General features: G+C 43.4%; 34 protein-coding genes and 1 pseudogene (1 of these 35 only partly in view). 7 read left to right on the top strand and 28 right to left on the bottom strand.

Features of this window, described 5'->3' with window-relative positions:
• Nucleotides 1–317, bottom strand: a pseudogene (locus tag BLS59_RS28315) (sugar phosphate isomerase/epimerase); the annotation flags it as partial.
• 273 nt (nucleotides 318–590) lie between these two features.
• Between BLS59_RS28315 and BLS59_RS28305 the strand changes: the two are divergent.
• The gene (locus tag BLS59_RS28305) at nucleotides 591–1,496 is read left to right on the top strand and encodes an AraC family transcriptional regulator (protein ID WP_091156339.1); all 906 of its coding nucleotides are present in this window, start codon (nucleotides 591–593) and stop codon (nucleotides 1,494–1,496) included.
• Nucleotides 1,497–1,514: 18 nt separating this feature from the next.
• Here BLS59_RS28305 and BLS59_RS28300 read toward each other — a convergent pair whose 3' ends face one another.
• The 9 genes from BLS59_RS28300 to BLS59_RS28260 all read right to left on the bottom strand — a co-directional run bounded on the left by BLS59_RS28300 (nucleotide 1,515) and on the right by BLS59_RS28260 (nucleotide 13,751).
• On the bottom strand, nucleotides 1,515–4,361 hold the full coding sequence (locus tag BLS59_RS28300) for an FAD-binding and (Fe-S)-binding domain-containing protein (protein ID WP_091156337.1): 2,847 nt from the start codon (nucleotides 4,359–4,361) through the stop codon (nucleotides 1,515–1,517).
• A gap of 19 nt (nucleotides 4,362–4,380) precedes the next feature.
• Nucleotides 4,381–5,229: a sugar phosphate isomerase/epimerase family protein gene (locus BLS59_RS28295; protein WP_091156335.1), complete on the bottom strand. Its 849-nt coding sequence runs from the start codon at nucleotides 5,227–5,229 to the stop codon at nucleotides 4,381–4,383.
• A gap of 93 nt (nucleotides 5,230–5,322) precedes the next feature.
• A complete protein-coding gene (locus BLS59_RS28290; protein ID WP_091156333.1) occupies nucleotides 5,323–7,491 on the bottom strand; it encodes an outer membrane protein assembly factor BamB family protein in 2,169 nt (722 codons plus the stop codon).
• Nucleotides 7,492–7,592: 101 nt separating this feature from the next.
• Nucleotides 7,593–8,438 carry a fumarylacetoacetate hydrolase family protein gene (locus tag BLS59_RS28285; protein WP_091156331.1) on the bottom strand — a complete coding sequence of 282 codons (846 nt, stop codon included), beginning with the start codon at nucleotides 8,436–8,438 and terminating at the stop codon, nucleotides 7,593–7,595.
• Nucleotides 8,439–8,445: 7 nt separating this feature from the next.
• Nucleotides 8,446–9,318: an SMP-30/gluconolactonase/LRE family protein gene (locus BLS59_RS28280; protein ID WP_091156329.1), complete on the bottom strand. Its 873-nt coding sequence runs from the start codon at nucleotides 9,316–9,318 to the stop codon at nucleotides 8,446–8,448.
• A gap of 6 nt (nucleotides 9,319–9,324) precedes the next feature.
• Nucleotides 9,325–10,098, bottom strand: a complete 774-nt coding sequence (locus BLS59_RS28275) for an SDR family NAD(P)-dependent oxidoreductase (RefSeq protein ID WP_091156327.1) — start codon at nucleotides 10,096–10,098, stop codon at nucleotides 9,325–9,327.
• Between the two features lie 40 nt (nucleotides 10,099–10,138).
• A complete protein-coding gene (locus BLS59_RS28270) occupies nucleotides 10,139–10,900 on the bottom strand; it encodes an SDR family NAD(P)-dependent oxidoreductase (RefSeq protein ID WP_091156325.1) in 762 nt (253 codons plus the stop codon).
• A gap of 46 nt (nucleotides 10,901–10,946) precedes the next feature.
• Nucleotides 10,947–12,662, bottom strand: a complete 1,716-nt coding sequence (locus BLS59_RS28265; RefSeq protein ID WP_091156324.1) for an IlvD/Edd family dehydratase — start codon at nucleotides 12,660–12,662, stop codon at nucleotides 10,947–10,949.
• 174 nt (nucleotides 12,663–12,836) lie between these two features.
• A complete protein-coding gene (locus tag BLS59_RS28260; RefSeq protein WP_091156322.1) occupies nucleotides 12,837–13,751 on the bottom strand; it encodes a sugar phosphate isomerase/epimerase family protein in 915 nt (304 codons plus the stop codon).
• A gap of 128 nt (nucleotides 13,752–13,879) precedes the next feature.
• Between BLS59_RS28260 and BLS59_RS28255 the strand changes: the two genes are divergently transcribed.
• Nucleotides 13,880–14,743: a helix-turn-helix domain-containing protein gene (locus BLS59_RS28255; protein WP_091156320.1), complete on the top strand. Its 864-nt coding sequence runs from the start codon at nucleotides 13,880–13,882 to the stop codon at nucleotides 14,741–14,743.
• 27 nt (nucleotides 14,744–14,770) lie between these two features.
• Here the strand turns inward: BLS59_RS28255 and BLS59_RS28250 are convergent, their stop codons facing one another.
• From BLS59_RS28250 to BLS59_RS28225, 6 genes are all read right to left on the bottom strand, one after another.
• Nucleotides 14,771–15,616 (bottom strand): helix-turn-helix domain-containing protein, encoded by an 846-nt coding sequence (locus BLS59_RS28250; RefSeq protein WP_262492979.1) that lies wholly within the window; start codon nucleotides 15,614–15,616, stop codon nucleotides 14,771–14,773.
• A 266-nt stretch (nucleotides 15,617–15,882) separates the two neighbouring features.
• Nucleotides 15,883–17,097: a DUF4998 domain-containing protein gene (locus tag BLS59_RS28245; RefSeq protein ID WP_091156316.1), complete on the bottom strand. Its 1,215-nt coding sequence runs from the start codon at nucleotides 17,095–17,097 to the stop codon at nucleotides 15,883–15,885.
• A gap of 41 nt (nucleotides 17,098–17,138) precedes the next feature.
• Complete coding sequence (locus tag BLS59_RS28240) at nucleotides 17,139–18,359, bottom strand: DUF5000 domain-containing lipoprotein (RefSeq protein ID WP_091156315.1); 1,221 nt, start codon at nucleotides 18,357–18,359, stop codon at nucleotides 17,139–17,141.
• 36 nt (nucleotides 18,360–18,395) lie between these two features.
• Nucleotides 18,396–20,339: a RagB/SusD family nutrient uptake outer membrane protein gene (locus BLS59_RS28235; protein WP_091156313.1), complete on the bottom strand. Its 1,944-nt coding sequence runs from the start codon at nucleotides 20,337–20,339 to the stop codon at nucleotides 18,396–18,398.
• A gap of 53 nt (nucleotides 20,340–20,392) precedes the next feature.
• Complete coding sequence (locus BLS59_RS28230) at nucleotides 20,393–23,599, bottom strand: SusC/RagA family TonB-linked outer membrane protein (protein WP_205411376.1); 3,207 nt, start codon at nucleotides 23,597–23,599, stop codon at nucleotides 20,393–20,395.
• Between the two features lie 493 nt (nucleotides 23,600–24,092).
• Complete coding sequence (locus tag BLS59_RS28225) at nucleotides 24,093–25,127, bottom strand: hypothetical protein (protein WP_091156309.1); 1,035 nt, start codon at nucleotides 25,125–25,127, stop codon at nucleotides 24,093–24,095.
• 265 nt (nucleotides 25,128–25,392) lie between these two features.
• Here BLS59_RS28225 and BLS59_RS28220 point away from each other — a divergent pair, with 265 nt between their 5' ends.
• The 3 genes from BLS59_RS28220 (at nucleotide 25,393) to BLS59_RS28210 (ending at nucleotide 31,307) form a co-directional block, all read left to right on the top strand.
• Nucleotides 25,393–25,707: a DUF6660 family protein gene (locus BLS59_RS28220; protein ID WP_091156307.1), complete on the top strand. Its 315-nt coding sequence runs from the start codon at nucleotides 25,393–25,395 to the stop codon at nucleotides 25,705–25,707.
• An 80-nt stretch (nucleotides 25,708–25,787) separates the two neighbouring features.
• Nucleotides 25,788–30,122 (top strand): CusA/CzcA family heavy metal efflux RND transporter, encoded by a 4,335-nt coding sequence (locus tag BLS59_RS28215; RefSeq protein ID WP_091156305.1) that lies wholly within the window; start codon nucleotides 25,788–25,790, stop codon nucleotides 30,120–30,122.
• 9 nt (nucleotides 30,123–30,131) lie between these two features.
• Nucleotides 30,132–31,307, top strand: coding sequence for an efflux RND transporter periplasmic adaptor subunit (locus BLS59_RS28210; protein ID WP_091156303.1), 1,176 nt, complete (start codon nucleotides 30,132–30,134; stop codon nucleotides 31,305–31,307).
• A gap of 129 nt (nucleotides 31,308–31,436) precedes the next feature.
• Here the strand turns inward: BLS59_RS28210 and BLS59_RS28205 are convergent, their stop codons facing one another.
• The 11 genes from BLS59_RS28205 to BLS59_RS28155 all read right to left on the bottom strand — a co-directional run bounded on the left by BLS59_RS28205 (nucleotide 31,437) and on the right by BLS59_RS28155 (nucleotide 48,476).
• On the bottom strand, nucleotides 31,437–33,647 hold the full coding sequence (locus BLS59_RS28205) for a glycoside hydrolase family 32 protein (protein WP_091156301.1): 2,211 nt from the start codon (nucleotides 33,645–33,647) through the stop codon (nucleotides 31,437–31,439).
• Nucleotides 33,648–33,824: 177 nt separating this feature from the next.
• Nucleotides 33,825–34,805 (bottom strand): ROK family protein, encoded by a 981-nt coding sequence (locus BLS59_RS28200; protein WP_205411375.1) that lies wholly within the window; start codon nucleotides 34,803–34,805, stop codon nucleotides 33,825–33,827.
• A gap of 5 nt (nucleotides 34,806–34,810) precedes the next feature.
• On the bottom strand, nucleotides 34,811–36,286 hold the full coding sequence (locus tag BLS59_RS28195) for a glycoside hydrolase family protein (RefSeq protein ID WP_205411374.1): 1,476 nt from the start codon (nucleotides 36,284–36,286) through the stop codon (nucleotides 34,811–34,813).
• A 49-nt stretch (nucleotides 36,287–36,335) separates the two neighbouring features.
• Nucleotides 36,336–38,051 (bottom strand): RagB/SusD family nutrient uptake outer membrane protein, encoded by a 1,716-nt coding sequence (locus tag BLS59_RS28190; RefSeq protein ID WP_091156292.1) that lies wholly within the window; start codon nucleotides 38,049–38,051, stop codon nucleotides 36,336–36,338.
• Between the two features lie 18 nt (nucleotides 38,052–38,069).
• A complete protein-coding gene (locus BLS59_RS28185; protein WP_091156289.1) occupies nucleotides 38,070–41,147 on the bottom strand; it encodes a SusC/RagA family TonB-linked outer membrane protein in 3,078 nt (1,025 codons plus the stop codon).
• A gap of 149 nt (nucleotides 41,148–41,296) precedes the next feature.
• The gene (locus BLS59_RS28180) at nucleotides 41,297–42,823 is read right to left on the bottom strand and encodes a tagaturonate reductase (protein WP_091156285.1); all 1,527 of its coding nucleotides are present in this window, start codon (nucleotides 42,821–42,823) and stop codon (nucleotides 41,297–41,299) included.
• Between the two features lie 18 nt (nucleotides 42,824–42,841).
• Nucleotides 42,842–43,879, bottom strand: coding sequence for a zinc-dependent alcohol dehydrogenase (locus tag BLS59_RS28175; RefSeq protein WP_091156282.1), 1,038 nt, complete (start codon nucleotides 43,877–43,879; stop codon nucleotides 42,842–42,844).
• 20 nt (nucleotides 43,880–43,899) lie between these two features.
• The gene (locus BLS59_RS28170; RefSeq protein WP_091156279.1) at nucleotides 43,900–44,937 is read right to left on the bottom strand and encodes a zinc-dependent alcohol dehydrogenase; all 1,038 of its coding nucleotides are present in this window, start codon (nucleotides 44,935–44,937) and stop codon (nucleotides 43,900–43,902) included.
• Between the two features lie 26 nt (nucleotides 44,938–44,963).
• The gene (locus tag BLS59_RS28165) at nucleotides 44,964–46,337 is read right to left on the bottom strand and encodes a sugar porter family MFS transporter (protein WP_091156275.1); all 1,374 of its coding nucleotides are present in this window, start codon (nucleotides 46,335–46,337) and stop codon (nucleotides 44,964–44,966) included.
• A 60-nt stretch (nucleotides 46,338–46,397) separates the two neighbouring features.
• On the bottom strand, nucleotides 46,398–47,414 hold the full coding sequence (locus tag BLS59_RS28160; RefSeq protein ID WP_091156272.1) for a LacI family DNA-binding transcriptional regulator: 1,017 nt from the start codon (nucleotides 47,412–47,414) through the stop codon (nucleotides 46,398–46,400).
• 42 nt (nucleotides 47,415–47,456) lie between these two features.
• Nucleotides 47,457–48,476, bottom strand: a complete 1,020-nt coding sequence (locus tag BLS59_RS28155) for a LacI family DNA-binding transcriptional regulator (protein WP_091156269.1) — start codon at nucleotides 48,474–48,476, stop codon at nucleotides 47,457–47,459.
• A gap of 523 nt (nucleotides 48,477–48,999) precedes the next feature.
• On the opposite strand from BLS59_RS28155, the gene BLS59_RS28150 reads away from it, so the two are divergent.
• Nucleotides 49,000–52,230: a glycosyl hydrolase gene (locus tag BLS59_RS28150; protein WP_091156265.1), complete on the top strand. Its 3,231-nt coding sequence runs from the start codon at nucleotides 49,000–49,002 to the stop codon at nucleotides 52,228–52,230.
• Between the two features lie 52 nt (nucleotides 52,231–52,282).
• Nucleotides 52,283–55,252 carry a glycosyl hydrolase gene (locus BLS59_RS28145; protein ID WP_205411373.1) on the top strand — a complete coding sequence of 990 codons (2,970 nt, stop codon included), beginning with the start codon at nucleotides 52,283–52,285 and terminating at the stop codon, nucleotides 55,250–55,252.
• Nucleotides 55,253–55,316: 64 nt separating this feature from the next.
• Here the strand turns inward: BLS59_RS28145 and BLS59_RS28140 are convergent, their stop codons facing one another.
• On the bottom strand, nucleotides 55,317–57,488 hold the 3' portion of the coding sequence (locus BLS59_RS28140) for an IPT/TIG domain-containing protein (protein ID WP_091156262.1). 12 nt of this gene lie beyond the right edge of the window; the window shows 2,172 of its 2,184 coding nt (coding positions 13–2,184); the start codon falls outside the window, past its right edge — the gene reads right to left on this strand; it ends in the stop codon at nucleotides 55,317–55,319.

The following is a 57,488-nucleotide window of genomic DNA, read 5'->3' as shown; positions in this document are numbered from 1 at the left end:
CGATAAGCTTCGGGTGCAAAGCCATCAAACAGCTGATCGTAAACCGGGTTTACCGCAACCAGCTGACCCTGCAAATGGGTTGAAAGTTCGGTAATTTCCAGTCCTGCGGCATTTACAATACCTTTTATTTCATCGGCGTAAGTTTTACTTTCCGCTGCTTTCTGTAGGTCAATGAAACGGGCATCAAGCGTTGGTAGCTGAACGCCTTTGTAACCCAATCCTGCCGCCCACCGGCAAATTGAATCAAGGCTGTTAAACGGGGCTGTATCGCCTATAAATTGCGCTAAAAATATTGCCGGTCCTTTAATGGTTGTCATATTATTTATATCGGTTATATCATTAACTGTCATAATTACAGATTTTATAAACGCTAATAGTTAGACAAAGCCTTTATTAAACCCGTAAGAACAAATCTATTGTGCGGCTTGGTTAATGAATTGCCGCTGATTACCCTGTTTTTGAAAATAATTACCTTTTTAGGACATTTATGTAACGATAAAAACGCCTCAAAAATTTGGTTTACCTGTTTAAACTGATTATCTTTAATAGCCATACCAATTAACCCTAAAAGCGCTCTATCGAGCAATAGCATGAAACTGTTAAGGACTGAAATAACTCCATTCATCGATGATATTATGTACGTCGATTTAAGGGACCAGCCGTTTTTATGGTCCCCTTTTCACTCCCAGCCTACATTTCATTCCCATCCTGAACTTGAACTCGTTTTTATAATTGAGGGATTTGGTAAACGGATCATCGGCAATAAGGTTGAGCCTTTTGAGCCGGGAGATATGGTATTTATGGGGCCAAACCTGTCACACGTATGGCTGAGCGATCCGGCTTTTTACGAAGAGGGTTCCATGCTTCAATCCAAAGCTATAGTGGTGTACTTTAATCCCAAAACTTTAATAAAAGCATTTGATGCTATCAAGGAATTTCAAAGTATCCGCGACATGATCCAGCAATCTTCAAGAGGGATTAGGATATTCGGAGAAACCAGGGATATCATAGCTGATAAATTGACAGCGCTCTCCAAAAAAACAGGCTATGAAAAAGTAGTGGGCCTACTCGGAATTATGAATCTTATTGCAATTTCATCTGATAAATATTTTATAGATGATGATAAAAACGATTATCATGATGATCTTCGCCCGGATAAATTGATTGAGGTTATTAACTATATTAAAGAAAACCTGAGTAAACCAATCTCGTTAAGCCAGGTTGCCAATATAGCCGGGATGACCGAACAGAGCTTCTGCCGTTTTTTTAAAAAGAGGACGAAAAAGAACTATTCACAATACCTTAACGATTTGAGGATTACCCAGGCAAAGGAACTGCTGGTTCAAACAGATCGGTCCATTGGTGATATCGCCTATCTTTGTGGTTATAATTCCGATTCGCATTTTTGCAGGATATTCAAAGAACTCGTTGGTGAAAGTCCGTTCAAATACAAGGCTATCATGTCTGACAGAAAACCATCAGGTTATAATATTTAACCCCAAAATGTAACGGCATCAACCGGTACACTCATCAACCAAATACAAAATAGACTCGTAGTTTTTGTTTACTGCCTGTGACATAGCCATTTCACAAGTTTTTGCAGAAGAATAATAACCATCAAATTCATTTCTCTTTACCTCTGCCGCCTCGGCGAAAGTAGCAGATGCGGTAAGCTCAGGAAATAAAAAACCCCTATCACCTGCCATTCCACAACAGCCTGTATGAAGTGGAACTATAACTTGATCTGCGAACGATTCAGCAATTTTTAGAAATTTATCCTGAGTTTTCAGTTTCTGCAGTGTGCAAGCGCTGTGCAGGACAACTTTTTCCTTTTTCTTTAACGCAGATAATTTCAAACCGGGTAAAACGGTATCACATAAATAATCAACGCTATCAACAATCTTCAACAAATCGAATTTTTGCTGGTTATCCGGAGAAAGCGCCGGGCGCAATTGATGTAAGGTGTGCGCGCATGAACTTACATCTGTAACGATCATATATTTACCGTTATCCGAACTATTCCATAAACGGTCCACTATTCTGTTTGCTGTAATTTGATAGGCCTTTTTAAACCCTTTTGAAGAAAATATCTGACCGCAACAACTACCTGCAATTTGATCGCTGATAACAACCTGAATATTTGCTTTTTTTGAAACGTTTAAAAAAGTTTCCATTATGTTTAGTCCACCAACGGATGATGATCCGAGCACACGCGAGATACAGCTGGGAAAATACACGATAGTTTGGAAGCTGGAGTTATGATTAATCTTCTGCTTCTTCAAAACCGAAAGATCTGGAGGGGGTAGGATTTGCTCCGTCCATAAAGGAAAATCAGGCAAAATGCCACGTATGCCGGTCGTCATTTTAGTCATCGTTTTAGGGCCTCCTAAGTGATTTAGAAAAGAACCGGATTTGAGTGCTAATCTTGCCCCAAATTCTACCAATCTGAAATTCTTCGCCACAGTGTTTGCAATAAAATTCCCGGTTGCCGAGTGGCTCTCTCTTCTTAACCGCTTAACCAACTCACCGGTGTTAATATCCACCGGGCAGGCCCCTGCACAAAGTCCGTCAACGGCGCAGGTTTCCATACCATCATATTTATAGTCTTTAACTAAAGTCTTGTATTCTTTTTGCCGACCCTGGTTTTTCAATTGTACCATCGCCCGTCTGACAACGATTCTTTGTCTGGGCGTAAGTGTTAATGCCCGGCTTGGACACTTATGCTCACAAAAACCGCATTCGATACATTTATCAACTTCCTCTTCAACAACCGGCAGCACTTTAAGATCTTTAATGTGCACATCGGCATCCGCGTTTATGATTACACCCGGGTTAAGCAGGTTCAACGGATCAGCGGCGGCTTTGATGCGTTTCATAATTTGATAGGCATCTTTGCCCCATTCTGTTTGCACGAATGGCGCCATATTGCGGCCGGTACCATGCTCTGCTTTTAACGAGCCATTATACTTATCAATAACGAGGACAACCACTTCACGTAAAAACTGATCATACCTGTTTATTTCGGTTTCGTTGTTAAACGCCTGGCTCACTACAAAATGAATGTTACCATCTTTTGCATGGCCAAATATGATCGCATTTTCGTAGTTATACTTTTTAAACAATTTCTGCAGATCCAGGATCGCGTCACCAAGCTGCGCCACCGGAAAGACAATATCTTCGAGAATAACCGTTGTGCCTTGCGCCCTTATTGCGCCAACTGCAGGAAAAAGCCCTTTACGAACTTTCCATAAGAAATCTCTCTGCTGAAAATTGGTGCTGAAAATTGGTTCCTTTAAAAAATGCTGATTAGCTGCTACCGTCAGAAAACTACTTACCAAATAATTCAGATGAGCTAAATCATCATCTTGAAATTCAACCAGCAACGCAGCGGCGCTCTCGGGCAGTGTACGGATAAAAGGATCAATCCCCTCCATATTTTCGATTGACCGAAGCGAAGCCCGATCCATAAGTTCTACCATTTCGGCACCTGCCTGGGTTAGTGGGATGATAAGCTGACATGCCGCGTAAATATCCCTGAAGTACAATAAAGCGGTTGATTTGTAAAGCCTGTCTGGGACAGTTTCCAAAATAGCTTCAGCAATAAAAGCCAGTGTGCCTTCGCCACCTACAAGTAGGTGCGCAAAAATATCCAGGGGATGCGTATAGTCAATAAAGGCATTTAAAGAATATCCTACCGTATTTTTGGTTTGATATTTATTTCTGATCAGCTCATAAAGCTCCCGATCAAAGCTTATCTGCTGCTTAATTTGAGATAATTCTGAGGCAAGGCTTGAACACTCCAGCTCAAAACGACTATAATCTGCCGGATTTTCAGTAGAGAACACTTTACCCGAGGTTAATATAAACCGGATATGTTTTGTAGTGTGATAAGAATTATGTTTTACACCACAACACATACCACTGGCATTGTTTGAAATTATTCCGCCCATCATAGCGGCATTGATGCTTGATGGGTCGGGTCCTATCTTGCGGCCAAACTTTTTGAGATAGGCATTTGCCATCGCCCCCGTAATTGCCGGTTGAACCCGGATAGTGTGCCCTTCATTTTCAACATAATGGCGGGTCCAGTACTGGCTCAAATCAACCAATATACCATCTGTAATTGACTGACCTGAAAGACTGGTTCCTCCTCCCCTAAACACAATCGGAACACTTTGTTCGCGAGAAAATTTAAAAAGTGCCGCAATTTCTTCCTCATTGATGGGTTGTACTACTGCTCTCGGAAGCAAATAATAAAACCCAGCATCTGAGGCATAGGCGATCCGGTCGATTAATCTTGACTTTACCCGGTCTTTACTTAATAATTCTGTTAACGAAGTATGAAGGTTGTTATTTCCCATCTCGGCTTATGCAAATCGTCTATTTGGCTGTAATCTGGTTTACGTAATCAACAGCTGCTTTTACATCCTTCGTATTGTTATCCATGTTATGCTCGCACTCCACTTCAATTATTCCTTTGAAATTCTGGCGTTTAAGTTCTTTTACAATACCTTCAAAATCGATGATTCCGTTACCGGGAATAACATCATTATGCGCCTTATCAACGTCCTTAAGGTGTAAACCGATAATATGTCCGTCTAAAATTTTAAGACATTTAACTGGGTCCAGTCCGCTGTTTGTCCAATGTCCAATATCGGCGCAGGCACCTATATTTGGATGCCCTTTTGCAATAGAAAGAACAGAATCCGGGTGCCAGTACGGGCTTGGCTGTATGTGGTCATGAATAGCAACTTTTATGTGATAAGCACCGGCCAGGCTATCAATCATATCCCATTGTTTTTTACCGGGTTCGCATACCAGGTATTGCAGGTTGAGTTCACGCGCAAGATCAAAATATTTTTTCCACCCGGCCAGGTTATCGGCACCGCCTGCATACATGGATGCCATTACCAGGTGTTTTTTACGGAGCATAGCTTTCATTACCGCGACGCTGTTTTTATCAAGCCCGTCCATGGTGATATCTCCAAAGCCCTCACCCAATTTATGAAAAGAAAATCCTTCAACATATTTTACGCCGCAACTGTCGGCCATATCAAGCGATTTTTTGAATGAATGATGATTAAAGGAATACAAGGCCACGCCCATTTTAAAGCCGGCCGATGAAAACAGATCGCCGGGGTTCTTTTGCACAGCCGGTAAATATTGGAAGGCCATTATAACTAAAGGAAACAGAATTAATAATGGAATAAATTTGATATTTCTTTTCATAATTTGGTTTGATAAGTATTGTTAATACAGCGCCTCCCGTTTACACTTTGGATAGGCAATGGTTAAATTGATATTCTTGATAAACGGGATTATTTATTTATCGGGTAAGGTAAACGCAACATAAGCGTCACTTGATTTGCCGCCCCATTTCGATCCGCCGCACGCTATTACTATATATTGTTTACCGTTTACCTCATAAACAGCAGGCGTTGCTACGCCAGGAGCAGGAAGCTCTGTTTCCCATATTGTTTTTCCTGTTTTCTTATTTATTGCCCTGAACTTACCATCTGCCGATGCACCAATAAAAATCACCCCGCCCGCTGTAACTACAGGGCCGCCATAATTTTCGCGGCCCGTGGTAGGAATCCCTTTTTTCTTTAATTCCTCAAACTCACCGAACGGTACCTGCCATTTATATTTCCCAGTATTAAGGTCAATTGCACTGATGGTACCCCATGGCGGACTTAACGCAGGGTAGCCCTCCTTGGTAAGGAATTTATTATATCCGGTGAAGCTGTATGATGGTTTTGATTTGTTATCATTTTTGATTGCGGTTCCGGTATATGGGTTTTCCTGTTCTGCTTTCTGGTTAAGAACAAATGAACCGATGGCGACTTTTTCGGCCTTGCTGAGTTGAGCAAAGCCGGGCATCATCCGCCTTCCGGTTGACAATAATTCACTAAACTGGGCAAACTTATATTTCCTCTCTACACCAATCAACGAAGGATAATCTCCCGAACCCAGGCGCTCCGGACCATGACAGCCCATACAGTTTTTGTGATAAAGCACAACACCGGCCTGCAGGTTAGTCATTGATTTTTTGTTATCGGATTTTTCTTTAACAAGGTTTAATACCCAGGCCATTTCATTGGCATTTACATAAAGGATATTCGTTTCCGGATCAACCGCCGGGCCTCCCCATTCTCCCCCGCCATCATAGCCGGGCAAAATGATAGTTCCTTTTTCTGTTGGAGGTGTAAAAATCCCCTGTGAGCGGTAGGTTTTGAACCGCCTTTTAATATCCTGATAAGAAGAATCGCCAACTACGTTATTCAGATCATTTTCAGTCATGCGCTGTCTTACAAATGGTTTTGGTAAAACGGGAAACGGTTGCGTAGGACTCAGCTTTTCGCCTAAAACCGCACCATTTATTGGTACAGGTTTCTCTTTTATTGGAAATAGAGGCTTACCTGTAATACGATCAAAAACAAAAACGAAACCTGATTTGGTTGTTTGCACCACCGCATCGATCTTCTTACCGTTCCTGGGGATAGTTACAAGAACCGGGGCACTGGATATATCCATATCCCATACGTCATGATGTACGGTTTGAAAGTGCCATTTTAGTTTTCCGGTGGCAGCATCCAAGGCTAATAAACAGTTCCCGAATAGGCCTTTTCCCCATCTGTCACCGCCATAAAAGTCATTGGTAGGGCTGCCTACGCCTGCAAATAGAAGACCTCTTTTGCTGTCAAGACTAAATCCCGACCAAGCATTGGTAGAGCCCATTCGCTTGTAAGCAGTTTTATCATCCCAGGAAGTATATCCAGCTTCTCCCGGATATGGGATAGTGTGAAAGATCCATTTCTGTTTTCCTGTTCTTACGTCAAAGCCGCGGATATGCCCGGGCGTTGTTTCACTCACTAAACCACTGGTGATAAAAAGGTTTTTGTAAATGATCACCGGCGAAGTTGGCGAAATGGAAACACTCTTTTCGTCGCGGCCGAGGCCTTTTCTCAAATCTACGCCACCATTTAAACCAAAACCAGGGATTAGTTTACCGGTTTCTGCGTTAACTGCAAAGGCGATAGGGCCAACTGTATAAATTATACGCCTGTCATCACCATCTGCCCAGTAGGCTACTCCCCTGTTCATATTAACGCTATTTCTTGCCCATGTTTTATTACCGCTGGTGTCGGCCGGATCGAAATGCCACTTTTCCTTGCCGGTAGCAGCATCTACTGCAAATAGTTTTAAACGTGGCGAAACCCCAAACAAAGTATTATTCACAATAATTGGATTACATTCCATCGGACCATATTTGGACTGATCTTCGTTTTCGGAATGATACACCCAGGCTACTTTCAATTGATTAACATTTGAAGTATCTATTTGCTTAAGATCAGAATATTTGACATTATCCCCGCTGCCCCCATAAATTTTCCAGTCGGAATATTTCCGTTCTGCGAGATAAACTGCCGATGTTAAAATTGCGACGGAAAGGGTTACCGAGAGCAATAGTTTAGTTTTTTTGATTACCATTTGAATAACAATTAATATAATTAATACCTGTCCTTTTTCCGGAAATGCACCTTTTTGTGATCGCTAAAAGATCAGTCTGAATTTATCTGGCGATAAGCTTCCTATGAATTGATGCACGTTTGCTTTTGCCGGCCCAAACCCTGAATGGATAATTCTACCACATCTCCGGCCTTTAAATACTGAGGCGGTTTCATACCTAAACCTACACCGGGAGGCGTACCGGTACAAATAAGATCCCCGGCTTCTAAAGTCATAAACTGCGACAGGTAGTGAACGAGGTAGTAGCAATCAAACACCATGTAGCTTGTGTTTCCTTTTTGCTTGTCTACGCCGTTGACACTTAGGGACATTTTCAGATCATGGACATGCTCAATTTCGTCCGGAGTGAGTAAAAATGGCCCTAAAGGGTTGAATGTATCGCAGGATTTCCCTTTTGTCCATTGCCCTCCCCGTTCCAGTTGAAATTCACGTTCCGAAACATCATGAGCAATACAATAACCCGCAATAAAATCCTTCGCTTCTTCCACTGAATCCAGGTATCGTGCATCTTTGCCAATCACAACACCAAGCTCTACTTCCCAATCCGTCTTCACACTGTTTCGCGGAATCTGGATATTATCATAAGGCCCAACTACCGTATTGGCGGCCTTTTGAAATACTATTGGCTCACTGGGCAATGGCATGCCAGACTCGGCCGCATGGTCAGAATAATTTAATCCGATACACAGCACCTTTCCAGGCCGGGCAACACAAGCCGCCCAACGTACATCATTGGAAATTTGAGGAAAGACGGTGAGATCTAAATTCTTCAGGGATTCGATACCTCCCTCCTGAAAAAATTTCCTGTCCCAATCACTAAACGCTGATGACAGATCTATCCGCTGATCTTCACCAATTAATACGCCTGGCTTTTCCTGGCCAGTTTCACCAAAACGAATAAGTTTCATAAATCAACTATTTTTTATATTCAAAAGCAGGCATACCTGTGTAGCCGCAATTTTTCCAAACGAACAATGAACCTGCCAGCGGCTGCTCCTTAATTTCGGCTGCGGAAAGATCTTTCCGGGCAGTTGTGATATACAAGTCCTGGAGATCGCTTCCGCCAAAAGTGCAGGAGGACACATTTGCGACAGGAAGGGGAATAGAGAAAAGCTTTTCCCCCGTTACCGGATTCCATCGGCTAACCTGCCAGCCGTTCCAGTGGGCTATCCATAACATACCTTCGCCGTCTATAGTCATACCGTCAGGAAAACCATCACTGTCACGAAACGTAATGACAGGTTCCCGACCAGATAGTGAGCCACTTGATAATTCATAATTATAGGCTACAACTTTAGCCGTTGGTGAGTCTATAAAATAAAACTTTCGCCGGTCCGGGCTCCACGCCATTCCGTTGGAGATGGTTGTGCCTTCAATTTTTCGCGATACCGAAAGATCGGAATCCAGCATGTACACCGATCCGGCTGATGGCCGCTCAGTCATCGACATTGTTCCGGCCCAGAATCGCCCGGCGGGATCACATTTACCGTCATTAAACCGATTTAAAGGCAAATGAGCTTCCGGGTCTGAAAAAAAATCGACCAGGCCGGTATTTCTGTCAACAAAACCAAATCCGTTTTGGAACGCACCCAAAAAGCTACCATCCTCACATACAACAATAGATCCTACAGGCTGATTAACCGTGATTGTTTTCAGATACTTTGTTTCCGGTTCAAGTTCATAAATCTTTCCTTTCAGGACATCTATCCAACAAATCACCTGATTTCGGGTATCCCAAACCGGCCCCTCGCCCAAAAAACAGCTACATGCTGATGCAATCTCTAACATCGTTTGTTAAGTATTCAGTTTTATAAATCCCCCATCAATAGGATAGTCGCTTCCGGTTATAAAAGCGGCCTCATCAGAACATAGGTATAATATCAACCCCGCTATTTCTTCCGGCTGGCCCATTCTCCCAATCGGTTGTGTTTTTGATAGCTTCTCAAACATTTCCTGCTCCTGTCCCGGATAGGTCTTTGCCAGGTAGCCATCTACAAACGGGGTGTGCACCCGCCCGGGCGATACGCAATTACAGCGAATTTTGTCTTGCAGGTAATCTTTGGCAACAGATAGCGTCATACCTACTACTGCGGCTTTTGATGTGGAATAAGCAAACCTGTCTGCCAGTCCTACCGACGATGCAACGGAAGCCATGTTACAAATAACTCCGCCTTTAAGCCGCATAAGAGGCAACACGGCGTAAAGGCAGTTATAAACGCCTTTTACATTTACTACAATAACCTTATCGAAGTCTTCTTCAGCGGTAGCATCCGCCCGCCCGATGTGTGCGATACCGGCATTGTTCACGAGTATATCAACAGCACCAAACTCGTTATAAATAACATCCACAACCTTTTTTACGTCTGCTTGCGTGGCTACATTACATTTAAAAAAGGCAGCGTGGTTTCCTTCAGAAATAATTTGAGCCACTACGGTGCTACCGCCGCTCTCATCCATATCAAGGATACAAACTATAGCACCCTGCTTTGCAAACAGAAGCGCAACGGCTTTTCCAATTCCACTTCCGCCGCCGGTTATTAGGGCTATTTTATTAGTTAAGTCAAGCATGTTTTAATTCAATTTTGTATTTCATTATTTGCTGATCACTTTACTCGGGCGATACACTTACAGAGGTCCATCCGCCATCTATGATCAGGTTTTGGCCGGTAATATGTTTCGCTTTATCTGAAACCAGGAACAGGGCTGCATTTGCGATATCCGAAACAAATGCGGGCCTGCCCATAGGGGTGATGCGGGACCAGGTTTGCTGATATTCCGGGTCTTCCAATGTTCGTTCGGTTAAAGTTGCACCGGGAGAAATGGTATTTACATTTATTCCAAACTGGGAAAGTTCGATAACCAGGTTTTTCGCAAGCATTTCCAAAGCAGCCTTACTCATCCCATAAGCAGCCAGGTTCTTATGAGCCTGGTGCCCGGTTACGGAGGAGGTAAATAAAATTGCGCCGCCGGATTGCTGAAGCTTCATTTGAATAGCCGCAGCCTGGGCCAGAAAAAATGATCCCGCCAGGTTCACTTGCATAATTTTAAAAAACGACTCAGGCGGATAGGTGAAAAAATCTCCGAATAAGGTAATTCCGGCGTTGGCGATTACAATATTGATACTCCCAAATTTTTCTACCGTAAACGCAACAATTCCCCTTATAAATGAAACATCGCCGGAATCGCCGGGCATTGCCAGGCAACTGTCGTTATTGACTTCGTTAATGCGTGCCACGGCGGCATTTGCCAATTCGGGGTCTAAATCGTTCAATATTACCTTTGCGCCCTCTTTTGCAAGCTCCTTGCATATTTCGAATCCGATGCCCTGACCTGCCCCGGTGACAATGGCTACTTTATTTTTAAATGACATATTATCCTTGTTTTAATCAACGATCATTATTAATTAACCGCTGGTTTTAATGAGAATCCCTGACTATCTTGCTACCAGACTTACCCCTCAGAAAATCCATATCGGCGCCTAAATGTGCCTGTTGAACATGATTGATATAAAGATTTACATATCCCCGTTCGACTGAAGGTTCGGCCGGGATAAACAGGGCTTTCCTGCGTTCAAATTCCTGATCAGAAACCGCAGCGTTAATGGTTCGATTAGGTACATCAAGTGTTATCATATCGCCGGTTTCAATCATGGCGAAATTATTGCCTGTTGCCGCCTCTGGCGAAACGTGAAGCACCACGGTTCCAAACCCGGTGCCGCTCATCCTGCCATCGGATACACGAACCATGTCTTTAACCCCCTGTTGAATTAATTTTTTCGGTAAACTCATGTTACCAACTTCGGGCATTCCCGGATATCCTTTCGGCCCAACGTTCTTTAACACCAATACCGATGATTCATCAACATCCAGTTCATCGCTGTCAATCCGGGCATGATAATCTTCAATACTGTCAAATACTACGGCTTTCCCGGTGTGCTGCATCAAATGCGCACTTGCTGCAGAAGGCTTTATGACCGCGCCATTCTCGCATAAATTCCCGGAAAGGATAGCCAGCCCAGTTAAACTGTTAAACGGGCTTTCAGTTGTTGTGATAACATCCGTGTTATAGCAAGCTGCATTGGCATAATTTTGCTGTATTGTTTTGCCATTAACGGTTATACATTCTTTGTGTAATAAATGATCAAGCTGTTTAATTACCGCCTGAAGTCCGCCGGCATAGTATAGATCCTCCATAAAATATTTTCCGGAGGGCTGCAGATTAGCTATAAGCGGAATGTCTGAGGATAAACCATCAAAATCGCTTAGTTTCAACGGCACTCCTATACGCCCTGCAATAGCCAAAAGATGAATAACAAAATTGGTTGACCCGCCAATGGCTGCGTTTACTTTAATGGCGTTTTCGAAAGCTTGCCGCGTAAGGATGTCAGACGGTTTAATATCCTGTTTTACCATATCTACTATTCTGAGGCCGGAGAGTTGTGCAAGCACTTTCCGCCTGGAATCGGCCGCTGGGATAGCCGCGTTGTTTGGTAATGAAAGCCCCAGGGACTCCACCATGCAAGCCATAGAAGACGCGGTACCCATTACGGCGCAATGCCCCTGGCTCCTGCACATGGCCGATTCGATGCTGAGCAGTTCAGTTTCGTCGATAACGCCCCCTCTCAGGTCCGAAAAAAAACGCCAGATATCGCTGGTTCCTATGCTATTGCCTTTGTGCCGTCCGGTTAACATGGGGCCACCCGAAACCACTATGGTTGGTATATCCACGCTACAAGCACCCATTACTAATGACGGTGTGGTTTTATCACAACCACAAAGTAGTACAACACCATCCAGCGGGTTGGCCCGGATGCTTTCTTCAACATCCATACTGGCCAGGTTACGGTACAGCATAGCCGTGGGCTTCATCAACGTTTCACCTAACGACATTACCGGGAACTCGACAGGAAATCCTCCCGCCTCCAACACCCCTCTTTTTACGGATTCTGCAAGATCCCGAAAGTGTGCATTACATGGCGTTAATTCGCTCCAGGTGTTACAGATCCCGATAATGGGTTTATTATTAAATTCGTATTCCGGTATTCCCTGGTTTTTCATCCAGGCGCGGTATATAAATCCGTCTTTCCCGGTACGCCCGAACCAATCGCTACTTCTTAATTTCTTATTTTCCATAATTAAAATTGGGGAATGGCAACACACACAGAATGCCCCCTTGTTTTTTTGATCTGGTATAAACGTAGAGTTTTATGTTTTCTTTAAACACCGGCCTATTGTATGTGCATTTCAATCAGCCGGTGTTATTCTTTTCAATAAATCTCCGAACATTCATAAAACGGAAACAGTTTTTTATTTTAAAAGGCTTACCTGTTCATGGTAGTAATTTATTTCATAAATAACAGATGCCAGATTACTGGGCTTTTCCTCAGCATCACGCTCAATCATTAAATAGCCTTTGTAATTTTGACGTTTCAGCTCCTTAAACACAGCCGGAAAATTAACAACACCTTTACCTATTGGCACATCCTTAAGATCAGGGCGGTTAAAAGCGGCAATATCTTTAAGGTGTATCCCAATAATATGCCCCTGTAACTTCTTCAGTCCTTCTACCGGATCAATGCCACTTTTGGGCCAATGCCCCAGATCCGGACATGCTCCAAAATTGGGATGATTTTTTATGGCCGCCAATACCGAATCAGGACTCCAGTAAGCACTCACACCTTTCCAGTGATTATGAATGGCAACCTTTAATTTATATACACCGGCAAGACTATCAACCATGTTCCACATGGTTACGGCGGGCTCGGCAGTTACATATTCTACGTTAAGCTGCTTTGCCAATTTAAATTGCTTTTCCCATTCCGCTTCATTATCCCCCCCGGTTAAAAAAATCGAGGTCATTTTTATTTTTTTATCCCTAAGGCTCTTTTTAATTTTATTTATCCCGCCCGGTGAAAGCTGCATAATCGTTGAATCTTTTAGTTCGGGGCCTGCATCGGCAAACGAAAATCCTTCAACATATTTAACACCTGCACTATCAGCAAGTGCTAATTGTTTAGGAAAGGAAAAAGTATGAAAAGCATACAAAGCGATACCCAGCCGCCAGGGTTCCTGCTTCGCCGCCGTGTGTTTATTTATCTTAACAACAGAATTATTTGTATTAGAAACGTTGTTTAAATGCTTCGGCCGGATCTTATCGCCCTTATGGACAGCGGGATTAAGAAAAATTAACGCGGACAAAATCAATGCTGATAAACTATTCATTATTAGGTATTTTATTAAGATAATTGGTTATTCAAATATAATAAGGCAGGCATATTTAAAAAAACACACCATTTGCTATTTCTAATACAATATTTACATTTACACCCTCAATTGTTTTTTATAAGTAAATGAAAAAGATATTACGGGAGTTCACAAAACCCGAAAACTCAAGCTTTATCGTCAAAGAAGAGATTGCAGCGCAGTTTGCGGCGCCTTTTCACTTCCACGAGGGTTATGAATTTACTTATATTGTTAAAGGTCATGGCAAGTTTTATGGCGGTGATAGCTTAATGAACTTCACCGAAGGTGATTTATACCTGTTTGGGATAGGTTTCCCTCATTATTTTATAAATGATAAATCTTTCATAAAATCCGGAGAACTGGCCCATTCCATTATCATTCAATTCGGCGATGATTTTTTAGGCGGGAACTTTTACCTCAAACCAGAGTTTTCGGCTGTAAAAACATTCCTGAAAAAGGCCCATCTCGGAATTAAAGTTATAAACCCAAGTGCTCAATTACAAAGATTGATGCTTGATGCCCCAAAAAGGCCGGGCTTAAAAGGGTTGATCAATTTACTGGAGCTATTAGATACTGTTGCGTCATTAAAAAGTGAAGAAGCTGCCACCATTAGCACTGATATTTTCGAAAATTCGTTAATCACTCGAAAAAAGGAAAACAAATTAGATGAAGTGTACAGATATGTATTAGAAAATTTCAAAGAACAAATTACCAGTCAAAAAGCGGCATCACTGGCATTCATGAATGAATCTGCGTTTTGCCGTTATTTTAAACGCCGAACTAATAAAACACTCTCTCAGTTTGTAAACCATGTACGTGTTACACACGCTATTCAATTGCTTGCAGAAGAAGACATGAGTATTTCTAAAGTTTGTTTTGAATGTGGCTTTGCAAACTTGTCTTATTTTAACCGCCAATTCAAAGCCGTTACCGGTAAAACTCCATATACTTATCGTAAAGAGTTTTCATAAAACGGGGCCACTAAATACCTGTTCATTTCACTTTGCACGATCATTCATTGATAATTTATATTGCACCGGGCTTTGGCCAGAATGCTCCTTGAATACATGACAAAAATGGGAGCTGGTTTTAAAACCACACAAATACGCAATGTCGTTCACTGATTTATCGGTTTGAATCAACAACTCCCTGGCATGAGCAACCCTGATCTCGCTCAGAAACTGGGAAAAGTTCTTTTTTACCTTCTTTTTAAAAAAACGGCAAAAACTCGGTTCGGTCATGCACGCAATATCAGCCACCTGTTGCAAGGAAATTTGCTGATGAAGATTATCTTTGATGAATTTAATTACGTTGAGCAAACGGTCTGGATAAAGATCATTTGATGAGTCATTTTCGTCAACAACAATAAAACTTTTCTCTTGAGAAGTAGAGATCAGGTTCATGATATGCAGGATTGACTCAACTTTTTGAAATCCTTCCAGGGTTGCTAACTCGATCAATTGACTGGCAATAATGTTCCTTGTTTCTCCGTATATCCTGATTCCCTTTGAAGCTTCACGGATCATGTTGCGAATGGATTTAAATTCCTTGATGGATTCAAATAATTGAATTAAAGCTTTAGGGTTAAAATAGGTAACGATCACCTTTGATTCCAGCTTTGAACCTTTTTCATAAAACACGGGATCGCTTAACCACAGATGCGGAACTTTTGAGCCGATAAAAACCATATCTCCCGCCTCAAAAGGCTCTACCCTGTTGCCAATAATTCTTTTACCAAAACCTTCAATAACAAACACCAATTCCAACTCGGAATGCAGGTGAAACGAAGGCTCGGAATGAAAAGGCGACCATAAAAACGTTTGACTTCTTAACTCAATTTTCATCAGCTCGTCTATTAAAGGAGCCGACTCCATATTCAATAATCTCATCACATAATCTAATTAAGTCAATAATTTATCTTGTTATATCTTATCTCTTCACTTTTGAAATATTAACTGTATTCAGAATGGGTTATAAAACTAACTAAATTTCCCCGCCCAAACTGAACAGGGAAATTTAGCGTGAAAGGGACAAGTTTAACTCGTGTTAGTAGTGTTCAAGGCCCTTTCAGTTATATATTTTCATTTTGGCAGAGAATCCTGCGCCCCCATCAAAATTTAGCAACCAGCGACATACCTCTCATGATCCAGTAATTACCAGCCGGGATGTTCATCAAAAATCCAATGGAAACGGTTGTTTCTTCCGTTAACACAAATGATAATTCGTGACTGTTCAAGTCTGAATATCCAATGGTTGGCCCTCCAGGCACATTGCCGTTGAGGTTGGGTAACGTATTTCCGGGCGCTACAATTATCATACAAGGATTAGAGCCATAATTTGCTGCGGCCATATCTACCCTAAATGTATAACTGCCCGCAGGGAGTTTAACAGTCTGATAAATTTTGCCGCTTACAATATCAGGTTGGGGAGATTCCGTAGTAACAAGTAAAGAACCGCCCTGATCGGCACCCCAGCCACCCATTTTACTGCCGAAGCTACTGTTCCCTGTTTTGTTTTTAATTGCATCATTAACAATCCAATCCCTGGGAGATCTGAACCTATCGCCAATATCTGTTTCAAGGGGTTGAATGGGATTAATCGCATTTTTTAAATAATTAGCGGTCACATCTTTAGTAACCGGAAACTTGTCAAACTTCGAGGTATAAAAAGTATCAATAGCACCCGTAAGAGGTAAATAGGAAGACTGGTATAAGATTGGCTCGCCAACTTTATAGTCAGTTAAAGTTATAGAGTTGTCTTTAGGGCCTAAAAATACTGTCTTACCACTTCCGTTAGTTGCAGTGTATCTGATCTCCGTGGTAATATTAACAGTATCCGGTGCATTGAAGTTAAGCGTAACCGCCTCGCCGTTAAATGAGCTGGGGTTGCTTGCGTTATATGGCCTATTGATTAATCCGGCCGAATACAATGGTCCAAATACCTTAACGGCCTTGGTGTTAGATGTTATAGACCTGTTCCCTTTATCATCAAAAGACACTAATGAAAAAGTATACGTGTACTCGCCTAAGTTGTTGATATAAACTTTAACAGTATCTGTTGAGGTATGGCTTGTGGCTTTTACCACCGTAGAATCGTTGTTGTCATTCCAGTAAACAACATACTTATTAACTGAAGGATCCGGACTTGGGCTCCAGCTCAGCAATACACGATTATCTCCCGGAGCCGCTTTTAGGCTGGATACTACGCCAGGATAAATTAATTCTTTCTTATCAAGGAAACTGCGGTATTTGGTAGCATCCTTGCTGCAACCCGCAGCCATAAGGAAGATTACCGAGGCGAAAATGATTTTTATATATGATTTCATTTATCTCTTTTTTAAGTTGTTAATTGAATTTAATAATGCAGCTATTGCGGTTTTCCATAAAAGGTCATCTCCTGAAAGATGAAAAAGTTGATGGACTTGTTCCACAGTTCCACAGCCTGGATCCGGATATATCTCACTGGCGGCGCACTAAATGGCACATTAAAATCAAACCCCGGCTTCACAAATTCTACGTCGGCCGCTGTTGCAGGTGTTGGAGGGATATTTCCTGATGGTGGTGGCGGCGAATTGTAAGTACCTATTTGTGTCCAACCACCAACAACGTCACCAAGTTGAGAAGTTGCCGGTAAATTCACATCTGCCCCGGGAGTTGCCGCTCCCCACAGCACCCATACCTTGGGGTTACCATCGGTATAAGCAAACTGGTATTGCTGCCAGGCCTTATAACGGCTCAACTTAACTACCTGCCCCATATCTAACGACAGGATACCCGGTATGCCGGCACCTACATTGGTATGCATTGGTGGTACACTACCATCTGTTACACCATCATATAAATACGGTACTCCCCAGTTAGAATAAATTTTGCTGTCGGTATTAAGCGGGAAAGGAGAAAACTTTGATTTATCAATTTCGGTTTCAAAAATGGGATCAATTGTTTTCACCAGGGTATCTGATATATTACCCCAGGTGTCGGTAACATACACCCCAAACTTTCTTTCTTTGGTATCATAGCCCCTCACATTAAATTCAATGGAATCCCTGTTGGTGTAATATTGGGTAATAAGTGAAGGCCTTGGCAGGGTTAGGTCAACCACTACAATTCCTATATTCTTTTTGAGTGGATTCCTTGCTTTTATGTTTGCCCCGCCAAAATCTGATTGCATGGCTAACGACGGGAATATCTGTTGATAAACCGGTTGACCGGGATGTACCTTAACCGTTACCGGATCAGATTCTACATTCGCCCGTGTTACCACTTTAAGCGTTACATCGTAGTCCTGGCTTTTAGCAAAACCTTCTACTTTTATACTATCAGAATAGTAGGATGATTTGGTTTGCCTGGAGGTTGCGTCGCTTATTTTATAACTGGCAAGTACATACAAAATATTTGGCGAATTTGGGAGATCATAGGTAATATTGGCCCCTCCATCATAATTATCTATTTTGATATTTGTAACTACCTGTGGCTTTGTCTTATCATCAGAGGAGGGGATATTATAGCTGTCGATTTTTTTACAGCAAACAAAAAGGCAAGCTATTGCAAAGCCTAAAACAAAATAAAATCTTTTATATAAATACATAATCTTACGATTTAATTTGATTGGATCAGTGATGTGTTACCAACCTGGGTTTTGCACCAGATTTGGGTTAACGGTAAGTGAGTTATCTGAAATTGGCCACAAATAGTCACGTTTATTAAATACAGGCTGAAAAAGCGTTTGTGGCGTATAATAAGCGTCACGGTTGGTTGTCTGTTTCCAGTTCCAGCCCTGTATCGGAACATTCAATACAGATTCTAACTCTTTCCATCGTCTGAGATCCCAGCCAACCCTTCCTTCAAAGCAAAGCTCAATGCGACGTTCCTGATGGATAATTTTCCTTAAACCTTCCTTACTTGAATATTCACCCGGATTTGTAGAGAACTGATCCCAGGATTGTTTCACTCCCTGTAAGCCGGCCCTGTTTCTCACTATATCGATATAATGAAACGCATCGGCAGTTGGGCCGTTAACTTCATTTATCGCTTCGGCATACAAGAGATATAAATCAGCCAGTCGCATCATTGGAAGCCTGTAACCAACTTCGGTAACAGTATTTTGATCATTCAAAAAGTAAGTTGTTTGGTAGTGCACCAACTTTTTGGGCCAGTAACCCGTTACATTGATATTGATATAGTTATTAGGACCAGCGTATGCTGTACCGTTTGTACTTACAGTTTGCACATAAAGTGCACTGCTTTGTTCCGTTCTGCCATGTCCGAACCAAATCCCGCCATCAAAGCCAAGATTGGCATAATATCTTGCCTCCCTGTTTAAATTAAGATTTGCAGTGGGATACCCATTTTCAACAAAAGAGCTGTTTTTGTCGTCGCCTACTCCAATTGAGTAACGGCTGCCGTAATCCCATGTTTTATCTTCTGAAATTGGTACCCCATTGGCTGTATAAAACATTTGGGCTATTGCCATGGGAGCCGAAAAATTAGATTTGATATCATGGTATTGTGTTACCCCAAAAATTGTTAGGCGGGGAAGCGCAAAAGTCTGATAAGTAAAAATGGGATTAAGCGCCCATATGGCCTCCGTATTTAACTCATTACGTTCTGTGACAGCATTCTGCAGGGTTAGCACCAGGTTCAGCTGATCTGTTATTGTGCCAATGTTTCCCGGTTTTATAAACTTATAAAGCTTCATACCCAGCCCTTCGCACGTATCTATGGCTGCTTTACATGCCGCCATGGCTTTTTGCCATTTTTGTGGATCAGCCCCTGTTGAAAATAGATTTATACCATCTTTACCTTTGAAACCGGTGTAGTCAGAATTTCCGTTAAATTGCGGGCTTGCAGCAGTAGCCAGTATTTCGGCTTTAATGGCAAGGGCAATGGGCCTGGTAATGCGGCCAAACTCACTACTCGGATCTGGTAATTGAAGCGGTAAATTGGGTATGGCTTCATTCAGCAATTGTTCAACATAATTAAATGCAGTGTCTACCGGTTCACGTTTAACCCTAACTTCTGCTGTGGTGGCATCTATAGGTAAACTTTTCCGTAAGATGGGAATTGGACCATACATCCGTACTAACCAGTAATGGTAATAAGCCTTCAAAAACTTCACTTCAGCCACCCATCGCTGCTTGTCAGTTACCAGGAGCCCTTTAGCCTTATCAATATTCTCTAAAAAGATGTTACATCTGCGTATCGCTTCAAACATGGGGCGCCCCTGCCCTGTTCCGTCCCAATAGTTCATGGCCGGGTTAACAACATTTTGGGTACCCTTTAATAAATTAAAACCCTCTTCGCCGCTTCCCAAATTTGAGTAGGTAACAAACGATGGATCGGGGATAACTATCTCTGCTGAACTTGTAAATCCCGGATTCCGCAACACATCAGAAAGTGTTTGAAGTGGAGAATAGCAGGCAAATAAATAATTTTCAGCTTCATTCCGGCTTTGAAAAGCATAATCCAAAGTAGCGGTATTATCTGGTGTAACATCCAGGTATTTTTTACAGGAGTTAAATGCTACTGCAAATATCAGGAGTGTACAAATTTTATAGTAATGTTTCATTGCTTCTTATAATTTAAAACTCTTAACTGTTGAATAAATCGTGATGGCGAAATTTAGAAAGTGACGTTAAGACCAATATTCAGCACTTTTTGAATCGGATAATTAAAGCCGTTACCACCCAGTTCAGGATCCCAAAGCTTAAAGGAGCTGAAGGTTAACAAATTCAGCCCGCTCAGATAAATCCTGAAGTTTGACATCCTTAACCGTTTTACAATATCCTTAGGAAGACTATACCCAAATTCCACGGATTTAAGCCGTACGAAGCTGCCATCGCGAAGCCACCAGGTACTGGCCCTTGTATTATTTGAAAGGGTTCCCCAGTCTGTTCCCAGTCGAGGATATAGGGCGTATAAATTTTGGTTATCTTCTGACCAATGGCTGTCGGCATAGCCTTTTAACAACTGGGTTTCCCCCACAAACGGACTTGTTTCAAGCGGGTTAACAAAAAACGAAACTCTTGCGTTACCGTTAAAAAATACGCTCAGGTCAAAATTCTTATAACCGCCTGATACGCCAAAGCCATATGTGATTGCCGGGGTAGTTGGTAACCCGATAGGCACCATATCCCTTTCTGAGATAATACCATCGCCGTTAACATCCCTGTATTTAATATCACCACCTTTTGGCGCAACCCCACCAGATTCAAACAGTTGAGTTGGTGAAGCAGCAGCCTCTTTGTCGTCTACAAAAAGTCGTTCTCCTATAAATCCATAAAACTGGTTAATGGGCTGCCCCGTTTTATACCTCCATGGCTCGGTATATTGCGGTTCTTCATAAGTAATATACTTGCTGGCAGTTAGGGTAAGGTTTCCTAAAGCAGATAGCCAAAAATTATTAAAAGTGTGTTTGTAGTTTAAATTAAAATCAAGCCCTTTTGATTCGGCAACGCCGATATTTGCCGCAATGGGTGAACTCCCTTGATTTTCCAGCCCAACCGAAGTTGGGATTGATGTCCGCGGCATCAGGATGTCATAACGATGTTGTTTATAGATCTCGGCAGTTATATTCAGATCGTTAAACAGCGTTGCTTCAACAGCAAGGTTAGTTTGTTTCGATCTTTCCCAGGTAACATCGGGATTTGGATAACTGGTAACTGAAACACCGCCCTTATAGTTAGTATTATTATAGCCAAACCATGCAGGATTACCACCATTCAAATTAACATTTGACAGGTAGAAGAATCGTTGCGAACCAATATTATCATTACCAACCAAACCATAACTTGCCCGGAACTTAAGCCTGCTGATGATATTGGTAAAGCTGCCTTTCCAGAAACCTTCGTTAGATACAACCCAGGAAGCTCCGATTGTTGGGAACAGGCCAAACCTGTTACTTTCTGAAAAACGCTCCGAACCGTTATAGGCGCCGTTGGCTTCAACGAAGTACTTATTCATATAAGAATAACTTACCCGGCCTGTGTAATTTAAATTCCTGTAGGGTAAGGTATACTGTAAATCCGGAACATGGGTAACCGGGTTTTGCGCATTAGGATTTAAAGTTTGCTGCCTTACCAACGCCAAAGAAGCGCTGATACCATTCTTTCCGAAATTATTATTATAGTTAAGTATACCCCTTAACAAGATAAAAGTTGTAATATTTGACTGACCGGGCGAATAGTTCAGATATTCGGTAGCACGATCATTGCCCGCCTGTTGGTTAATCCACAATAGGCTGTAATTGTTGGTCTGGGGGTCGTAAAGGTTAGTGGGTGCCGTGTAATAAAACGGGTTATACTGCCGCGTATAGTCGAAATACGCATACCGGTTAGTGCTGAATAGGCCCTGAAAGTTCAGACCAGGAATAACCCAACTGAAATTTTGGTTCAATTCTGCCTGTGCCGACATTCTGGATTCAGAATAGGTTTGAAATCCCTTCAAAAGATCAGCATATGGATTATCATAATTTACGCTATTGGCTGAACCTCCCGGATAGTTTCCGAATAGAATATGCGTTGCGTCTGCGTTATCACCCACTGCGGGAAAAGATGCCGGAAAAAGCACCGGATTGGTATGTAGTGCCCTATAGTATAAATCTGTTGCCAGTCCCGAACCAGAGATCGGACCTCCATAATCTGTAAAGTTGCCCCAAAGCATTACAGATATCTTGGTGGTTTTAGTTAGGTTGATATCAACATTGGATCTTAACTGGTAATTTTGAAGCTTAACATTATTTTTTTCGGTGGGGTTGCTGTTCTCAGTTTTTAAGATCCCGTTATCCACGTTTACCGATCCCGAAACGTAATAGGTTGCTACGGCCCCTCCTCCGCTAACACTCAGGTTAGCACGCTGCGTTGTTGCGTTTTTGTTGAATAATTTATCGAGCCAGTTTACTGCAGGATATACATAAGAATTTGATCCAGGGTCACCCCTCATTGCCGCTTGCGTATTATAAATTTTATTCTGATCGTACCTTGGAACTGCTAAGGGACTACGGGTGGTTTGGGCTTCGTCATAAAGCTTCATGTAGGTTATCGGATCGGCTATCTCCAACGTTTTAGTCGGTGCAGATATTGAATTTTCCAACCTGAAATTAAGCGTGGCTTTCCCGAGTTTCCCCCTTTTGGTTGTTACCAGGATTACACCATTGGCACCCCTGGCGCCATAAAGTGCTGTTGCTGATGCATCTTTAAGAATACTGAAGCTTTCAATATCATCTACCTGAAGCCTTGCCAGGTCGCTGGAGGTTAGTTCAACGTTGTCAATAAGTATCAGAGGGTCCTGCTTATAGCCAAATGTAGTGACCCCGCGTATAAAGAACTGGGCATTATCCTGACCGGGTTGGCCGTTACCCTGGAAAGAAATTAGCCCTGCCACCCGTCCTGCGAGTGCAGTTGTCAGGTTACTGGCCGGAATTTTTAATTCTTTTGGGTTTATGGTAACAACTGACCCTACAACGGCCTCTTTTAATTGTTTTCGCCCAAATGCCGTAACTACAATTTCTTCGCTTTGCGTTACGAACTCTTTGAGGTGAACATTAATAATCTTTTGCCCGTTAACATCGATAGTAGTTTTTAAAAAACCGACCGACGAAAATACTAACGTGGCATTCGATTTAACAGTAATAGCATAATTACCGTCCTTGTCTGTTATTGCGCCAATTTTGGTACTTCCTGACAGTGCTACGGTTGCACCTTGTATACGACGCGAAAGCGTATCAGAAACAATTCCTCTCACCTGAATATTTTCCTGAGCGTGCAAGGCACTGGAAAAAATCAGTAAAAAAAAGGCAAACAAAACTCTTGAGTAAAGATTTCTCATCATGGGCATTTTGGGTTTAATTTGGTTTATAATCAATCAGGATTAGTTGTATATAACTGAAGTACAACTAATTATTGAAATACTGACTGGCCAAATATATTGCCTTTAAAAGCCCTTCATTGTCGCCTAATTAACCATCTATATAAAATTATTATCCCGTTTTTGACATTTTTGGGCGTTGATCGCCTGCAAGAGCAAAAGAGAATCGGGGATACAAATAGTATGGTATTTTTTGGCGACCGTTGCTGTAATAAATACAATCGATTGAGAAAAAAAGGGCAGAATTAAATTATCAGGCGATAAATACCCGTATCATATATCATCAGGTCAACTTAAAAAAGTAAAAAGATGTATTGGTATATTGATACCCCCAGGATAAACCATTTTATCACCGGCCCGGTTTGATGATCTTCGGTCTGTGCCTTTTGACGGAAATTTGGAATTAAATTGGCTAACAGGGGCAATACATTGGTTTTTTCCAATAATTTCTCAACCACTATTTTTTCCGCTTTTTGAAAAGTTTAAAAAACGAATCTATTTTTAACTGACAATGTATCATAAAAGAAGTTCTTACAACCCTAAACTCTTTACGTTCGGCATGTGAAAACAGCTTTTCCATAAGGTTTACTTTGTATATGTCGGCTTCGACCGGGGTAAAATATTGTTTGGATACATTTTTAATCTTAAACAGATTAAGGCAATCATCAGCCGGCAATGTTCTTTCGGGATTGGCCAAACCAAGCCAGCCTTCGTAATAGTATCTATTATCGCTAATTTCCGGCGCACTGCACTTAGCCAAATATTCTCCTTTAGCGTACCAGAAATTATACCAGATCCATCCTTCTTTCGACGAGAACAAACCAGCTTTTTGCTTATTTTCTGTATTGAGTAACTGTATGTTTTTTCGCCAGTTTTGAAATGTTTTGGTGAGTAAGAAAATTTCCTCAAGGGCTCGCGAATGGAGGTTATGTGTCATCCCTTTACTATGAAAGTATAGGATTATACTTTCCGGAGATTCTACGGCCAAATCATGTGCTAATTTGAGCGCTGGATATTCAAACTGGTTAACAAATGATGTATGTACAATTGCCGCCGGAAATATGTTTTTTATAATCTCCTTAATCTCATCAGTATAATTATTAGCGTCGGTTACATGGATATATAGATCTGCTTCGGACAAAATCCCGTAACTCTTTAACTGATATAACTGCCCCGAGAGTATGGCCCGCCAATTTGAATTTGGGCTTGTAAAAAAGTAATAAACAATTTTAATATTATTTACAGCGTGGGAGAGCTCAATTTTAATATCCTCCACATATTGATCTTCCAGTATATTATATACCTGATTATTCGCAGATAGCTGTAAATATCTTTTGCCCTTCCCGCCAACATCTCCAAATACATCGCGAAAAACGGTATTTCCAGGAATTACTATAACATTCTCTTTTAAATAACTACTGACTTTGTTTGAAACGTCAATAGCTTCTATAGGCAACATATCTATATTAAACGTCCCAAATATTGCTTTCATAGCCAATCGTATCCCGATTTTGTGGTAAAAAAATTAATATGTACAAAGCAGCTGCGTTTAGCTATAATGAGAAGCTTATATTTAGCATATTATTCTGGGGGATAAAGATACAGCATTAATTTAAGCGGCGCAATATTAGGCATAATGGTCATTGAATAAGTGTGCCCGGGGTTGGTCCCCTCCTACGTCATTTTAAGTAAACCCACGCCATTGCGTAATTCTGATTATAGCACGTTTCTCAATTTATTTGTACTTTTGCAAACGGATGAAATACCTGGCTTTCTTATTCAGTTTATACTTTACCTTGCTGGCGATCTTACCGTGCCAGGACAGGGAAGATAACATGGCCAGCGTAGTTCACGCTACCATTCAGACAACCCATTCCGGTAATGACCACGCCGGGCAGGAAGTATGTCCGCCTTTTTGTACCTGTACCTGCTGCTCCACAGCCAGGAATCTCGTAAGCAAACCTGTTTCAGGTTTATTCTTCAAAGTAGTTGACCGCCAATATCCCGACAGCAAAATCCCTGCTGTTCAGGAACAGAGCATGGCCATTTGGCAACCACCACAGTCAGCATAATCTTTTCTCTTTTTTAAGTATGCAATTCACCTGCAAACAGGTTGGTTGTGTTTTATTTATTCCTTTTTCAGAAATTATTTATGTTAGATGCCATTATACGGTTCAGCATCCGTAATAAACTGGTGATTGGCTTTTTTACCCTGGCACTTATTGCCTGGGGTATCTGGAGTACCACACAGATTGCGGTTGATGCTTTACCCGACATTACCAATAACCAGGTGCAGGTAATTACCAAAGCACCTACTTTAGCCGCGCAGGAAGTTGAACAATTTATCACCTACCCGGTAGAGCGATCGCTCTCCAACCTGCCTAATGTTACCGAAATGCGCTCCATGTCCCGGTTCGGATTGAGTGTGATTACCATTGTATTTAAAGAATCCGTGGATGTGTATTTTGCCCGCCAGCTCATTGCAGAAAAGCTGAACGAAGTGCAGGAACAAATCCCTAAAGGTACCGGCAGGCCCGAAATGGCCCCGGTTACAACAGGATTGGGCGAGATCTACCAGTATGTCCTTCACCCCAAAAAAGGAAGTGAGCATAAATACTCGGCAATGGATCTCCGCACCATGCAGGATTGGATTGTAACCCGCCAGCTATATGGCATTGCAGGTGTTGCCGAAGTTACTGCCTTTGGTGGTGTATCGAAACAATTTGAGGTTGCGCTTGACCCCGATAAGCTGAAAGCGATGGATGTGACCATTCCCGAAGTTTTTACAGCATTGGAGAAAAACAACCAGAATACGGGTGGGGCTTATATTGATAAAAAGCCAAATGCGTATTTCATCCGCGGGGTGGGTTTAATGTCGGGCATCCCCGATATTGAGAATACTATCATTAAGCGGCAGGCCAATGGCGTACCAATACTGGTTAAAAATATCGGCAAAATTCAGTTAGGCTCACCGCCAAGATATGGGGCCATGACCTACAATGGCGAAAAGGAGGTGGTTGGCGGTATAGTACTGATGACCAAGGGCGCTAACAGTGCCGAAGTAGTAGGCCTGGTGAAAGAACGGATGAATCTGGTACAGAAGTCACTTCCGGCCGATGTGGTAATCGAACCATTCCTTGATCGTACTAATCTTATCAACCGGGCGATCAGCACTGTAGAACGAAACCTTACCGAAGGCGCGTTGATCGTGATCTTTGTGTTGGTGCTTTTCCTGGGAAACTGGCGGGCCGGGCTTATTGTAGCCTCTGCTATCCCTTTATCATTATTGTTCGCACTTTCGTTAATGAATCTTTTTGGCGTATCAGCCAACCTGATGTCATTAGGGGCCATTGATTTCGGCCTCATCGTGGATGGAGCAGTTATTATTGTAGAAGCTACCATGCACCACCTCGCACTGCGCAAAATCACCGGCAGGTTTACCCAGCAGGAAATGGATGAGGAAGTATTCCTATCTGCCTCCCGCATCCGTAACAGCGCGGCGTTTGGTGAAATCATTATTTTGGTGGTTTATATTCCTATTCTTACGCTAACGGGTATTGAAGGTAAGATGTTTCGTCCAATGGCCCAAACCGTAGGTTTTGCCATATTGGGTGCGTTATTATTGTCACTCACCTATATTCCCATGATGTCGGCCCTGTTCCTGTCCAAAAATGCCGAGCCTAAAAAGACATTTTCTGATCGGATGATCGGCTTTTTCCAGCGCAAATATGAACCTGTTTTAAAAGCGGCTATCCGGTTTAAATACCAGGTTGTTGCAGTGGCGGTTATTCTTATGATAGTGAGCGTGTTTATCTTTTCCCGCATGGGCGGCGAATTTATACCCCAACTGGAAGAGGGTGACTATGCGATAGAATTTGTATTACCACAGGGAACTTCTTTATCGCAAAGCACCGAAACCATTATGCAGGCCGAACGGATGCTGCGTAAATATCCCGAAGTAAAAATGGTTGTTGGCAAAACGGGCAGCGCCGATGTAGCTACCGACCCTATGCCGCCAGAAGCATCCGACCTGATAGTTGTACTAAAGGATAAATCAGAGTGGCCGGATGGTAAAGGATTTTATGAACTGGCCGATGATATGCGGAATACTTTAGCTGACCTCCCCGGTGTAATAGCCGAACCCAGCCAACCCATCCAGATGCGTTTTAACGAATTAATGACTGGTGTAAAACAAGATGTAGCTGTAAAGATCTTTGGTGAGAATTTGGATACCCTGAACCTGCTGGCTGTTAAAGTTGCACAGGCCATTAAGCCAATAGCCGGTGTTACGCAACCACAGGTAGAGCGGGTAAGCGGATTGCCCCAGATCACCGTAAAATACGACCGGGCACGAATGGCCAATTACGGGTTGAATATCGAAGATGTGAACCGGGTGATCAGCACTGCATTTGCGGGTAATACCGCCGGTTCCATTTATGAGAACGAGCGTAGGTTTGACCTGGTGGTCAGGCTGGATTCTGCCCATCGCAACGCTATTGAAAATGTAAGCGAACTGTTTATCCCCACCCCTGAGGGTAACCAGGTGCCTTTATCACAGGTGGCAACGATATCCTACGAAACAGGTCCGGCGCAAATCAGCCGGGAAAATGCCCGCCGGCGCATTGTAACCAGCTTTAATGTAACCGGCAGAGATGTAGAAAGCGTGGTGAAAGATGTACAGGTAAAACTTAATGCCAAAGTTCCATTGCCTACAGGCTACTATTATACTTATGGCGGTACGTTTGAAAACCTGCGGCAGGCAAGTGCCAGGCTGATGATCGCAGTTCCGGCGGCTTTGCTACTCATCTTTATCCTGCTGTATTTTACTTTCCATTCTATTAAACAGGCTACGCTAATCTTTACAGCCATACCCATGTCTGCCATTGGTGGTGTGTTCGCGCTGCTATTACGGGGAATGCCGTTCAGTATTTCGGCAGGGGTTGGTTTTATTGCGCTGTTTGGCGTGGCGGTATTGAATGGCATTGTACTCATTGGCACCTTTAACCAGTTGGCTAAAGATGGCGTTGAGGATATCATGGAACGCATTTACCGGGGTACAAAAGAACGGTTGCGACCTGTATTGATGACTGGCGCTGTAGCCTCCTTGGGCTTCCTGCCGATGGCTGTTTCGTCCAGCGCCGGTGCCGAGGTTCAAAAACCTTTGGCAACCGTAGTGATCGGCGGGTTGCTTACCGCGACACTGTTAACCTTAGTTGTATTGCCTTTGCTTTACCTCATCTTCACTAAAAAAAAGATCAACCCTTCGGCAAAGACAAAGAAAATAGTGTTAACACTGTTGGTTTTTGCAATCACACTGCCTGCCTTTGCACAAACAACCCCTACAGCAAAAAGAATCACCTTGAATGAAGCTTATGAAATAGCTATTCAAAACAACTTGCAGTTACGTTCATCTAATTTAAAGATCGATCAGCGCAGGGAGTTGGGTAAAACAGCCTTTACGCTTCCCAAAACAGGTGTATTCGTGGAAAATGAGGATATCAACCCGCAGGATCAGAAAGGTATCCTGAAGATCGGTCTTTCCCAAACTATGGACTGGCCCGGTCTTTATAAGGCACGTAAAAACCTCTTGCAGGAACAAACCCGCTCTGCCGAGTATTCCCGCCAGGCACAGGTGATGGAGGTTAAAAGAAACATTGCCGGCACCTACTATAATTTATGGTATTACCAGAGCAAACAACGCTTATGGCAACGGCTTGACAGTATTTACGGAACGCTGGCCAAAGCCGCTGTATTGAGGGTAAAAACCGGTGAGAATGCCGGGCTGGACAGTATTGCCGCCCAGGCCAAAGCCCGGGAAACCACAGTGCAGTTGCGGTTGATCCAAAAGGATATCAAAAACCAGCAGGAAGCCTTGAAACGATTGTTAAATGTACAACTGGCCTTACTGCCCGACAGCAGCCCTTTACGAAAAGTGGAGTTGGAAGGAACAACAGCGGATACCAATGCGCACCCCTTGCTTAAGATACAACAGCAGAACGTGAATATTGCGGGCGCGGAAGTAAAAGTAGCCGGACAGGGTCAGATGCCATCCTTTGAAGGCCGTTTCTTTTCGCAACGCTTATATGGTGTTACCCCGGCTTATTCCGGGTTCTCGGTAACTGTGGGTATTCCGCTATTTGGACGGGGCCAGTATAAACATGCAGTTAAAGCGGCACAACTGGAAAGAAGCTACCAGCAAACAGTATTGACAGATCAGCAGCTCGCCTTCAGCACTTCTTATAACCAGGAATTGGAAACCCTGCAAAAGAATAATGACCTGCTGGACTATTATACCGCAACCGGGCTCCGGCAAGCTGATGCCATTATTAAAGCTGCCAATCTTTCCTACCGTTCTGGAGAGATCAGCTTCGCCGAGCTATCGCAATACCTCACGCAAGCCATCGACATTCAGCGCAACTATTTAGATGTGCTGAATGAATACAACCAGAGTGCTCTCCAACTGAATTACTACACCAACAGCAAATAAGATATATCCATGAAAAATATTTTTAAACCATATATATTTCTTCTCGCTTTCACAGGTTTGGTGATATCCTGCAAACAGCAGGATAAACCTAAAGAAGAGCCCAAAGAAGCAGAGGGGGCTTCTGCAGTAACTAACATGGTGAGCCTTACCGCCAGTCAATTAACAACTGCAGGGATTGAATTGGGCACCATAGAAATGAAAAACCTGGCTACTGCCATTAAAGCTAACGGCTTATTGTCGGTACCCAATCAAAACAAGGCATTGGTTACTTCTGTAACCAATGGTACAATTCGTACGTTAACCGTTCAGCCGGGTAGCTATGTGAGAAAAGGCCAGGTGATTGCCACCATATTAAACCCCGATTTTGCCCAGCTTCAACAGCAATCGCAAACCACCCAGGCCCAGCTAACCCTCGCCCAACAGGAATACCAGCGACAAAAAGAACTGGTGGCCGGTAACGCAGCTCCACTGAAAAACCTGCAAAAGGCAGAAGCCGAGCTGGCCGCACTTATATCAGTCAAAAGATCCCAGCAAATGCAGCTGTCTGCTTTAGGTATCTCTCCATCATCGGTTAATAGCGGAAGAATTGTAACAAGTATCCCGGTACTGGCTCCTATCAGCGGAACGGTAAGCGAAGTTTCGGCGCAGATCGGCTCTAATGTAGATGCTTCAACCCCCATAGCGCAGATCGTTAACAATTCCCAATTGCACCTTGATCTTTTTGTATTTGAAAAGGATTTGCCCAAAGTAAAGGCCGGACAGCGCATCCATTTTACCCTGACCAACAGCGCCGGTAAAGAATATGATGCGCAGATCTATTCTATCGGCACCGCTTTCGCCAGCCAGTCAAAGACCATTCCTGTGCATGCCGTGGTGATGGGAGATAAAACAGGCTTGATTGAAGGGATGAACATAACGGCCATCATTAGTATTGGCAATGCTGTTTTACCGGCAGTACCAACGGAAGCTATTGTGAGCAACGGCGGGCAAGACTATATTTTTGTGGTAAAAAAGCAGGATGCAAAGGAAACTGAATTTGAGCGGGTCCCGGTAGCCAAAGGTGTTGCGGATATCGGGTTTACCGAGATCACACCTGTAAAAGATTTAAAGCCAGGTTCTATGATCGTTACCAAAAAGACATTTTTCGTACTGGCCAAAATGGTCAACACCGGGGAAGAAGAATAGCTAACAGGCATTACCATTCCGAACATAAAGTTATTATCCTACACAAACACCCCGAAATTAAAGCTATTAATTTCGGGGTGAAAGGATGGACATCCTACTCCATCCACTGATATACAATTAAAACAAGGCTTAGTTTCCCCAAGCCGATTTAAGAGAATAAACGGCGGCTTTAACAATATTGACGCCCCTGTCTGATTTAATACTATAGGATGGACTATCCGCATTGGGCATGAAACAGGAAGAAAGTACAGCCTCGCCATCATTACCGAAGACCTCGATTGTATTGCGGTCCAGCAGGATGCGTAATTTTATCTTTCCATTTACAGGTGTTAAAGCCATTTTCCCCATATTGTTGACTTCATTTATTTCAGACACATCAGCGGAGATCCTGCTTGTTGGCACAATGCCGTTCCTTACCGGATCGCCTCCGCAGGAAAGTATTCCTTTTATGGCATCATAGCTTAGGGTAACATTCCGTAAGCCAATTTTAAGCGAGCTGGATTTTTTCAGGTCTACCTCAATATTGATATCGTATAATTTACCCTTCAAATCCTTGAACAGGTTTTGATTAACATTTAGCACCTTGTTGCCCCATGTGTAAGCATGATCGTGTAAGTTTTTGATTTCGCTAACGGGGAGTCTGAAGGCCTGAACCCCTGTAGCGGTGGTACGCAGGGTAAGCTGAGTAGGGAAACTCATTTGCTGATCGAACGGCATTCCCGGATATCGTTGTCCAGGCATCCACGCAATCATAACGCATCTGCCATCGGGTGTATTATTCCAGGTTTGCGGTGCGTAAAAATTCATACCATAATCGCCACGCAGCACCTTCGTTTCTGCTTTAAAATTCGTTCCATCAAATGAGCCGATTACGTAATCACCGTTCGCGCCAAAGAACAGCCATTTTTGATGAGCGTTATCTCCATCAACAGGCAGTGGTTGAAAACCCGGGCACTCACGTACCCCGACTATCGAAACAGTACTGAGATACTTCCATGCTTTTAAATCGGCAGACGAAAAAAGTCCAAAGTCATTGTCTTTATCCATAAATAACGACATGATCCATTTTTTAGAAACCGCATCCCAAACTACTTTTGGGTCCCGGTTCTCCTTATATACATTCCGGATTACCGGGTTCTGGTCATAATAGGTAAACGTATTACCGCCATCATTACTGTACGCCATACATTGCGTGCACATAGGCCCCAGCCCGGCAGCCGGATCGCCGCCATTTGTGATAAAGGCAAGAATCGTTTTTTCCTTCCCGGTTTGTAAACCGGCGGTGTTATTAGAATCAACGATTGCCGATCCAGACCAGCAACCCGACCATACCTTATGAGGTGTGATGTGATGCGGTACCTGTGTCCAATGCACCAGGTCTGTACTGGTGGCCTGGCCCCAATCCTTATAGGCACCAGGACGGTTGGCGGGCATATATTGGAAGAAAAGGTGGTACACCCCGTCATAATAAACAAGCCCGTTCGGATCATTCAGCCAGTTCTTTTTAGCCGAAAAATGAAACTGCGGCCGGTAGGTTTCATGATAATATGCCGGTTTACCGTCTTTCAATACTGTTACATCCGATAGCTTTTCAACTTCGTTATCAGACAAATAACGGTTCCAGAGGGCTACATGATCAATCAATCCTTCAAACCGTGCATCAACCTGGTCGTTGGTTACGTTTGCATAGCCAAACTCATTTTTGTATTGTGCGCCAATCAGCAAGGGTCTTTTGTTCCAGTTCCTGATCTCACCTACGGTAACTTCGTCATCGCGAAGAAAGCCATCTACGTACAGCTGAGATATTTCGCCGTTAAAGCGAAGCAGGATATCATGCCATTTGCTTACATCGTTTTTAGGCAGTTTGTAACGGAGCGTATGCGCCCCTGCAATTTCATCGCTCCCCATAATGGATTCTATGTATGTTTCGTCGCCGATCTTGTTCAAGGCAATGCCGTAGGCTACGCTTTGATCGTTGCCTGCTTTACTGATCAGTGGCGTAAAGCCGTTTACCTGATCTGCTTTTACCCGTACCAAAATCGACACATTTTTGCCAGACAGGTTCAGTTCTTGGTTGTTACCCTGGCCGGCGTCCAGCCATCCCCCTGAAAATTTTGCAGCGATCCCGTCACCGCCGCGTAACTTCGAGGCCTCGGCCTCATTTGCGCTGAGCGGTATAAATTGCACATCGCCGTGTATGTTTAACCGGCTGTTTGCAGCCGTCATATCATTTACATCTGCCAATGACCATGCCGCTACTGCATCGGTAAAGCTTCCGGCAGACTGCCAGGCAATGATAAAAAGTGCCGGAAAAAGTGATAGTATTATGTATTTCTTCATGGTATATTTTTTTATAGCTATAAATAGCAAACATTGGTATTAAGACACTTTACTAACGATATAAAAACAATTCCTCTTTTCAAAAAAACCGGCGCACCTGATGGGCAAGCGCAACCGGAATTAACCAATTTATGAGAAGAATCTTTATTCAGTATTTTTTGATGTGTTATAATTCATTTAAAACTTAAGATTATCGTTGCTCATGACCGCCAGGGACAGCGCGGCGATATCGCCTATATTTTCACCCAATCCGGCGGGAACTATCCGGCAGGCATCCCTTGATTCAAAATAGGCTTCCCGGTTGATGACCTCCCACATTTTAGCTTCGATCAAACTTTTTGCCCTGCTGTAAATACTCCCTAACACAATCATTTCAGGGTTAAGCATGTCGATAAACATAGCCAATGCGCGTCCAAGATATTCCGCGCAAAGGTCATATGCTTTAATCGCCACCTCATCTCCCTGGTAAGCTGCTTCGGCCACACTTTTTGCCGTGATCTTTGGCAGGTCGTCAATACTTTCGCAAAAGGATACCTTTTTCCCTATCTGCAAACTTTCCCGCGCCATAAATTGTCCTATCTGCGCTATACCGCCGCCACTGCAGTAACCTTCAAATGATCCGGCTTTACCAAAACCTACCGGACCTGTTTCTGACAGCCGTAAATGGCCCACCTCTCCGGCCAGATCGGCTATGCCGGAATACAGGCGACCGTCCAGGATGAGCCCGGCGCCCATCCCGGTGCCAAATGTTAAAAATATCAAGCTGTCCACTCCCTTGCCGGCACCAAACTTCCATTCGGCTACGGCACAGGCATTGGCATCGTTCTGTAAAAGAACTTTTCGTTTAAAACGCTCCTCCGTCATTTTAACGATCGGAATATTATCCCACCCTAATAAGTTAGGCGGCGAAAGTATAAGCCCTTTTTTACTGCTTAGCGGGCCGCCGCAGCTTATACCTATACCCTCCAGATGATCAATACCTATATGGTGTTCAAGCATCAATTCTTCGGCGGTTATAAACAACAGCTCAATCATTTCATATACCGGTTTTTCGGTAGGTAATACCTTTTTATCAATAATTTCGATATCTCCTTTTTGGGTTAGTTCACCAACTATTACAGCGCATTTAGTACCTCCAATATCAAATCCTAACAACATATAGCTCAATCTTCTTTAAGAGGATAAATATTAATTGATTTAAAATTCACTTTTCCGTGTTTGGCATAAAACCATAAAAAGTTGCCGTTTTGTTCATAAGTACGGTTAATGATGGTACGCTTATGGTCAATATCAACATCAATGATCCCATCCTTCATTACTATATCAACCTTTATAGTTTTATTTAAACCATCAACAGCCTGTATACTTGTGTTACCCAACTCTACGTTTTTGTTATTAGCCGAAAAATTAAGCTGGTAGCCGCCATCGGCCTTCTCCCTGGCACGCAGGTATATGCCATACTCTTCGTTTGCACCTAAGGGTTCTATCTCCAATGTTATCCGGCAGTTTAAGGGAACACCCTCGATATGTGCAGCCCCTACTCCACCCGGCGAATTAATTGTTAAGCTATTTGCGTTGAGCAGCGTAGCCTGCAAATCGGCAATGGGTTTACTGTTAATGGCCTCTCCGGTTTCGGGCACCATCTCTGCCGGAAAGCGCGTATCCAGCGTACCATCAGCTTCCTGAATAACTTCCCTGAACAACGAGTTACCACCAAATACCTCCCCGTTGCTGTCTTTCCCTTCCCAGCGGCTTGGTACCCATGCAGCAGCTATCCTTCTGTCGTTTTTAAATTCGGCTGTTTTAACTACGTTTGACCAATCTTCATTTAAAGCCTGGTAACGTGGCTCTTCCCAGGGGCCATAAGGTTTTTTTGATTTTACATAAGACGTATTGCTATTGTCACTATAAACAAGGTAGTACCAGCCTTTCCATAAAAAATAATCAGGACACTCCGGCGTAGATGCCTGCCCGGTTAGTATGGGCTCATGAACGGTCCAGTTTTTCAGATCCTTAGAAGATAGGTGAACCAATGCACCGCCATTATTTTTCATCACAGTGTTTTCCTGCCAGCTGGATACAAACAAATGGAACTCTCCTGTTTTTTCGTCAACAAAAACTTTAGGGTCCCTAAAATCCCTTTTACTGTAACCGGGTGCCGATGTGTAGAATGGATTTGGTTTTTGTTTTTCAAAATTCACGCCATCGGCACTTATGGCGTAGCTTAACTGCTCATTAACTTTACCATCATTTATTAACCGGGTAGCGTAAAACGCATAATATTTGCCTTTATAAAAAACAACAGAACCTGTACAGATAGATTTTTCCCAAGGCTCATCAATTTTTAATACTAAGGGATATTGTTTCCAGGTTTTAAGATCATCTGACTTACTTAAAGCCCATTGATGCCCTCCCAAACCGTTAAGGCTTTTATGATGGGCCGAATCAAGCAGCCAGTAGTAGTAATAAACACCATCCTTTGAAAAGGGGATGCAATCGCCTACAAACAGGTTGCCCTTGGGTTTAAAGTATTGCATACTTTTTGTAGATTGTATGGTGGGATCATATTTAACACCTAACTGGCCAAAGGAAGCCCTGGCGATAAATAAGATTAAAACAAGTGTATATAGCTTTTTCATAAGGCTGAATTTAGCAGGCATCCTCAACTGAATGCCTGCTTGTAATTTATTAAAATCCTGGATTTTGTTTGTATAATCCCTTACTAAAACTTATCTGGTTAGTAGGAATAGGTAAATATTCATCGCGCCCTTTTGTAAAATGGGCAGTTTTAAGATAAGGATGCTTGGTAGATTCAACCACAAGGTAACTATTGATAAAGGTATCCGCTATGCCCCACCTTACCAGGTCGAAAAAGCGATAGCCTTCCATAGCAAATTCCATTCTCCGCTCAGTTCGCAGGGCCTGCCTTGCAAAACTATTGGTCCAGGTAGCGTTTACCCCTGGCTGATAGGTGGTCATTTTATATTTGGATGGATAGGTGCCATCGGGTTTCTTCAGCAGCGCAACACTGTTTGCGGCCCGCTGACGTACCTGGTTAATCAATGGCAGGGCTTCTGTTTCGCGGCTTAATTCTATCAATGCCTCGGCCTTCCATAACAGTACATCGGCATACCTGATTATTTCCCAATTCTTAGAACTCGACATAAAAGGCGGGATCCGCTGAAATGACGGATCGCCCACTGGTACCATATCTTTCAGGCTGGCAAAAGCCCCGTAAGTTGCCGGGGCCCGGGTCCATGACCTGTCAAAAATATACTTTGCATCATATTTAAACGGATGGCCGGGTATTGCTACCGAATGCTCCAGCCTTGGATCGAAGTTAAAGTTCATAAAATCTGTACCCTGCACAGCGTCTGCATCATTATAACCGGTAAACATCGGCAAACCATTGTTATCGGTTTTAAATGAATTTACCATATCCTGGCTGGGTACATGAAAGCCGCAGCAGCCAAAATCTGCATTCAGCGTATAGGACAAGGAATGTCCCATATCAATCCGGCCATACTTGGTACCGTCATTTTGAGAATACTGGATGGCAAAAACAGACTCCGGTCCGTTTTCATACTGGGTTAAAAAGTTTTTGGCAAAATCATCACTCAGGGCGTATTTGCCCGAATTGATAACCAGGTCGCAATTGGTGATGACCGACTGCAGCAACGCTTGGTCTATAGAAGTTACATTGTGGTTATCATCTTGTTTGTAGGCCTGGTATAATAGTACTTTCGCCAGGTAAGCGGCCGCTGTATACTTGTTTGGCCTGCCAATATCAGCTTGTGATTCTGGAAGGTTTGCCAGCGCGAATTTGAAATCGTCGGCAATTTTGCCCCACAAGGCATCGCTGGTTAAAATATCATTGGATATTTTAATGTAAGTGTCCTTGGGATCTGTTTCTATGATGTAAGGCACTTTGTTGTAAAGTACCTTGAGCATAAAATAAAAATTGCCCCTCAGGAACCTTAACTCCGCTTGCCTGGACACCTTATTTGGGAACACGGCGACGTCGATTGCGTTTACCCTCACCAAGGCGTCGTTAGCTCTTGCTATGCCATTGTAAAGTTGTGCCCACATTTGGTCGGAGTAGGTGTTATTTGGCCTGTTGGTTACAAACTGCTCATAATCATTCCAGCCGCTGTTATCTCCTAAACCATCGCCCCCCTTCAGCGCATCGCCGCTGCGCAGGCTGCCCCATGACCATAAACTGTTAGGCGTCACAATGCTCTCATCTCCTAAAGAGGAGTAGGCAGCAATCACCATTTTCTCGATATTAACGGGTGTATTTAAATCATCACTTGACACCACGCCCTGTGGCTGCTGGTCCAGTGCTTTTTTGCAGGACAGGCTCATCATGATGATACCCATGCCTAATAATATGACCTTTTTCATTTCGTATGCAACTGATAATTAAAATGTTAAATCAACCCCAAGAGTACCGATAACCGGCAGTGGGTAACCATTGCCCGGGTTCTCCGGATCTGTGGCGGTATACCCTTTACTTTTAACTGTAAACAGGTTAATACCCTGGACAAAAACTCTTGCATTTTGAACTTTTATAGATTTTAAAACCGACTTAAGGTTATAGCCGATCTGCAGATTCCTCAACTTCATATAGGATCCGTTTTCCAAAAAGTAAGTAGATGTTCGGCCCTCATCATTATTGTTAGCCAGCGTTAAAGCAGGTATGGTAGATGTAGGGTTAGCCGGTGTCCAGGCTTGCAGTGCTCTTGGGCCCCAGTTTGATCCCGGCCATAGAGAGGTAAAATCTGTAAAGGTTTTATAGCTGTTGTATACCTGTAATCCCTGTACTCCCTGGAAAAATGCACTTATATCGAGGTCTTTCCATTTAAACGTCAGGTTAAGGCCATACGTAAAATCGGGGTTACCGTTGGAGATGTAGGTCCGGTCCTTATCGTTAATCACATTATCGTTGGTAAGGTCCTTATACCTGATGCGGCCCAGCCCTTTACCCGGCTGTGATGGAGAGTTGGTAACCTGATCCTGGGTTGTGAACAAGCCATCTGCAACATAGCCAAATATGGAGTTGATGGAATGGCCTATGATCACTTGATCTGTTCCGTTTCCGGCATACGCGGTAACCACTTCGCTCGGCAAAGCTGTCACTTTATTCCTGAACGTGGCGATGTTGGCACTCACCGAAAAGCTCATATCGGTATTGATCCGGCCATCATAATTCAGCACCGCCTCTATACCTTTATTTTGCATAGATGCCCCGTTAAATGTTTTATAACCACCTTCGCCAACTACCGCCAGGTAACCTGGAGTTATTAGAATATTACTGGTGTTTTTTATAAAATACTCAACAGAACCGCTAATCTTTTGGTCAAACAGTCCGAAATCTATACCAAAATTAGATTCCTTGGTCGACTCCCATTTCAGATCGGGATTGGCCTGCTGAATCTTCACAAATCCCGATTGCAAGGTTCCTGTGTTTGTGCCCGAAATGTCATAGGCCGTACCACCGTCCCTGTCAAAAACATGATCAGTTCCGTAAATTGCCGAGTATAAACCATAGGTAGCATAATTACCTGTTTCCTGATTTCCTGTTTGCCCGTAAGAGTACCTCAGTTTCAGATCAGAAATAAAAGAGAGCTGCTTGATAAATTCTTCCTGACTTAATCTCCAGCCTCCTGAAATTGAAGGAAACGTTCCGTAACGATTATTCGATCCAAATCTGGATGAACCATCTCTGCGGATGGTACCGGATAACAAGTATTTATTATCAAACGTATAATTGGCTTGTGAATAATAGGACAGCAAGGAGTAAGCACCACCGCTGCCACCATTGTTGATGTTGGTGGTACCTACATCAAGATAGGCATAATCAATATTTTCAAGCGCATAGCCTTTCCTGCTGCCGAAAAATCCTTGGTTATTGTATTTGATAGATTCCTGACCGATCACAAAATCCAGGTGATGTTTTGAAGTTGACAAGGTATAATTGATTTTATTTTGCCATAATAAATTGCCCTCATAGTTTTGTGAATTTTGTACCAGGTTTGAAGGATCTGTTAAAAAGCCCGAAGAATACGATTTCTGTAAAGTGCGGGAATAAGTTCCGTCATAATCAACGCCATAGCTGGTGTTGAAATGTAAATTGGGAATGATAGTCAGGTCGGCGAACACATTGGCGGTTAAACGGCCAAAATAATTGTGGTTCTGTTTGTTATCATTGATAAGACGAACCGGATTTTGCCTGTCGGTCATCCCTGCCGCGGGGCCTCCCCAGCCGCCACTGACAGTATAAACCGGAACAATAGGATTTTGTACAAGCGCGGTAAACAACACGTCGCCTATAGGGATCAGCACATTTTTGGCGTAAGTTCCGTTCAAATTTTCGCCTACTTTTAAACGGCCGTTAAAAAAGTTAAAGTCAGTATTAAGCCTTAAAGTTATTTTCTTGGCTTCCGACTGCTTCACAATCCCTTTACTATCATAAAGGCTTGTAGAAAAATAGGTGTTTCCTTTTTCGCTGCCGTTGGTAAAGGCTAAGTTATAATTTTGAATTACAGAGGCCTGTCCTATTTCTTTGTACCAATCCGTATTAGCCGGCTTCATGGTTTTTGCGGCATCAACAAATTGCGGCAATACTACTTTATTCAATACCGGATTGTCAAAATCCTTGTTCCAGTCAAACTGGTAAATCTGGTTGTTATTCGGATCTGCTTTGTCATTAACCGCAGCCTGGAAATAAGCTCGGCCATGTTCATCAGTATTCAGCATTCTTTGGCGATGGGCATATTCCTGTATGGAGGTTGAAGCATTAATATCAATCTTGTTCACTCCTTTTTTGCCTTTTTTGGTGGTTACGATAATTACACCATTTGCGGCCCTTGATCCGTAAATACTGGCTGAAGCGGCATCTTTCAAAACCTGGATGCTTTCTATATCATCCTGGTTGATCTCTTCCAACCCTCTTTTTGTAGGAATACCGTCGATAACATAAAGCGGATCGTTATTGCCCAGTGTGCCTATACCCCTTATCCTTACCGTAGTACCACCACCGGGTGAACCATCGGAAGTAATGTTTACACCGGGGATACGTCCCTGCAATGCCTTAGTCGCACTTCCTACCCGCACATCTTTGATATCAGCTACCTTGACTACCGAAACAGCGCCTGTTAAATCGGCCTTTTTCTGCGTTTGGTAACCGGTAACAACAACCTCGTTCAGGTTGCCTGGCTGGTATTCCATACCAATGCTAAGGGGAGCTGCATCGGCTGTAACGGTATAAGTTACCGCCTCCATACCTATAAAAGTAAAAGTTAAATTTTCTCCAATCTTTGCGGCAATGCTGAACTTTCCTTTTACATCCGTAGTAGTTGTTTGCCCACCCGATTTAACTGTTACGCCAGGCAAAGGCTGATTCATTTGTTTATCAGTGACCGTCCCGGTCACTGTTTTCTGCTGGGCATACCCGCACAGGCAGAAAAACAATAAAACTATAGTAAATAATGATTTCATAATTTGTAAAAATTTATAGTGGTTTATGATTAGTTGGAATAGAGCCGGTAACGTTTAAGGCGGCCGGTCATTATGTCCTTTGCAAAAACTGATATGCTCTGCAAAAAAGGTTTTGAATAGTATTTTCATCGGTTTAAACGTTTAAATTATCATTCATAGGAAAATGGAGTTAAACTTTTAATGCAGTACATGGCACCGTAGTTAAGCAGGTTGTCCATAAAAAACGCAACCCGTGAAGCAAAACCCCTGAAAGCGGCAAGATCAGCATCCCACAATTCCTCGTCGCTTAGCACCGACCGTACAAGGTCAAGCCCTTGTTTAGTAGCCCATTTTTCAGATAGCCTGGCCGCATAATCATCGTTGATGAGGTATTCTTCGCCCCTTAATGAGCCGTAGAAATTACCGTCAGCATCTGCAGTGCCGCGCATAAATAGAATGTACGCCGCAAAACCCAGGCAAATGCCATCGGGTACGGAGTTGTATTTTTCGTAATGCTGATGAACGACAGGCACAGCCCGTATTTTGATCTTAGCGGTATCCTGGACACAGATATCCAGCCAGTTGAAGGCGATATAGGGATTGCGGTATCTGTCTAACACCTGCTTGCCAAATTCCCGGGCATCGGCTAACGAAATGGTATCAGAAACTATAGCAGCAGCTATTTCCTCATTAATCAGCCTTTGCATAAAAATGTCAAATTGCTCATCGGCCATGGCCTCCTTTACGGTTTTAAAGCCAGCTAAAAAACCAATAGCACAGGATAAGTTATGCGAGCCGTTCAGCAGCCTCATTTTTAACTCCCTGAATTTGCTGATATCCGGAACAATGTGGATTCCCGGATTTTCATTATGAAACGCCAACAACTCCTTTGTGCGAGGGCTGGCGGTTTCTATAGCCCAAAGATCAAACGTTTCACTCATGATCATGAGGTTATCGGTATAACCTAATTCCTGTTGAATAGCTGATTCTTCGTGTAAGGGCAACTTACCAGGTACAATCCTATCAACCAGTGAATTGCAAAAGTCATTATGCGTATTAAGCCAATCTATAAATTGCTGCTCTAATTGGTTTTGTACCGCCAATACGTTAAGCATCTGCTTCAGCTTGGTCGCGTTACCGGGGATCAATTCTGTGGGAATAATAACCATCCCGCTTTCTGCTGATCCTCCAAATGCTTCGAAACGAGCCAACAGGAAGCTTAACAGCTTTGCAGGAAAGGATACCGGAGGAAAGGCGGTTACCGGATCGTTGTCGATAAGCGTGATCCCTGCCTCTGTAGTATTGGAAATAATAATCTGCATGTCTGCGTTAGCGGCACAGGCCAATACGCTTTCCCAATCATACGAAGCATCGATGGTCCGGCTTATGGCTGCGCAGATGACCTTCTTTTCCAGTTCTTCGCCTTCCGTAACACTTTTCATAACCAGCGTATACAGGTTATCCTGTTGATTAAAAGTTTCGGCATTACCAGCAGCTGTAGATTTAACCATCACTACCCGGCCTTTAAAGCCCCCCTGGTTATTGGAATTATTAATGTAGTAATCTATCAGCCCCCGAATAAAAACACCGGTACCGAACTGCAGTACTTTTTCTGGATACGTGAACACTAAAGGACTGGGTAAAACCAGCCCCTGCTGATATGGAATATTTGGCAAAATGTTCCTGGATAATTGCATAATTAATTATTTAAACGTTTAAGCATTTGTAACCTTGATCATTACTTTCACGGCCTCATCCGCATTGGCCTCAATAAATTTGTACGCATCGAAGTATTCGGAAATAGGATAATATTGCGTGATTAGTGGTGATGTTTTAATTTTTCCCTGGGCTACCCAATCAACCGCCTCCAGGTAATCTTCATGACGATACATCATGCTCCCGAGAACATTCAATTCATGTTCGCCCAGGAAGCCCATATTAACCACCGGATTTTGTACATACACGCCGATGATCACCACAGTACCTCCATTTTCTACCCCACCGATCAGCGCCGTCAATGCCGATTGTACCCCTGCAGCTTCAAATGCAACCTGGAACCCCTCATCGCCGAAAACACGTTTTACTGCATCATCAAATGATTCTTTTTTGAGGTTGGCGGTTTCATTTACCCCGCACTCACGGGCAATATCCAGCTTCAGATCAACCAGATCGGTGATCAATACTTTTTTAGCCCCTCTTGCAACAGCAAACTGTGCTACCAGATTACCTATAGTCCCGGCGCCGGTTACTACTACGTTTTTGCCTGTCAAGTCTCCTGCCCTCTTGGTTGAATGTGCACCTACCGCTATAGGCTCTATCATGGCTGCCTGGTCATAGCTCATTTGTTCAGGGATCACTACGGCCCGGTCTTTGGGTATAATAAAGTATTCCTGTGCGGCTCCCTCTGGCCCCGCACAACCTTCAACCTTCAGGTTTTGGCAAACATTATATTGTCCGCGCAGGCAGGCAGGGCAGTGCCCGCAAACCAAATGAGGCCTCGCAGTCGCTTTCATGCCTGGTTTAAATTTGGTAACATCGCTGCCCACGGCGACCACCTCTCCCCCATATTCATGCCCCTGAACCATAGGATAAGTGTTTGCAAAAGGGTGTTTCCCGTAATACATATGGATATCCGATCCGCATACGCCCACGCGATGTACCTTCAGCAATATTTCATTTGCTTTTAGCTCCCTCGGACCGGGTACATCAATAATCTCGACCAAGTAGGGTTCCTTTAAAACGGCCTGTTTCATATCTTTTTATTTATTCTTTGTTAATTACCGGCTACATCAATCATTACTTTCAGCGATTTATCACCCTGGGCTTCAATAAAATGATAAGCTTCCAGGTATTGGCTGAAAGGGAATCTGCTGGTGATTAGCGGGGCGGTTATCAGTTTTTCTTCTGCGATAAACTTTACGGCTTCTTCATAATCGTCCTGTTTGTACATCATACTGCCTAAAACATTCAGTTCATGCTCGCCCAGGAAACCCATATTTACTACCGGATTTTCTTCAAATACTCCCACAATGATCACGGTACCACCGTTTTCCACACCGGCTATCAAATCGGTTACTGCACCCTGGGCACCTGCCGCCTCGATGCCAACCTGAAAACCTTCATCGCCAAACACGCGTTTTACAGCGTCGGGAAAACTTTCTTTAGATAGGTTGGCTATTTCCTTTATCCCGCATTGCTGTGCGATGTCCAATCTAAAATCGCTTTTGGCCGTGGTGAGCAATACTTTTTTTGCACCCCTGATTATCGCAAACTGAGCAATCAGGTTGCCGATGGTGCCGGCACCTGCAACAACCACGTTTTTACCGCTCAGGTCGCCTGCCCGGATGGTGGAATGGGCACCCACCGCCGCCGGTTCAATCAATGCAGCCTGTTCATAGGTCACATTGTCTGGCACGGCAACTATCCTATCTTCCGTAACCACAAAGTATTCCTGGGCAGAACCGTTGGCCACAAAACCCTGTACGGTGAGGTTTTGGCAAACATTGTATTGCCCCCGCAAACAAGGCGGACATTGACCGCAAACTACCTGAGGCCTTGCGGTGGCCTTCATGCCCGGCTTAACTACAGTAACAGCATCACCCACGGCAACAACTTCCCCGCTATATTCGTGGCCCTGTATAACTGGATATTTTGTAACAAAAGGATGTTTACCGTGGAAAACGTGGATGTCTGAGCCACACACACCTATCTTTTTGATCCGCAGCAAAATTTCTGCCGGCTTCAGTTCACCGGGCATCGGAATGTCCCGGAACGATATTTTACCCGGCGTTTCTAATACAGCTTGTTTCATAATTTTTAATTGTTTTATATGGTTATTTAAAGACTTCGCGGACTTTTACCGGCTTTCCAGTGGTTCTCTATCTCCTCCAGCGTTTTTCCTTTTGTTTCGGGTATGTAATAGTATCCCCATATTAAACCAACCACACATACCCCGGCATACAGCAGGAATGTTCCGCCAACACCAATCCCGTTAGCCAGTGTAAGAAATGTAAAGGCAATAATGGCATTGAAACCCCAGTGTGATAATGATCCGATGCTCATTCCTAATCCACGTACCTTTACCGGGAAAACTTCACTGATCAGCAGCCAGCCAAGTGGTGAAAGACTGATATTAATGAACAGGATAAAACTTACAATGCTTAATACCGAAAGGTAGATGAGGCTGCTGCCCAGCTCTTCCTTGAAAAGAAAGCAGATACCGGCAATGGCAAGTGAAGGTATCATCCCAATGATCCCGATCATGTAGAGTTTTCTCCGGCCAACCCTGTCCAGGAATATGACCGATACTACGCAGGCCAGTACATTAACCACTCCAATAATAATAGCGGGTATAATGGAGGCTGAATTACCGGTAATGCCAGCCATTTTAAAAATAATGGGCGAATAATAAATAATGGTGTTGACACCCGAGAACTGCTGGAAAAAGAATATACCTACAGTAATGATCAAGGCTGGCCGTAACCAGGGTTTAAAGAGTTCCTTCAGATCTGAACCCTGATTTGCAGCTGCTTCGTTGTCTTTTATCAGTTCCTGATAGGTAAATTCCACCAGTTCGGGATCTTCAATTCCTTCCAGTATCTTTTTACCTTCCGCAAGCCGGTTTCTGGATATCAGCCACCTCGATGTTTCCGGCAAAAAGAACATGCCGATGAGTAGGATCAATGCAGGAAATACGCCGACCAGGAACATCCAACGCCATGATTCGGGGTTAGTGTTATCAGAAAATCCGTAATCGGCAACATAGGATGCCAGTAAACCGATTGTGATCATTAGCTGGTTCAGGGTCACCAGCGTTCCCCTTTTTGAAGCTGGTGAAATTTCGGCAATGTACATGGGTACAACGTAGGAGGTAATACCGATGGCTACGCCAACAATAATCCTCATAGCCATTAGCACCGCGAAAGTATGAGCAAGGCCGCAACCCACTGCCCCTACGGCAAATATAACTGCGTTAATAATGATCATTTTCTTTCTGCCCAGATAATCGGACAGCTTTCCGCTGGTAACCGCTCCAAGAACCGCGCCTATCAATACAGCCGTAGTCAGCCATTCCAGGGCACTGTCTGATAGTTTCCAGTAATCTTTAAGAAATGGGAGCGCACCGGATATAACACCTGTGTCGAAGCCGAAAAGCAGGCCACCAGTAGCGGCGATCACGGCAATAAGTAAAACTTTGGTTTTAATTGGCATATAATATAGTTGTTGGTTTCGATTTATGTTGTTTAAACGTTTAAGCAATTATTAAAAAAATTATTTTTCACCACAGGATTTTCCTACTATGAATGTCGATTTCAAAATCGTGTTCCCTTTTGGTGTATTTTCATCTATCAGTTCCAGTAGCATTTTTACAGCAACCTCCCCTATTTGCCGCAGCGGCTGCCTGCCATGTGTAACAGGTACATGAAAAAGCGGGAAGGCATCTGATTCATCAAAACTGACGATCCCAACCTGATCCGGAACCCGGATTCCCTTTTGATTCAGGTATTTGATTGCTTCAACTGCAATTGTATCTGTGGTAAAGAAAATACCATCGCAGCTTTTACCTCTTTCTAAGAGTGCATCTATCCCGGATTGAACTCCTCTAACAAAGTTTTTCTCATCAATCTCTATGATCAGGTTCTGGTCTATTTCAATATCCGCATCTTGCAATGCCGTTACATAACCTGCTTTCCGGTCGAGTAAATGACTAAGTCCGGTTTGGTAACTCATGAAAGCTACCCGCTGATGCCCGGTTTTAACGAGATGTTGTGTACATTGATAAGCGAGATCTTTGTTATCTATTGATACGATACTCAGATCTGATCCTTCAGGAACACGATCAACTATCACGAAAGGTATTTCACGACTTTTTAACTGCTCAATATAACCCCGGTCATTATCAACGGGGATAACGATCAAACCATCCACCTGCTTGTTGATCAGCACATTTAGTATAGTTAAAAAGGTTTCGGGATTCTCATAAGAACTGCCGAAGATGACCGTGTAACCATACAACTGGCATTCTTTTTCGATGGCGCGCACCACATGCGTAGTAAAGCGGTAATTTATATCGGCAACTATAATACCGATGGTATTTGTTTTTTTTGTTTTGAGGCTTTTAGCGATCTGGTTTGCTGTGTATTCAAATTGATGAATTGCTTCCCTTACCTTTTCGGCAGTAGCAGAACTAACGCGACGTTCCTTCTCCTGCCCGTTAAGCACATAAGATACCGTTGCAATGGATATTCCAAGATGTTTTGCTATATCTTTCAGGTTAACTTTATTCATTGGTTTAATATTCAGTTTGTTTTATTTCAGTTTCATTGTCATTTAAACGCTTTCTCCGCACGAATTCCCGATAACAATATCGGCATCTAAACTGATCTGCATATTGATTTTACTATGATTCACCAGATCTAACAGCGTGTTCACGGCCAATTTACCCATCTCTTCTAACGGCTGTTTTGAATGGGTAATAGGGCAGTAAAACAATTCAAATGCATCAGAACCGTCGAAACTCAATACGGAAATATCGCCGGGTACCTTAATTTTTAATTTGTTCAAATATTTCAGGCCATGTATCGTAAGCGTGTCTGTTGCAAAGAAAATGGCGTCACAGGGCTCTTGCAAATGCAGCACGTTATCTATTGCCTGCTGAATATCCTTAGCCAAATTCGCACTCAAAATTTCAGGCAACAAAGTTTCAGCAATGGTCAGTTTGTGATCACTCAATGCTTCCCTGAAACCACGCGTTCTTTCCTGCAGGTGAAACATGGTTGTTTTATAATTGATAAATGCTATTCTTTTATGACCAAGCTTAATGAGGTATTCCGTGGCTTTGTAACTTGCCTTAAAATTATCCAGTGAAATATAATTAGTCTTGATGTTCGGAAAAATCCGGTCGATCAAAACAAAGGGTATTTCAGATTTCTGCAGCGCCCTGATCTGATCCTGGGAATTTTCCGAAGGGATTAAAATCAATCCATCTACCCTGCGGTTTACAAAAACGTCGATAAGCTCTGAAAATTTATTTTCATCTTCGTTAGAGCTTCCGTAAATCACCGTATAATTTCTTTTTTTTGATTCCGATTCAATCGCCCTGGTTATTCCCGTGCTAAACCTATAATTAATATCTGCAACAACAAGCCCTATGGTATTTGTAGTGCGCATCTTGAGGCTTTTGGCAATCTGGTTAGGAGTGTAATTAAGCTCCTCAATTGCAGCCATGATCCGCTCCGCAGTATCTTTGTTAACCTGCTTTTCAACGGCCTGCCCGTTAAGCACATACGAAACAAGGGCAGTTGACACACCAACGTGTTGGGCTACATCTTTCAGGCTTAATTTCTTCATCTTATTGGAAAAACGTTACGTTTTGTTAAAATAGATTTTAATTTAAACGTTTAAATTTTTTATAAAAAAAACAGATATTATTAACTCATTATAGTTTAAGAACTCGCATTCCAGCAAGCAGGGCTGTACATTGAGCACTTATTGTAAACTTAATTTTAATACTAACTTAATCGTTTAAACTACTTTAGCGAAACGCTATCATAATCCAAATTAAACAACTAATTATAGCTGATTAAACTGCATTGGTCTTTCACTAAATAATTTAAAGTGGTTTGTTACTTTATAAATGGCAAACAATTATACGACTTTAATCGGTTAAAGCAAATTTTTTCGATAAAAATATATGAATCTTTCAGGTTGGATACCGGATTACCGACGGTGCAGGATGGTTATAAGATAAATGTTAAGTAACTTGATTTTGATTTAAACCAACAAAACCAATTATCGACAAGCCTGTAACGTGAAATATAACTATCTATCTAAATCTTTTTTTATAGGAATTCTGCTATCAGTAGTTTGTCCGATGTCTACAAACGCTCAATTACCCAAAGTGCCTTTCTTACCCTCTCAGCAGGAGCTTGATCGTCCCTTTGGCAAATATGATGAGGCTTCGTTTCAAAATCCCTCAAAGGTTTATCATCCCGAAACCTGGTTCCACTACATTGGCGGCAATGTTTCAAAAGAAGGAATTACCCGGGATCTGGAAGCGATAGCCAAAGCCGGCATTTCGGGAATTCAGCTATTTCACGGCCAGTTTGGCGGCCCATGGCCCGGCGTAGAACCACAAATAACGAGTCTTAGCGCCAATTGGGACGATGCCGTAAGGCACACAGCATTGGAATGCCGCCGTTTGGGTTTAAGGTTTTCTATGAACAACTGCCCGGGATGGGCAACTTCGGGCGGCCCCTGGATCACCCCGGCTAATGCAATGCGTAACTTGATATGGAACCGGACAGATGTGGTTGGCGGTAAACTCATTAACCAGGCATTACCTCTGCCTGAACCGAGCAGTGAACAATGGCGGGATTATAAGGATATTACCGTACTTGCCTTCCCCACTCCCGCCGGTGACACGGGCAAGCCGCTTATACCACAGCTCATCAATACTAATACCAGTTTTAAATGGGACCCTTATTTTGCAGGAACTGCTAAAGAAGCTATCCACTTGTCCCCCGCTACTCCCGATAAACCCAATTGGGTAGAGGTTTCCTTTCCGAACGCTGTTACACTTCGCAGTGTGGAATTTTCAAGCGTTCGGGCCTTTAATCATGGTCAATCTTACGAACCCGGGGTAACCATAACTATACAGGGAGTTTTGGCTAACGGAAAAACAAAGGATATCCTTCGTGCCGAAATGCCGCAGGCAAACTGGCAGGACGACAGGACGATTACTTTCGCGTGTTCTGAACTTGCAGGTGTAAAAAAATATCGCATTTCTATTTCCAATAAATACGACATGGCGCTCACATCGCTCCGCTTGTTTTCTGCCGCCCGAAAAAACAGTTGGGAATCAGAGGCAGCCTGGACATTGCGGAGCATTGAACGTGTCGGCCAAAACCCTAAACAGTCGCCGGAGGCATTTATCAAGCCCGGTCAAATCCTGGACATTTCAGATAAAATGGCCACCGATGGAAAACTGAACTGGCTGGCTCCCAAAGGCAATTGGACTATCCTGCGCCTGGGGCATGTTAATTCGGGAAAGCAAAATGGCCCTGCCCCTGCCGAAGGCACAGGATGGGAAGCAAATAAATTTGCAAAATCGGGCGCTGAGGCACATTTTGCAGGCTACATCGGGCGGCTTTCCGGGTCAAACGGACCGCTTGCCGGAGGATTGTTGAATGGTATGCTTATAGATAGCTGGGAATGCCATACCCAAAGCTGGACACCGGCCATGGAACAGGAATTTAAACGCGTTTCCAGTTATCAGCTCCGCAAATGGCTACCAGCATTATTTGGTTATGTAATTAAAGATCAAGAAACTACTGCTCGTTTTTTAACAGACTGGCGCAAAACCCTCAATGATCTTTTGGTTAATAATTATTACGGCCGCATGGCATCACTGGCAAAAGGTAACGGCTTGTCAGTCGCCTATGAAACGGGGCCGGGAGATGTTGTGCCTGCCGATATCATGGAATATTTCAAGTTTGCAGATATCCCCATGTGCGAGTTTTGGCAGCCTATGACTGATGGATTTGTGGGTTCCATCAACTTTAAACCTATCAAACCCACAGCCTCCGCGGCAAGAATGTACGGGAAGCCCCGTGTTGCAGCAGAGTCCTTTACAAATATGTCGCTGTCATGGGATGAACACTTTGATATGCTTAAAGAAGTGGCCAATATTAATAGCATACAGGGTGTTAGCCATTTTGTATTCCATACCTATACACACAATCCACAAACACCATTTCTGCCTCCGGGGAGCTCCTTCGGTGCAGGAATTGGCACCCCATTCCTGCGGGGACAAACCTGGTGGAAATATATGCCTGAGTTCACGGATTATTTATCGCGCTGTACTTATCTGCTCGAGAGAGGGAAACCAGTATCTGATGTGTTATGGTATCTCGGGGATGAGATCAACCACAAACCGAATCAGAATGCCCCTTTCCCGGAAGGGTTTAAATACGACTATTGTAACCCCGATGTATTACTGAACCGGTTGAAAACCCAAAACGGCATGATAGTTACGCCCGAGGGAATCCAATACCGGGTACTATGGCTACCAGATGTGCCGCATATGCTGCCTCAAACACTGGAGAAAATACTGTTACTACTGCGTAACGGGGCAACTATTGTTGGCGAAGCGCCGGTTGGATTGGCCACACTTTCCGGAGGTGATGTCGCAACCCAGCGTTTTAATGCCGCAGTTAAAAGTATCTGGGGAGAATCCCGTAAAGGTTTGAGGAAAGTTGGAAAGGGTTACGTGGTTTCGGGTTTAACGATAGAACAGGCATTAGCTACATTAAAGATAAAACCTGATGTTACAGGAGGCGATGCGTTATGGGCGCACCGCCGTACCAACGGTGCAGACTGGTATTTTGTAACCGCGCCGAAAGGAAAAGGGTTTACGGGTGAACTTAGCTTTAGGGCCAGTGGGCAGGTAGAACTTTGGGACCCAGTCACCGGAAAATCCAGCGCTGCAGAAAGCCGGCAGAACGGAGAACGTACAACCGTTAAGCTTGATCTGGCAAAAGGGGGATCATGCTTTATCGTTTTCAGGCAAAAAGAAAGCCTAAACGCAGCAACAGCGTTTAAAGCAAACACCGTGGTAGGTACAATACCAATCTCAGATTCGTGGAAGCTGACCTTTCCGGCAGGTTGGGGAGTTCCGGAGGCAGTAGAATTAACAGCCTTAAAACCTTGGAAAGACCTTGACATTTCTGCCGAAGGAAAGGCGTTTTCGGGAACTGCAACCTATACCAATACATTTAACATCGACAGAATAGAGCCCGGACAGGAATACATCCTCGATTTAGGAAAAGTTGATATGGCTGCATCCGTGACTATCAATGGCCAGCAAATTGGTAAATTATGGGCACCGCCATACCGCATAGATTTAAAGGATTTTATTAAACCGGGTAAAAATACGGTTAGTGTGGAAGTTACGAGTACCTGGTTTAATCGCTTGGTTTTCGATGCCGGACAACCTGAAGACAAACGTAAAACGTGGACAATATCCGGCCCCGGTAAAGACGAGCCTTTACGTGTATCCGGTTTACTTGGCCCTGTAAAAATTGATCTTCAAAAAGAAGAGTAATGAGTATTCTTAAAGAAAGCCCATGTATCTACTTATAGCTCAATTTAGCATTATGAATAGCATATCTTTTCGCCGTTTCAATCTTTCCGTTATTTTATCGGCCCTTATTGTATTAATGTTTGTTGGTGCGAGCCAGGCACAACAAAAGAAAAGTCGCGTTAAAAGGAGTACCGTAGCTGCGGATACATTGTTAACAGCTTTTCGGTCACCGCCCGCTTCGGCTAAGCCAAGGGTTTATTGGTTTTGGGAATTTAACCGGGTTACCAAAGAAGGAATTACCCGGGATCTGGAGCAGTTTAAAGCCAAAGGGATCAGTGGTGTTAACCTTATTTGTACTGGTGGATATGCAGGGAAAGAGCCCCTGCCCGGCGTAGAATTCCTTGGGGCAGAATGGCGTGCGCTTTTTCGTTATGCTGTTACAAAAGCCAATAAGCTACACATAGAAATTGGCTTTAACCTCGCCGGCGGATGGACTTTGATGGGACCATCGGTAACTAAAGACAACGCCATGAAGAAGGTAGTATCTGCCGAATTACGCATTTCAGGACCAACCAAATTTTCCGGAACCCTACCGCAAGCTCCAATGGTAGAGAACTATTATCACGATATAATGGTACAGGCCTTTCCTGCGCCCGACAGCACAAAAAAAATTGATCCTAAAACCATTATTGACTTAACAAGCAGGATGGACGCCAACGGGCATCTTGATTGGGAAGTACCTAACGGAAAATGGGTGGTATTACGAACCGGCTACACCCTCACCGGGCATCCCTGGAGTAAATGGCATGCCTACCCAGAAGGTGACACCTTTAAAGGCGGCGAAGGTTATGAGATAGATTATTTGAGTAAGGCAGCAGTAGATGATTATTTTTCTCATTTGGGCAAAACAATAATTGAGGAAACTAAAAAAGCAGGCGGTCATTTGGATTACTTATGGTCTGACAGTTGGGAATGCGGAAAATTAACCTGGACGCAGGATTTTGCTAACCAGTTCACCAGGTTCAGAGGGTATGATTTGAGATCATATATGCCTGTTTTGGCGGGATACGCGGTAGTAAATACGGAAGTATCAGAACGTTTTCGTGAGGATTTTGATCGTACAATACAGGATTGTATTGCAGAGAATTTTTATGCCCGTTTTGAAGAGTTGTGTCACAAAAATGGATTGAAAGTAGGTAATGAAGCTGGGGGACCAAACGATATCCCCCCTCAGGATGTGTTGAAGAACTTTGGTCATTCTGACATTCTTTCGGGCGAGTTTTGGGTAAACGGCAACCGCAATGCACCAGGCGGATATAATAAAAACCCCAGAGAGCGGCTCAATCTTAAACAAACAGCAACCGCTGCCCATGTTTATGGCAAGCAGCAAGCCGAGGCGGAGGCATTCACTGAACAGGAAAAAGACGGCACACATTGGTCGCTTGGCCCTTCAGATCTGAAACCTTATGCAAATGATGCATTTTGCGAGGGAATCAATCGCTTTATGCTTCATCAGGCAACCTGTCAGCCACCATCAGATGGAAAACCAGGATATGAATTTTGCGCCGGGCAGCATTTTACACCAAACATTACCTGGTGGGAGCAATCGCCTGCATTTTTCGGATACCTATCCCGCTGCCAATATATGCTGCAACAAGGGAAATTTGTGGGTGATGTTTGTTTTTACATCGGAGAAAGACCGCCGCTTCTGGCACCGCCAAAATACCTTATCCCTTCGCTCGGGCCAGGTTATGATTGCGATTATAGTAATCCAGAGGTGTTACTAACAAGGATGACCGTTAAAAACGGACGCATAGTTTTACCCGACGGCATGAGCTATAAACTGTTGGTTTTACAAAATTGCACCTCCCCTTCTCCAAAGGTTGCCGAAGAAGTGGGCTCTTATCAAGGGCTGCAGGTATCTCCGGTTCCTTCTGATGCCATGTCGTTACCAGTTATCAAAAAGATCAGAGAACTGATTAACATGGGAGCAACCGTTGTAGGGCCGCCGCCGGTAAGGTCGGCAGAGTTAAAAAATTACCCGGAATGTGATGAACAGGTAAAGAAAATTGCCGCCGAGATATGGGGCGAACTGGACGGCAAAACCCGTACCGAACGCCGGTTAGGAAAGGGCCGTGTAATTTGGGGTAAAACGCCAAGGGAAATCCTTCTTGCTGACGGAGTTGCCCCAGACTTCTCTTTTACCGGGCAAACTGAACAATCCGATCAATTCGATTATATCCACCGTACAAACGGTGAAACAGAAATTTATTTCGTGACGAACCGCACCAATCAACACGAAAAGCGTGACTTTACTTTTCGGGTTGCCGGAAAACAGCCCGAGATATGGGATGCGGTAACAGGTAAAATGGTTATGGCAAAAGCCTATAGCCAGACCAACGCCCGTACTACATTATCGCTGGAGTTAGATGAGTTCAGTTCTTATTTCATTGTTTTTCGTAAACCTATAAAAACGGATGCCCAGGGAGATGCAGAACGGAATTTCCCTAAGCTGACAGAGATAAAAAAATTGGAGGGTACATGGAACACCACTTTTGATCCCAATTGGGGCGGCCCCGCCAATGCTAAGTTTTCTGAGCTGATCAGTTGGACGCAAAGACCAGAGGAAGGCATTAAATATTATTCGGGCACAGCCACCTACACCAAATCTTTTGACTTAAATAAAACTGCAAACAGGAAAAATAAAGGAAAAATCAAGCCAGAACGGTTATTTCTTGACCTGGGCAATGTTAAGAATGTTGCAGAAGTACGCTTAAACGGGAAGAAATTGGGTATTTTATGGTGCGCCCCCTGGCGTGTGGAAATTACCGGCGCTGCAAAACAAACAGGTAATGTTTTACAGGTTGATGTGATTAATTTATGGGCCAACCGTGTAGTTCACGACCTTAGCTTACCTAAAGAAAAAAGGATAACAAAAACACATGATGTTTTCCGTTTTGATATGCTGAATGTAAATACGCCATTGCTTGAATCGGGATTGCTGGGTCCGGTAAAGGTGTATGCTGCAACCAATGAACAGTAACCGCTATAATTACCGAATATCCGGGCGGTAAAACCGCCCGGATATCAGCAATCTGTTTTCATTATTATTTCAAAAATATTTTCCTTACCGCATTATTTCCCAAATCAATAAAGTAGATATTGCCTTTTTTATCCATGGTGATATCACCCAGCGAGCCGGCTTTAGCCTCGTTAAATGCACCATCTACATTGTTTCCATTTTGGAATTGAACTACTGTTGTCACTTCTCTGGTTGCAATATTTATTTTACGGATAGCCAGGTTGGTGTTATCTGAAACATAAATAGTTCCTGATCCGTCAGACACAATACCATTGATTGAACCAAACATAGCTGCTGACCCAATGCCATCAGCATAACCGTAATTACCCCCGGCCCATCTATACGAGGTTGAAGAAGTAGCTATATTATAACTATCAACATACACTTCTTCGTTATTTAATTTGTAAATGAAATTATTTACGATAGCCGGACGTGACACATCTGACAACCCCAGCAGGCTCAGTACAGTTCTTGTACCATCCTTATCAAACTTCCATCCGCCATTAAATGAACCCAATACATATAGAATGCCTTTTTCATCAAATGCAAGTTTATTAACGGTACCCAAGCCGCTGGCAAAAGTACTAACTATGCCTTGCGGAGTAACCTTACGTACAGTCGAATTATCACTGATAAATAAATTATCATTCTCATCAATATCCATACCCGGGTTAACACCAAAATTAAATAATGCTGCAGTACCCTGACCATTGGCGTTACCTCTTGCACCAGTTGGGCTACCAACAAATAAAGTAACCGTACCATCAGGCGCAATTTTTTTGATGCGGCTCATCTCAACCTCCGTTACGTATACATTGCCCTTACTATCAACAGCTAAACTTCCAGACCTGTAAGCTACCAGGTTAAGTGAAGTGTTGCCTCGTCCGCCGGCAAGGGTAATTACACCTGCACGGTTAAAATTAGTTGGGGCAAGTGCTTCTACACCATCACTGGTCACTTTTATAGGGCCGGATGATAAATTTACAGGGGCCACAACCTCTAAACTTGTTGAGGTAGCACTAACCACTACTGCCGGTGCACCATTAAAAGTTACCACATTTTTGGCTGCCGATGTGTTAAAGCCCAAACCTGTAATGGTTATATGGCTACCTGCCAATCCGTTTACCGGACTAAATGACGTAATACCTAAGGATTGATCTTTAAAATCGGGGCCTTGTACAACCTGGTCATTCACGGTAACTATCAATTTGCCATTTCCTGTACCTCCGGGAATGGTGAGTGTTAATTTTGAGGCAGTAGCTACCGTAACCGGAATCAACACTCCGTTTATAGTTACCTTGTTTTCCTCTTTCAACGTGCTGAAGGTGGTTCCTGTAATGGTCATGACCGTTCCCGACGGACCGCTCAGCGGCGTTACCGTTTGAATTACCGGTGGCGGAACTACAGTAAATACCGGCCCTCCTATTTTTTGCTCATTAATTGTTACCGATAAAGGGCCGGTTTGCACAGCATCCGGCGCAACCACAAGCAGGTAATCAGCTCCAGCTTCTTTCACCAGGGCCTGTTTACCATTAAAATCAACCGTATTGCCGGCAACCGTATTTTCAAAACCCTCTCCGCTAATTCTTACTACGGTACCCTTTCCGCCTGTTAACGGTTTTATGGCAGCAATAGCCTGGAATTTAAATGTTTGTCCCGAGGCTTCATGTCCGTTTACACTAACTTTAACCGGCCCGGTTCCAACGGCTACGGGTACCTCAACTACCAGCAGCGTGTCTGTTGCACTCACTACTATTGCTTGTTTACCATTAATGGTTACCAATGCGGGGCCTGTTAAACTGCTAAAACCAGCACCCGAAACCCTGATATGAGCGCCAGCGGCACCATTGGCCGGGCTAATCTTTTTTACACTTAATTCCTGATAAGTATACTTACCAACAGGTATCGTTACATCTCCCGTCTTTAAGGTTATGTCACCAGATACACCGCCTTTGGGGGCTCTTACAACTACAGCTGTAGCACTAGTACTTACCACATCTGCCGGGGAACCGGCAAATGCTGCGGATACATCATTATTAAAGCCCGATCCTTCGATAGTAACCAGCGTACCGTCATTTCCGCTATTGGGATAATATTGCGAAACTTTAGGTTGCAGGCCAACATCCTTGCTATGATCTTTTTTACAAGCGCTTATCAGCATAACCAGGCAGCAGATAAGACCGTAAATTTTAAAATT

Source organism: Mucilaginibacter pineti, from assembly GCF_900101875.1.
GTDB classification, from domain to species: domain Bacteria; phylum Bacteroidota; class Bacteroidia; order Sphingobacteriales; family Sphingobacteriaceae; genus Mucilaginibacter; species Mucilaginibacter pineti.
The sequence above is the reverse complement of the archived record's forward strand: the minus strand, read 5'-3'. Positions and strand labels throughout refer to the sequence as shown.

What these genes read in the sequence shown, in the direction of transcription:
- BLS59_RS28305 (WP_091156339.1), top strand. Translation starts at nt 591, where the DNA reads ATGAAACTGTTAAGGACTGAAATAACTCCATTCATCGATGATATTATG.
- BLS59_RS28300 (WP_091156337.1), bottom strand. Translation starts at nt 4,361, where the DNA reads ATGGGAAATAACAACCTTCATACTTCGTTAACAGAATTATTAAGTAAA.
- BLS59_RS28295 (WP_091156335.1), bottom strand. Translation starts at nt 5,229, where the DNA reads ATGAAAAGAAATATCAAATTTATTCCATTATTAATTCTGTTTCCTTTA.
- BLS59_RS28290 (WP_091156333.1), bottom strand. Translation starts at nt 7,491, where the DNA reads ATGGTAATCAAAAAAACTAAACTATTGCTCTCGGTAACCCTTTCCGTC.
- BLS59_RS28285 (WP_091156331.1), bottom strand. Translation starts at nt 8,438, where the DNA reads ATGAAACTTATTCGTTTTGGTGAAACTGGCCAGGAAAAGCCAGGCGTA.
- BLS59_RS28280 (WP_091156329.1), bottom strand. Translation starts at nt 9,318, where the DNA reads ATGTTAGAGATTGCATCAGCATGTAGCTGTTTTTTGGGCGAGGGGCCG.
- BLS59_RS28275 (WP_091156327.1), bottom strand. Translation starts at nt 10,098, where the DNA reads ATGCTTGACTTAACTAATAAAATAGCCCTAATAACCGGCGGCGGAAGT.
- BLS59_RS28270 (WP_091156325.1), bottom strand. Translation starts at nt 10,900, where the DNA reads ATGTCATTTAAAAATAAAGTAGCCATTGTCACCGGGGCAGGTCAGGGC.
- BLS59_RS28265 (WP_091156324.1), bottom strand. Translation starts at nt 12,662, where the DNA reads ATGGAAAATAAGAAATTAAGAAGTAGCGATTGGTTCGGGCGTACCGGG.
- BLS59_RS28260 (WP_091156322.1), bottom strand. Translation starts at nt 13,751, where the DNA reads ATGAATAGTTTATCAGCATTGATTTTGTCCGCGTTAATTTTTCTTAAT.
- BLS59_RS28255 (WP_091156320.1), top strand. Translation starts at nt 13,880, where the DNA reads ATGAAAAAGATATTACGGGAGTTCACAAAACCCGAAAACTCAAGCTTT.
- BLS59_RS28250 (WP_262492979.1), bottom strand. Translation starts at nt 15,616, where the DNA reads ATGAAAATTGAGTTAAGAAGTCAAACGTTTTTATGGTCGCCTTTTCAT.
- BLS59_RS28245 (WP_091156316.1), bottom strand. Translation starts at nt 17,097, where the DNA reads ATGAAATCATATATAAAAATCATTTTCGCCTCGGTAATCTTCCTTATG.
- BLS59_RS28240 (WP_091156315.1), bottom strand. Translation starts at nt 18,359, where the DNA reads ATGTATTTATATAAAAGATTTTATTTTGTTTTAGGCTTTGCAATAGCT.
- BLS59_RS28235 (WP_091156313.1), bottom strand. Translation starts at nt 20,339, where the DNA reads ATGAAACATTACTATAAAATTTGTACACTCCTGATATTTGCAGTAGCA.
- BLS59_RS28230 (WP_205411376.1), bottom strand. Translation starts at nt 23,599, where the DNA reads ATGATGAGAAATCTTTACTCAAGAGTTTTGTTTGCCTTTTTTTTACTG.
- BLS59_RS28225 (WP_091156309.1), bottom strand. Translation starts at nt 25,127, where the DNA reads ATGAAAGCAATATTTGGGACGTTTAATATAGATATGTTGCCTATAGAA.
- BLS59_RS28220 (WP_091156307.1), top strand. Translation starts at nt 25,393, where the DNA reads ATGAAATACCTGGCTTTCTTATTCAGTTTATACTTTACCTTGCTGGCG.
- BLS59_RS28215 (WP_091156305.1), top strand. Translation starts at nt 25,788, where the DNA reads ATGTTAGATGCCATTATACGGTTCAGCATCCGTAATAAACTGGTGATT.
- BLS59_RS28210 (WP_091156303.1), top strand. Translation starts at nt 30,132, where the DNA reads ATGAAAAATATTTTTAAACCATATATATTTCTTCTCGCTTTCACAGGT.
- BLS59_RS28205 (WP_091156301.1), bottom strand. Translation starts at nt 33,647, where the DNA reads ATGAAGAAATACATAATACTATCACTTTTTCCGGCACTTTTTATCATT.
- BLS59_RS28200 (WP_205411375.1), bottom strand. Translation starts at nt 34,805, where the DNA reads ATGTTGTTAGGATTTGATATTGGAGGTACTAAATGCGCTGTAATAGTT.
- BLS59_RS28195 (WP_205411374.1), bottom strand. Translation starts at nt 36,286, where the DNA reads ATGAAAAAGCTATATACACTTGTTTTAATCTTATTTATCGCCAGGGCT.
- BLS59_RS28190 (WP_091156292.1), bottom strand. Translation starts at nt 38,051, where the DNA reads ATGAAAAAGGTCATATTATTAGGCATGGGTATCATCATGATGAGCCTG.
- BLS59_RS28185 (WP_091156289.1), bottom strand. Translation starts at nt 41,147, where the DNA reads ATGAAATCATTATTTACTATAGTTTTATTGTTTTTCTGCCTGTGCGGG.
- BLS59_RS28180 (WP_091156285.1), bottom strand. Translation starts at nt 42,823, where the DNA reads ATGCAATTATCCAGGAACATTTTGCCAAATATTCCATATCAGCAGGGG.
- BLS59_RS28175 (WP_091156282.1), bottom strand. Translation starts at nt 43,879, where the DNA reads ATGAAACAGGCCGTTTTAAAGGAACCCTACTTGGTCGAGATTATTGAT.
- BLS59_RS28170 (WP_091156279.1), bottom strand. Translation starts at nt 44,937, where the DNA reads ATGAAACAAGCTGTATTAGAAACGCCGGGTAAAATATCGTTCCGGGAC.
- BLS59_RS28165 (WP_091156275.1), bottom strand. Translation starts at nt 46,337, where the DNA reads ATGCCAATTAAAACCAAAGTTTTACTTATTGCCGTGATCGCCGCTACT.
- BLS59_RS28160 (WP_091156272.1), bottom strand. Translation starts at nt 47,414, where the DNA reads ATGAATAAAGTTAACCTGAAAGATATAGCAAAACATCTTGGAATATCC.
- BLS59_RS28155 (WP_091156269.1), bottom strand. Translation starts at nt 48,476, where the DNA reads ATGAAGAAATTAAGCCTGAAAGATGTAGCCCAACACGTTGGTGTGTCA.
- BLS59_RS28150 (WP_091156265.1), top strand. Translation starts at nt 49,000, where the DNA reads ATGTCTACAAACGCTCAATTACCCAAAGTGCCTTTCTTACCCTCTCAG.
- BLS59_RS28145 (WP_205411373.1), top strand. Translation starts at nt 52,283, where the DNA reads ATGAATAGCATATCTTTTCGCCGTTTCAATCTTTCCGTTATTTTATCG.